The 57235-nt window shown below is 72.4% G+C and carries 50 protein-coding genes (1 of these 50 cut by a window edge); 26 read left to right on the top strand and 24 right to left on the bottom strand.

Going from position 1 to position 57235, the window contains the following annotated elements:
• The 6 genes in view from AB0G52_RS06565 to AB0G52_RS06540 are tightly spaced (at most 47 nt apart) and all read left to right on the top strand, a layout consistent with a single transcriptional unit that may run on beyond the window.
• On the top strand, nt 1-756 hold the 3' portion of the coding sequence (locus AB0G52_RS06565; protein WP_361334289.1) for an O-antigen ligase family protein. The gene continues 534 nt to the left of window position 1, outside the view; 756 of the gene's 1290 nt are visible here — the last part of the coding sequence; the start codon falls outside the window, past its left edge; it ends in the stop codon at nt 754-756.
• A 47-nt stretch (nt 757-803) separates the two neighbouring features.
• On the top strand, nt 804-2432 hold the full coding sequence (locus AB0G52_RS06560) for a lipid II flippase MurJ (RefSeq protein ID WP_361334478.1): 1629 nt from the start codon (nt 804-806) through the stop codon (nt 2430-2432).
• Complete coding sequence (locus AB0G52_RS06555) at nt 2416-3171, top strand: polysaccharide deacetylase family protein (RefSeq protein ID WP_361334286.1); 756 nt, start codon at nt 2416-2418, stop codon at nt 3169-3171. Before AB0G52_RS06560 ends, AB0G52_RS06555 begins: the two co-directional genes overlap by 17 nt.
• Nucleotides 3172-4311: a glycosyltransferase gene (locus tag AB0G52_RS06550; RefSeq protein ID WP_132886903.1), complete on the top strand. Its 1140-nt coding sequence runs from the start codon at nt 3172-3174 to the stop codon at nt 4309-4311.
• Nucleotides 4308-4949, top strand: a complete 642-nt coding sequence (locus AB0G52_RS06545) for a lipopolysaccharide biosynthesis protein (protein ID WP_358972470.1) — start codon at nt 4308-4310, stop codon at nt 4947-4949. The genes AB0G52_RS06550 and AB0G52_RS06545 overlap by 4 nt, the downstream gene beginning before the upstream one ends.
• On the top strand, nt 4946-6064 hold the full coding sequence (locus AB0G52_RS06540) for a GNAT family N-acetyltransferase (RefSeq protein WP_361334282.1): 1119 nt from the start codon (nt 4946-4948) through the stop codon (nt 6062-6064). The genes AB0G52_RS06545 and AB0G52_RS06540 overlap by 4 nt, the downstream gene beginning before the upstream one ends.
• Nucleotides 6065-6078: 14 nt before the next feature.
• Here the strand turns inward: AB0G52_RS06540 and AB0G52_RS06535 are convergent, their stop codons facing one another.
• Nucleotides 6079-7410 (bottom strand): glycosyl hydrolase, encoded by a 1332-nt coding sequence (locus AB0G52_RS06535; RefSeq protein WP_132886905.1) that lies wholly within the window; start codon nt 7408-7410, stop codon nt 6079-6081.
• Between the two features lie 123 nt (nt 7411-7533).
• On the opposite strand from AB0G52_RS06535, the gene AB0G52_RS06530 reads away from it, so the two are divergent.
• Nucleotides 7534-8847 (top strand): ATP-grasp domain-containing protein, encoded by a 1314-nt coding sequence (locus AB0G52_RS06530; protein ID WP_132886906.1) that lies wholly within the window; start codon nt 7534-7536, stop codon nt 8845-8847.
• 234 nt (nt 8848-9081) lie between these two features.
• Here AB0G52_RS06530 and AB0G52_RS06525 read toward each other — a convergent pair whose 3' ends face one another.
• The 3 genes from AB0G52_RS06525 to AB0G52_RS06515 all read right to left on the bottom strand — a co-directional run bounded on the left by AB0G52_RS06525 (nt 9082) and on the right by AB0G52_RS06515 (nt 11303).
• Nucleotides 9082-10260: an LPXTG cell wall anchor domain-containing protein gene (locus tag AB0G52_RS06525; RefSeq protein ID WP_361334278.1), complete on the bottom strand. Its 1179-nt coding sequence runs from the start codon at nt 10258-10260 to the stop codon at nt 9082-9084.
• A 117-nt stretch (nt 10261-10377) separates the two neighbouring features.
• Nucleotides 10378-10629, bottom strand: coding sequence for a chaplin (locus AB0G52_RS06520; RefSeq protein ID WP_132886907.1), 252 nt, complete (start codon nt 10627-10629; stop codon nt 10378-10380).
• Nucleotides 10630-10886: 257 nt separating this feature from the next.
• Nucleotides 10887-11303: a rodlin gene (locus tag AB0G52_RS06515; RefSeq protein WP_361334274.1), complete on the bottom strand. Its 417-nt coding sequence runs from the start codon at nt 11301-11303 to the stop codon at nt 10887-10889.
• Nucleotides 11304-11528: 225 nt separating this feature from the next.
• On the opposite strand from AB0G52_RS06515, the gene AB0G52_RS06510 reads away from it, so the two are divergent.
• The gene (locus AB0G52_RS06510) at nt 11529-11942 is read left to right on the top strand and encodes a rodlin (protein WP_132886909.1); all 414 of its coding nucleotides are present in this window, start codon (nt 11529-11531) and stop codon (nt 11940-11942) included.
• 153 nt (nt 11943-12095) lie between these two features.
• The gene (locus AB0G52_RS06505; RefSeq protein ID WP_361334270.1) at nt 12096-12506 is read left to right on the top strand and encodes a rodlin; all 411 of its coding nucleotides are present in this window, start codon (nt 12096-12098) and stop codon (nt 12504-12506) included.
• A 63-nt stretch (nt 12507-12569) separates the two neighbouring features.
• On the opposite strand, the gene AB0G52_RS06500 is transcribed toward AB0G52_RS06505, so the two are convergent.
• From AB0G52_RS06500 to iolC, 10 genes are all read right to left on the bottom strand, one after another.
• The gene (locus AB0G52_RS06500; protein WP_361334268.1) at nt 12570-14480 is read right to left on the bottom strand and encodes an AMP-dependent synthetase/ligase; all 1911 of its coding nucleotides are present in this window, start codon (nt 14478-14480) and stop codon (nt 12570-12572) included.
• Nucleotides 14481-14562: 82 nt separating this feature from the next.
• Nucleotides 14563-16032 (bottom strand): von Willebrand factor type A domain-containing protein, encoded by a 1470-nt coding sequence (locus tag AB0G52_RS06495; RefSeq protein WP_361334266.1) that lies wholly within the window; start codon nt 16030-16032, stop codon nt 14563-14565.
• 127 nt (nt 16033-16159) lie between these two features.
• Nucleotides 16160-17023 carry an ABC transporter permease gene (locus tag AB0G52_RS06490; protein WP_132886913.1) on the bottom strand — a complete coding sequence of 288 codons (864 nt, stop codon included), beginning with the start codon at nt 17021-17023 and terminating at the stop codon, nt 16160-16162.
• Entirely contained in the window at nt 17020-19668 is a 2649-nt protein-coding gene (locus AB0G52_RS06485; RefSeq protein WP_361334262.1) for a CocE/NonD family hydrolase, read from the bottom strand. Before AB0G52_RS06485 ends, AB0G52_RS06490 begins: the two co-directional genes overlap by 4 nt.
• A 478-nt stretch (nt 19669-20146) precedes the next feature.
• Nucleotides 20147-21544: an APC family permease gene (locus tag AB0G52_RS06480; RefSeq protein WP_132886915.1), complete on the bottom strand. Its 1398-nt coding sequence runs from the start codon at nt 21542-21544 to the stop codon at nt 20147-20149.
• 330 nt (nt 21545-21874) lie between these two features.
• Nucleotides 21875-23377, bottom strand: a complete 1503-nt coding sequence (gene mmsA / locus AB0G52_RS06475) for a CoA-acylating methylmalonate-semialdehyde dehydrogenase (RefSeq protein ID WP_361334259.1) — start codon at nt 23375-23377, stop codon at nt 21875-21877.
• Nucleotides 23378-23391: 14 nt separating this feature from the next.
• Complete coding sequence (gene iolD / locus AB0G52_RS06470; RefSeq protein WP_132886917.1) at nt 23392-25263, bottom strand: 3D-(3,5/4)-trihydroxycyclohexane-1,2-dione acylhydrolase (decyclizing); 1872 nt, start codon at nt 25261-25263, stop codon at nt 23392-23394.
• The gene (gene iolB / locus AB0G52_RS06465; protein WP_132886918.1) at nt 25260-26075 is read right to left on the bottom strand and encodes a 5-deoxy-glucuronate isomerase; all 816 of its coding nucleotides are present in this window, start codon (nt 26073-26075) and stop codon (nt 25260-25262) included. Before iolB ends, iolD begins: the two co-directional genes overlap by 4 nt.
• Before the next feature lie 10 nt (nt 26076-26085).
• On the bottom strand, nt 26086-27024 hold the full coding sequence (locus AB0G52_RS06460) for a deoxyribose-phosphate aldolase (RefSeq protein ID WP_361334256.1): 939 nt from the start codon (nt 27022-27024) through the stop codon (nt 26086-26088).
• The gene (gene iolC, locus AB0G52_RS06455; protein WP_132886919.1) at nt 27021-27971 is read right to left on the bottom strand and encodes a 5-dehydro-2-deoxygluconokinase; all 951 of its coding nucleotides are present in this window, start codon (nt 27969-27971) and stop codon (nt 27021-27023) included. Before iolC ends, AB0G52_RS06460 begins: the two co-directional genes overlap by 4 nt.
• A gap of 370 nt (nt 27972-28341) precedes the next feature.
• Between iolC and AB0G52_RS06450 the strand changes: the two genes are divergently transcribed.
• Complete coding sequence (locus AB0G52_RS06450) at nt 28342-28542, top strand: MerR family transcriptional regulator (protein WP_037649824.1); 201 nt, start codon at nt 28342-28344, stop codon at nt 28540-28542.
• A 52-nt stretch (nt 28543-28594) separates the two neighbouring features.
• On the opposite strand, the gene AB0G52_RS06445 is transcribed toward AB0G52_RS06450, so the two are convergent.
• From AB0G52_RS06445 to AB0G52_RS06430, 4 genes are all read right to left on the bottom strand, one after another.
• The gene (locus tag AB0G52_RS06445; protein ID WP_361334252.1) at nt 28595-29638 is read right to left on the bottom strand and encodes a zinc-dependent alcohol dehydrogenase family protein; all 1044 of its coding nucleotides are present in this window, start codon (nt 29636-29638) and stop codon (nt 28595-28597) included.
• Nucleotides 29639-29801: 163 nt separating this feature from the next.
• Nucleotides 29802-31616, bottom strand: a complete 1815-nt coding sequence (uppS, locus tag AB0G52_RS06440; protein ID WP_361334249.1) for a polyprenyl diphosphate synthase — start codon at nt 31614-31616, stop codon at nt 29802-29804.
• Nucleotides 31617-31717: 101 nt separating this feature from the next.
• Nucleotides 31718-32560, bottom strand: a complete 843-nt coding sequence (locus AB0G52_RS06435; protein WP_361334246.1) for an ABC transporter permease — start codon at nt 32558-32560, stop codon at nt 31718-31720.
• Nucleotides 32557-33165 carry an ABC transporter ATP-binding protein gene (locus tag AB0G52_RS06430; protein WP_361334475.1) on the bottom strand — a complete coding sequence of 203 codons (609 nt, stop codon included), beginning with the start codon at nt 33163-33165 and terminating at the stop codon, nt 32557-32559. The genes AB0G52_RS06435 and AB0G52_RS06430 overlap by 4 nt, the downstream gene beginning before the upstream one ends.
• Nucleotides 33166-33499: 334 nt before the next feature.
• Here AB0G52_RS06430 and AB0G52_RS06425 point away from each other — a divergent pair, with 334 nt between their 5' ends.
• The 3 genes from AB0G52_RS06425 (at nt 33500) to AB0G52_RS06415 (ending at nt 37197) form a co-directional block, all read left to right on the top strand.
• Nucleotides 33500-34450, top strand: a complete 951-nt coding sequence (locus AB0G52_RS06425; protein ID WP_361334243.1) for a PrsW family intramembrane metalloprotease — start codon at nt 33500-33502, stop codon at nt 34448-34450.
• Between the two features lie 72 nt (nt 34451-34522).
• The gene (locus AB0G52_RS06420) at nt 34523-34762 is read left to right on the top strand and encodes a heavy-metal-associated domain-containing protein (RefSeq protein WP_132887072.1); all 240 of its coding nucleotides are present in this window, start codon (nt 34523-34525) and stop codon (nt 34760-34762) included.
• Between the two features lie 107 nt (nt 34763-34869).
• Nucleotides 34870-37197 carry a heavy metal translocating P-type ATPase gene (locus AB0G52_RS06415; protein ID WP_361334240.1) on the top strand — a complete coding sequence of 776 codons (2328 nt, stop codon included), beginning with the start codon at nt 34870-34872 and terminating at the stop codon, nt 37195-37197.
• 590 nt (nt 37198-37787) lie between these two features.
• Here the strand turns inward: AB0G52_RS06415 and AB0G52_RS06410 are convergent.
• The 4 genes from AB0G52_RS06410 to AB0G52_RS06395 form a co-directional block, all read right to left on the bottom strand.
• Nucleotides 37788-39077, bottom strand: a complete 1290-nt coding sequence (locus tag AB0G52_RS06410) for a citrate synthase (protein ID WP_132886925.1) — start codon at nt 39075-39077, stop codon at nt 37788-37790.
• 178 nt (nt 39078-39255) lie between these two features.
• On the bottom strand, nt 39256-41544 hold the full coding sequence (locus AB0G52_RS06405; RefSeq protein WP_361334237.1) for an ATP-dependent RecD-like DNA helicase: 2289 nt from the start codon (nt 41542-41544) through the stop codon (nt 39256-39258).
• A gap of 47 nt (nt 41545-41591) precedes the next feature.
• Nucleotides 41592-41777, bottom strand: coding sequence for a DUF397 domain-containing protein (locus AB0G52_RS06400; RefSeq protein ID WP_132886927.1), 186 nt, complete (start codon nt 41775-41777; stop codon nt 41592-41594).
• A gap of 7 nt (nt 41778-41784) precedes the next feature.
• On the bottom strand, nt 41785-42624 hold the full coding sequence (locus tag AB0G52_RS06395) for a Scr1 family TA system antitoxin-like transcriptional regulator (protein ID WP_132886928.1): 840 nt from the start codon (nt 42622-42624) through the stop codon (nt 41785-41787).
• 181 nt (nt 42625-42805) lie between these two features.
• Between AB0G52_RS06395 and AB0G52_RS06390 the strand changes: the two genes are divergently transcribed.
• The 10 genes from AB0G52_RS06390 to AB0G52_RS06345 all read left to right on the top strand — a co-directional run bounded on the left by AB0G52_RS06390 (nt 42806) and on the right by AB0G52_RS06345 (nt 52855).
• Nucleotides 42806-43210 carry an ATP-binding protein gene (locus tag AB0G52_RS06390; protein WP_132886929.1) on the top strand — a complete coding sequence of 135 codons (405 nt, stop codon included), beginning with the start codon at nt 42806-42808 and terminating at the stop codon, nt 43208-43210.
• A 132-nt stretch (nt 43211-43342) separates the two neighbouring features.
• Entirely contained in the window at nt 43343-44104 is a 762-nt protein-coding gene (locus AB0G52_RS06385) for a VOC family protein (RefSeq protein ID WP_361334233.1), read from the top strand.
• An 86-nt stretch (nt 44105-44190) separates the two neighbouring features.
• Nucleotides 44191-44976 (top strand): VOC family protein, encoded by a 786-nt coding sequence (locus AB0G52_RS06380; RefSeq protein WP_361334230.1) that lies wholly within the window; start codon nt 44191-44193, stop codon nt 44974-44976.
• Between the two features lie 114 nt (nt 44977-45090).
• Complete coding sequence (locus AB0G52_RS06375) at nt 45091-45981, top strand: MBL fold metallo-hydrolase (protein ID WP_361334227.1); 891 nt, start codon at nt 45091-45093, stop codon at nt 45979-45981.
• A 197-nt stretch (nt 45982-46178) separates the two neighbouring features.
• Nucleotides 46179-47204 carry a LacI family DNA-binding transcriptional regulator gene (locus AB0G52_RS06370; protein ID WP_132886933.1) on the top strand — a complete coding sequence of 342 codons (1026 nt, stop codon included), beginning with the start codon at nt 46179-46181 and terminating at the stop codon, nt 47202-47204.
• Nucleotides 47201-48724, top strand: a complete 1524-nt coding sequence (locus tag AB0G52_RS06365; protein WP_132886934.1) for a sugar ABC transporter ATP-binding protein — start codon at nt 47201-47203, stop codon at nt 48722-48724. The genes AB0G52_RS06370 and AB0G52_RS06365 overlap by 4 nt, the downstream gene beginning before the upstream one ends.
• On the top strand, nt 48714-50651 hold the full coding sequence (locus AB0G52_RS06360; RefSeq protein WP_132886935.1) for a substrate-binding domain-containing protein: 1938 nt from the start codon (nt 48714-48716) through the stop codon (nt 50649-50651). The genes AB0G52_RS06365 and AB0G52_RS06360 overlap by 11 nt, the downstream gene beginning before the upstream one ends.
• A 100-nt stretch (nt 50652-50751) precedes the next feature.
• Nucleotides 50752-51660 carry a ribokinase gene (locus tag AB0G52_RS06355; protein WP_132886936.1) on the top strand — a complete coding sequence of 303 codons (909 nt, stop codon included), beginning with the start codon at nt 50752-50754 and terminating at the stop codon, nt 51658-51660.
• Nucleotides 51657-52046, top strand: coding sequence for a D-ribose pyranase (gene rbsD, locus AB0G52_RS06350; protein ID WP_132886937.1), 390 nt, complete (start codon nt 51657-51659; stop codon nt 52044-52046). Before AB0G52_RS06355 ends, rbsD begins: the two co-directional genes overlap by 4 nt.
• 239 nt (nt 52047-52285) lie before the next feature.
• Nucleotides 52286-52855 (top strand): putative immunity protein, encoded by a 570-nt coding sequence (locus AB0G52_RS06345; RefSeq protein WP_361334222.1) that lies wholly within the window; start codon nt 52286-52288, stop codon nt 52853-52855.
• Here the strand turns inward: AB0G52_RS06345 and AB0G52_RS06340 are convergent, their stop codons facing one another.
• Nucleotides 52856-53125, bottom strand: a complete 270-nt coding sequence (locus AB0G52_RS06340; RefSeq protein WP_361334219.1) for a Smr/MutS family protein — start codon at nt 53123-53125, stop codon at nt 52856-52858.
• Nucleotides 53126-53289: 164 nt separating this feature from the next.
• Between AB0G52_RS06340 and AB0G52_RS06335 the strand changes: the two genes are divergently transcribed.
• A complete protein-coding gene (locus AB0G52_RS06335; RefSeq protein ID WP_132886941.1) occupies nt 53290-54834 on the top strand; it encodes a protein kinase in 1545 nt (514 codons plus the stop codon).
• 45 nt (nt 54835-54879) lie between these two features.
• Here AB0G52_RS06335 and AB0G52_RS06330 read toward each other — a convergent pair whose 3' ends face one another.
• Entirely contained in the window at nt 54880-55200 is a 321-nt protein-coding gene (locus AB0G52_RS06330) for a GYD domain-containing protein (protein WP_132886942.1), read from the bottom strand.
• A 231-nt stretch (nt 55201-55431) separates the two neighbouring features.
• On the opposite strand from AB0G52_RS06330, the gene AB0G52_RS06325 reads away from it, so the two are divergent.
• Both AB0G52_RS06325 and AB0G52_RS06320 read left to right on the top strand, forming a co-directional pair.
• Complete coding sequence (locus AB0G52_RS06325) at nt 55432-56340, top strand: ABC transporter substrate-binding protein (protein WP_361334216.1); 909 nt, start codon at nt 55432-55434, stop codon at nt 56338-56340.
• A complete protein-coding gene (locus AB0G52_RS06320) occupies nt 56337-57179 on the top strand; it encodes an ABC transporter permease (protein WP_132886944.1) in 843 nt (280 codons plus the stop codon). The genes AB0G52_RS06325 and AB0G52_RS06320 overlap by 4 nt, the downstream gene beginning before the upstream one ends.
• Nucleotides 57180-57235 lie beyond the last annotated feature (56 nt).

Below are 57235 nucleotides of genomic sequence, written 5' to 3'. Positions count from 1 at the left end.
GTGTGCGCGGTGGGGCTGGCCCTGGGGCGGGCGCCGGTACGGCAGCGGCTGGCCGCGGGCGTCTGCGCGCTCGGGCTGCTGGTGCCGCTGGCCGTGTCCTTCAGCCGCGGGGCCTGGATCGCGACGGTGCTCACCTGCGCTGCCCAGCTGGCGCTGGCCGGACTGCGGCAGGCGCTGAAGGTGGCGGCGGTCGCGGTCGCCGCGGGCGTGGTGCTGGTCGGCGGCTTCGGAGTGGGTACGGCGATGCTCCAGGAGCGGCTCAGCAGCATCGGGCAGGTCACGGACGCCCCGGACCAGTCGGTGGTCGACCGGTACACGCTGTGGGCGGCGGCCACCGGGATGTGGCGTGAACACCCGGTCACCGGCGTCGGGTTGAAGAACTTCCCGGCGTACCGGGACGGGCACGCCTCGCTGGCGCTGTCCTCCGGGAGCGACACGGAGGGGGCGGGGGCCGCGTACCGGAAACAGCCGCTGCTGTCGCCGCACAACATGTACCTGCTGGTGCTCAGCGAGCAGGGGCTGCTCGGGCTGCTGGCGCTGGGCGGCAGCTGGCTGGCGATGCTGGTGTGCGGGGTGCGGGGGTGGTGGCGGGTCCGCCGGGACGGCCGGGGCCTCGACTGCGCGCTGGTGGCGTGCGGGTTGCTGATCTGGCAGCTCGTGGACTTCGCGTACGCCGACATCGGGGGGCCGTCCACGGTGCTGACGGCGGTGGTGTTCGGGGCGGTGGCCTGGTGGGCGCTGGTGGGGGCGGCGTGATTCCGGAGGTGCGGGAGCCGGAGGGGCCGGAGGTCGACTGCCGGCCGGTGGGGGCTCGGCGCGCGGTTCCCCGCGCTCCTGGGCACGCCGACGGCACCGGAGTCGAAGGGGCACCGCCTACTGGCGGCTTCCTGGCCAAGGCCGCGCTCGGTACCGCCGTCCTCTCCATCCTCGGGTCGGTGCTCGGGCTGGTCCGGGACCAGTCGCTGGCGCGGCTCTTCGGGGCCGGGCGGGACACCGACGCGTTCCTCGTCGCCTGGACGGTGCCCGAGTTCGCCGCCACCCTGCTCATCGAGGACGGGCTGGCCTTCGCGCTCGTCCCCGCCTTCAGTCTGGCGCTGGCCCGGCGGGCGCAGGGGGCGCCCGGCGACCCCGTACGGGCCCTGGTCGCGGGGACGCTGCCCAAGCTGGCCCTCGCCTTCGCCGGGGTCGGCGCCCTGCTGATCGCGGGCGCCCCACAGCTCGTGCAGGTGCTCGCGCCGGGCCTGCGCGACCCCGGACTCGCCGTCGGCTGCACCCGGCTCACGGCGACCTGCGTGCTGACCTTCGGGCTGGCCGGGTACTGCAGCGCGGCCCTGCGCGCGCACCGCCGCTTCCTCGCCCCGGCCGCCATCTACGTCGCCTACAACACCGGCATCATCACGGCGATGTTCACGCTCGGCGGCCACTGGGGCGTGCGGTCGGCGGCGTTCGGGGTGGCGGCCGGCGGCGTGCTGATGACCGCCGTACAACTTCCCTTCCTGGTCCAGCAGTTACGGCACGGGTCCCGGGTGTCCGGGGCGGCCGCCGGCGCCGCGGCGCAGCCCCTGGACGTCACGCTGATGGCCACCGTGCTGCTCTTCGCGCTGTGCCGGCAGTCGCAGGTGCTGATCGAGCGGTTCCTCGCCTCGCACCTGGAGTCCGGGGCCATCTCGCACCTCAACTACGCGCAGAAGGTCGCGCAGATCCCGATGACGATGTCGCTGATGCTGTGCACGGTCACCTTCCCGGTGGTGGCCCGGGCGCTGGCCGAGGGCGACACCGAGCGGGCCCGGCTGCGGGTGGAGCGGGACCTCGCGGTGGCCGCGGCCGTCGTGCTGCTCGGCACCGCCGTGGTCGTGGCCTGCGCGCCGCAACTCATCCGTCTGCTGTTCCAGCGTGGGGCGTTCACGGCCGAGGACACCGCCGCGACCGCCGGGGTGATGCGGGTCTACGCGCTCGGGCTGCTCGGGCAGACGATGGTCGGCGCGCTGGTCCGCTCCTACTTCTCGGCGGGCCGTGCCACCTGGTACCCGGTCGGCGCGATGGTCGCCGGGATCGCCGTGACCTCCTGGATCGGCGCTCTCACGGTCGGCCGGTACGGCGTCACCGGCATCGCCGCCGCCAACGCCACCGGTATCACCGTCACCGCCGTGCTGCTGCTGGCCGGCACCGGCCCGCGCAGCGTCCCGATCCACACCCGGCGGGTGCTGGCGGAGCTGAGCCGGCCGGTGCGGGCCGCCGTGATCGCGGCGGTCGTCGGGACCTTCGCCGCCGGGCGCCCGGCGGATCCGCTGACCGGTCTGGCCGCCGGGGTCACGACCGTGACCGTCGTCTTCGTCCTCCTCGGCTGGGCCCTGGACGCCCAGGGCTTCGCCCCCGCACTCCGTTCCGTCGGCACCGTCACCCGAAGGCTCGCGCATGCCGTGTTCCACTGAGTCCGCAGAGAAGGCCGTGCCCCGCACCGGCCCGGTCCCCTGGGTCGCCATGTACCACTCCGTGGGCGACCGCTCCGACGACCCGTACCGGATCACCGTCACCCCCGAACGGCTGGAGAGACAGCTGAGCTGGGTGCGCCGGCGGGGGCTGCGCGGGGTGTCGGTCGGCGAACTGCTCGCCGCCCGGGCGCGCGGCACGGGGCGCCGGCTGGTGGGGCTGACCTTCGACGACGGGTACGCCGACTTCCTGGACCACGCCCTGCCGCTGCTCGACCGCTGGGGCTGCGGCGCCACCCTGTTCGTGCTGCCCGGCCGGCTCGGCGGCAACAACGCCTGGGACCCCCTCGGCCGGCGCAGACCGCTGCTCACCGCCGACGGGATCCGGCGGGCCGCGGCGAGCGGGGTGGAGATCGGCTCGCACGGGCTGACCCACGTCGACCTGACGCGGGCGGACGCCGACACGGTCAGGGCCGAGGTGGCCGGCAGCCGGGCCCTGCTGGAAGACCTGACCCAGGCACCCGTGGCGGGCTTCTGCTACCCGTACGGCGCCGTCGACCGGCGCACCGTCGACGCGGTGCGGGACGCCGGTTACGGCTACGCCTGCGCCATCGACCCCGGCGACCTGAACAGCGTGCACGCCCTGCCCCGCCTGCACATCGGCCAGAACGACAACGCGCTGCGCCTGTTCCTGAAGTACCGGCTGCACCGGCTGCGCCGGCGCCCGGTGGAGGGGGTGTGAATGAAGGCGCTGCACGTCATCACGGGACTCGGCGTCGGCGGCGCCGAGCAGCAACTGCGGCTGCTGCTCCGCCACCTGCCGGTCCCCTGCGACGTGGTCACGCTCACCAACCCCGGGCCGGTCGCGCACGGACTGGCCGCCGACGGGGTGCGGGTGGTCCACCTCGGGATGGCCGGGAACCGGGACCTGGCCGCGCTGCCCCGGCTGGTCCGGCTCATCCGCCGGGGCCGCTACGACCTCGTCCACACCCATCTCTACCGGGCCTGCCTGTACGGGCGGATCGCCGCCCGTCTCGCCGGGGTCCGGGCCGTCGTCGCCACCGAGCACTCGCTCGGCGACTCGCAGCTGGAGGGGCGTGAACTGACCACCGGAGTGCGGGCGTTGTACCTCGCGGGCGAGCGGCTCGGCCGGTCCACGGTCGCCGTCACCCCGACCGTCGCCGAGCGGCTGCGCCGGTGGGGGGTGCCGGGGCCGCGGATCGAGGTCGTCCCGAACGGCATCGACCTGGAACGCTTTCGCTTCGACCCGGCCGTCCGGGAGCGCACCCGGGCCCGGCTCGGGCTCCCCGAGGACGCCTATGTCGTCGGCGGGGTCGGACGGCTCGCGCCCGGCAAGCGGTTCGACGTCGCCGTCCGGGCGCTCGCCCGGCTCCCGCGCGACCACTGGCTGCTGCTCGTGGGCGCGGGGCCCGAGGAGCACGCGCTCCGCCGGGTCGCCGAGGCCACCGGGGTCGCCGGCCGGGTGCTGTTCACCGGTGAGCGGCCGTACGTCTCCGGCAGCCCCGACGACCCCGACCTGCCCGCGCTCACCGCCGCCATGGACGTCCTGGTCTCGCCGTCCGCCGAGGAGGCCTTCGGACTCGCGGTCGTCGAGGCGCTGGCCGCCGGGCTGCCGGTGCTCTACAGCTCCTGCCCGGCGGTCGAGGACCTGCCGCCCGCCGCCGCCCCGCGCGCCCGCCGGGTCCGCGGCGGGGCCGGCGCCTACGCGGAGGCGCTCGCCGCCACCCGGGCCGCCGGACGCGGTCCGCGCACCGTGCCGGACGCCGCCCGCCACTACTGCATCACCCGCAGCGCCGCCCAGCTGATGGACGTCTACGCGGCCGCACTCGCCACCACACCCCAGGGAGTCAGTACGCCATGACCGAGAACCCCGTCCGAGCACCGCGCCCCTTCGCCCGCAAGCTGCCGCCCTGGTCGCTGCTGGCGGCCGGGATCGTCGCGGGCGGCCTGCTGGGCGGCGCCTACGGCGTGGTCGAGCCGGCCACCTACACGGCCACCAGCTATGTCATCGCCGTCCCCACCGAGGGGTCCGACACCGCCACCGCGCAGGGCTTCGCGCAGGCCTACGGCAGGGTCGCCACCCAGCTCGCGGTGCTCGCGGACGCCCAGATGTGGGCCGGGGTGCCGGTGAACACCCTGCGGCAGAGCGTGCAGACGGAGACCTCGCCGGACGCGCCGATGGTCGCCGTCTCCGCCACCTCGCCGCACGCCCTGCAGGCCGCCGACATGGCCAACGCGGTGGCCCGCTCGCTCACCCAGCACGCCAACGGCACCAAGGCCGACACCCACGTCGAACTCCTCCAGTTCTCCCGCGCCTCGAAGCCGGCCGCGCCCACCTCGGCGTCGCCGAAGGTGACCGCTCTGGTGGGCGCGAGCGCGGGCGGCCTGCTGGCGGGGCTCGTCCTGCTGGTGCGGCCCCGGCGCCGCCCGGAGGAGACCGCGCTGCAGGCCTCCGTCCCCGGTCCGGCCGTCGCCGCCGACGTACACGGTCAGCTGTGACGACGACGGCCCACCGGACGCTCGCCGCGCACACCACCGAACTCGTCACCGACGAGGCCGCCTTCGCCGCCCTCGGCCCCGCCTGGGACCGTCTCTACCAGCGGTGCGGCACGGCCACCCCGTTCCAGAGCCACGCCTGGCTGCACTCCTGGTGGCGCTCCTACGGTGTCCCGGGCCGGCTCCGGCTGGTCCTGGTCCGTCATGGCGGTGAGCTGGTCGCCGTGGCCCCGCTGATGCTGGTGCACCGGCCGCTGCCCGCGCTGGTCCCGCTGGGCGGGGCGATCTCGGACTACGCGGACGTGCTGCTCACCGACGCGGACGACGGCCGGGCGGTCGGCGCCCTCACCCAGGAGCTGGCCCGGGCGGCCCGGACGGCACTGATCGACTTCGGCGAGGTGCGGCCGGGCGGTGCGATGGAACGGGTCTACGACCGCTGGCGCGGGCCGTGCCGGAAGGTGCCCGACTCGCTCTGTCTGGAACTGCCCGCGGTGTCGATGGAGGAACTGGTCACCCGGCTGCCGTCGAACAAGGCCCAGCGGGTGCGCGCCAAGCTGCGCAAGCTGGGCTCGCTCGGGGTGTGCCGGGCCGCCGTGCCGCCGGAGGGTGTCGACGCGGCGCTCGGCCGGCTGCTCGAACTGCACCGGCTCCAGTGGCAGGGGCGGAAGGTGACCACGGAGCACCTCCAGCCCCGGTTCCGGGAGCATCTGGTGCGCTCGGTGGGGCCGATGGTGCGTTCCGGGGACGCGGTGGTCACCGAGTTCCGGCTGGACGGTGAGGTGGTCGCCGTCGACCTGACCCTGCTGTCGCCCAGCCTGGCCGGCGGCTACCTGTACGGGGCGCATCCGCGGTTGCGGGAGCACAAGGCGGACGTGGCCGTGATGCTGCTGGACGCCTGCACCCAGCACACCGGCACCAGCGAGCGGGGCGCGCTGAGCCTGCTGCGCGGCGACGAGCCGTACAAGCACCACTGGCGGCCCCGGCCGGTCGTCAACCAGCGGCTGCTGCTGGCCCGGCGGCGCACCGCCCCGCTGCTGACGGCGGCGCTGTGCGACGCCGCCGCCCGGCAGCGGGTCAAGGAGGTGCTGCGTCGTTGGAAGGAACACCGGCAGGACTGATCCCGCGCGGGCGGTCACCAGTCGAGGCCGACGCAGAGCTCCCCGCCGAGCCAGTACTCGACCCAGTCACCCAGGTCCATGGGGGTGCAGTCGGGCGAGGGCGTGGCGGTGGGCACGGGCGCCGGTGTGACGGCCGGCTTCGGGGTCGGGCTCGCGGTGACGTCCGGCGTGGAAGTCGGGACCGGCGTCGGGGTCGGTGTCGGGGTCTGTGTCGGGGGGTCGGTTCTGCCGAACAGCTCCGAGCGGTAGATCCGCGAGGAGCGCGGGTTGGCCGAGCACTGCCAGACACCGTGCGGGCAGTAGTCGGTCAGCGTGTTGTACAGCGGCTTGTGCTCGTCCAGCCAGGCGAGCATCCGCCGCATGTACTCGGGGTCGTCACCATTGCGGAAGAGGCCCCATTCCGGATAGGAGATGGGTTTTCCGTGGGCCTTCGCGAAATCCACGTGCTGCTGGAGTCCGTACGGCTCCCGCACCTGTTCGTCGAAGGAAAGCCCGGTCGGCTGGTCGTACGAATCCATGCCGATGATGTCGACCGTGGCGTCCCCGGGATAGCACTGCGTCCACGGTACGGCGTCCCGGCCCCGGCTCGGCGTGAAGTCGAACCGGAACTTCTGGCCCGGTACCGCCCGCATGGTGGCGACGATCCGGTTCCAGTACCTCTTCCAGGCCTCCGGGTCCGGCCCGCAACGATGGGTGTAGGTGATGCCGTTCATCTCCCAGCCGAGCACGATGACCGTGTCCGGCACCCGCAGCGCCACCAGCCGTTCGGCCAGGGCCCGGAAGTGCTGGTCGAACGCGCCGGCCGCACCCTGCCGCAGCAGCGAGCGGACCTCGGCGTCCCCGATGCCGTCCTCGTTGCGCTCCTGCATGGGCACGTTGAGGACGAGCATCCGGTCGGCCCGCTGCCGCCGCCAGTGCGCCCAGACGTCCAGGAAGCCCGGGGCGCCCTCGATGTCGGACCAGCGGTCGCCGGGCAGGTAGGTGTGCGCGACCTTCAGCTCGGTGCCCCCCAGCCAGCTGCTCAGCTGTGCCATACGGGCCACCCCGAGGGGTCCGGAGTCGAGGAAGGCACCGAAGGCCGGCGGGGCCGCCCGGACGGTGCCGGACCCGGACGGCGTGGGACGGGCCGGTACCGGCAGAGGAGCCGCCGACGGCGGGACGGACGTCGTGGGGGTGACGGCCGGAACGGGCGTGGCGGCCGGTGTCGGGGGGACGACCCGCACCACCCCCGGGCCCGCGGCGAATCCCAGACCGGCCGTCAGGGTCGCCGAGGCGACGACCGCCGCCGCGACCACGGCCACACGGGACGACCGGAACCTGGGCCGCTTTCTGCTCTGTGGAGCCATGACCGCTCCTTTCTCCACCGGTACTGACACTCAGTCATATCAATATGAATTCCGCCAGTGCGGCTGCGGCTTTCGGGTGCCCCCGGAGCCCGCACGGGTGAACCGACGCGAAGGAAGAGGTCCGTGTCCCTGCTGGACGTACGGGTCCCCGCGGTGCTGCTGCGGATCGACCGGAATCCCTTTCACCACGGCACTCTCGGAGCCGTACGCTCACTCGGCAGAGCCGGTGTCGACGTCCATGTGGTCGCCGACTCCGCCGGAAGTCCGGTCCGCAGTTCCCGGTTCGTACGGGAGCTGCATCCGCCGCCGCCGGCGGGCGCGTCGGCCGCCGAGATCGTGACCGTGCTGCGCCGGGTGGCGGCGCGGATCGGCCGTCCCGCGGTGCTGATCCCGATGGACGACGCGAGCGCGATCGCGGTGGGCCGGTTCCGCGAGGATCTCGCGCCGGACTACCTGCTGCCGCGGCAGCCCGGCGCGCTGCCCGAACGTGTCGCCGACAAGGCGGAGTTGGCCGAGGTGTGCGCGGCGGCCGGGATCCCGCACCCCGGGACGCTGGTCCCGGGCAGCGCCGAGCAGGCGGCGGCCGCCGCGTGGCGGCTGGGGCTGCCGGTGGTCGCCAAGTGGAGCCGGCCCTGGCTGGTGCCGGCCGGGTCCGGCCTGCGCAGCACGGTCGTGGTGCGCTCGGCGCGGGAGGCACGGGAGCTGTTCCTGCGGGCCGAGGAGGCGGGCAGCAGGCTGCTGCTCCAGGAGTTCCTGCCGCCCGGCCCGGACCGCGACTGGTTCTTCCACGGGTACGCCGACCGCACCGGGGCGGTGCGCGCGGGCGGGCCGGGCCGCAAGCAGCGGTCCTGGCCGCGCGACGCCGGACTGACCGCGGTGGGCCGGTGGACGCCCAACCCCCAGGTCCAGACGCTGGCCGAGCGGCTCATCGGCGAACTGGGCTTCCGGGGCATCTTCGACCTGGACTTCCGGCGCTGCGGCAGCACCGGCCGCTACCACCTGCTCGACTTCAACCCGCGGCCGGGCGCCCAGTTCCGGCTCTTCGCCGACAGCGCCGGGCTGGACGTCGTACGCGCCCTGCACCTGGACCTGACCCACCGTCCGCTGGCGGCCGGGGCACCGCTGGCCGGGCGGGCGTTCGTGGTGGAGAACTACGCGCCGCTGAGCGCGCTGCGCCCGGCGCCGGGCGGCCGGGAACTGGCCTGGAGCGCCTCGGACGACCGGGGGCCGGCCCTGGCGATGTGGGCGCTGTGGGGCCGCCATGTGACGGAGCGGCTCCTCGGCCGGGTCCTGGAGCGGCTGCGCCGCGGGGCGGCCGGTCGGGTGGGGACCGCGCACTCCCCCGTGGTCCGCCAGGCCGGCGAGCCCACCGTGGCCGCCGCCCCGGCCGGGGAACTCTCCGGGGTGTCCGGTGACGAGACGGCGAGCGGCTGCTGAGGTACGGCCGGCCGGCGGTGTGCGCGGGTCCGGACGTGCGGGCGTTCAGCCGCCCGATGGCGCCCGGACGCGCTCTGGCCTGTCAACCTCTGGGCCGACGGGGCGAGTTGGCATCTTGTACGGGTACTGCGCGGGCCGGGGTGTCCCGGCGGGGCGACGGGAGTCCGCACCGGAACCGGTGGGAAGCTGACGGACGGGTGCCGGGCGTTTGGGGCGTCCGGCACCCGGTCTCCGCTACGGCCGGCGCGATGCGGTCCGGCCCCGGCGGAACAGGAACGCCCCGGCTGCGATCAGCACGGCGCTGGCGGCCGAGGTCGCGATCATGGCCGTACTGCCGGTGTGCGGCAGGGTGGGCCGGTGGTGGTGGTGCCCGTGGTGGGGCGGCTTCGGCGGGTGCGTGTACGGCGGGGGCGACGTCGGGGGTGGAGACGTCGGGGGTTTCGTGGTCGGCGGAGGTGACGTCGGCGGCTTCGTGGTGGGCGGCGGCGACGTCGGCGGCTTCGTGGTCGGCGGCGGAGAGGTGTGCGGGGGCGGGGTGTGGTCGCCGTAGCCGGGCGGGGTGTGGTCGCCGTAGCCCGGGGTGTGGTCGCCGTACCCGGACGGGGACTGCTCGCCGTACGCGGGCGGGGTGTGGTCGCCGTACGCGGAGGGGGACTGCTCGCCGTACGCGGGCGGGGTCTCCTCGCCGTAACCGGTGGGTGCCTTGTCGCCGTAGGCCGCGGGTGTCTCACGGCCGGCGGCGGGCGGGGTGGCGCCGGACTCGCTGCCGGAGGTCGCCTCCGACCCGTGCCCCGTGGTGCCGCCGGCCTGGTTCCCGTTGCCCGGGTCGGCAGGGCCGGCCTTGATGCCGGCGGCCTCCTCGGCGGCGGCCTCGGCGCGGCCGGTCTTCTCGGGGGTCGAGACCTCCCGGGCGAGGGCCTCGGCGCGGTCGGCCACCTCGTGAGCGGCCTCCTCCGCGGCGGCCCCGGCGCGGTCGGCCACCTCGTGGGCGGCCGCCTCCGCGGCCTCGACACGTTCGGCCACCTCACGACCGGCCTCCGCCGGAGCGGCCACCTCGTGAGCGGCCTCCGCGGGGGCCTCCGCCTCGTGAGCGGCCTCCGCCGGAGCGGCCTCGACGCGGTCGGTCTTCTCGTGGGCCGCCGTGTCGGGAGCGGCGGCCTCGGGGGCGGCGGGCTTCTCGGGGGCGCGGTCGGCGGTGTGCTCCTCCGAACCCGAGCCGATCGCACAGGAGTTGCCGCAGGCACCGGCCGGAACGCTCGCCGGTCCATGGGCGTCGCTGCCGGACACGACACCCGGCGGGCCGGCTGCGGCCCCGGTCGCGTCCGTGCCCGCGAGCGCGGGACTGCCGTACAGGGACAGGATGCCCGTCGCGGCGGCGGCCGCGAGCATCCCCCTGCTGAGGGTCTGTCGCAATCTCGTGGTCTTCCTGCTTGAAGAAGTGGGAAAGCCGGCCTCGGAACGCAGATGCGAAGGATCGACGATCCGAGGCCGGCCGGGACAGCCGGGAGGCTGGTGAGCTGAGTGACGACGTCAGCTGTTGGCGCAGGTGGCGCCGAGCGCCGGGTTCAGCAGCGCGATGACGTCGACGGTGTCGCCGCACGCGTTGACCGGGACGTGGACCGGAACCTCGATCACGTTGCCGGAGACAACGCCCGGAGAGTTGGCGGCGGCGCCCTCCGCACCGGCACTGGCGAAGGCGGGGACGGCACCGCCCAGCGCCAGGAGCGCGCCGGCGACCACAGCAGCGGTCTTCTTCATGAACTTTCCCTTCTCTGCGGTCATGCCCGTATGTCGGCCGAAACCGAGCGAGCACAGCATGAACGGCTCGCACCATGACCGGCAGGCTGTAGAACGAGGAATAGACAGTCGAAGAAACTGAGGAACGCGCGCCGCCGGTCAATTCACTCGAACGCACTCCGAGAATTGACACAAAGAGAGGAAACGCTTCTGCTCACAGCGGAAATCACCGGACACGACGAAAGCCCGCCCGGGCGGCGCAAGAACGCGCACCGCCCGGGCGGGCTCCACGGGACCGGGGGTCACTGGTTGGCGACGCCGTTGGCCGCGAGGACCGAGATGTCGTCCAGGACGTGCGAGACCGGCTCGTCACCCTTGGCCTGGGTGGAGTTCTCGGCGCACTGCTGGTTCTGCGGAGCCGACAGGACAGGGATGTCCTGGGCCACGCCGACGGCGGCGATGAGGCCGAGGATGCCCTGGGCGTTCGCCTTCACCGGCAGGCCGACGCAGAGCTTGTTGAGCGAGCTCTGGACCAGGGTGGCCTGCGGGCTCATCTTGCCCTTGGTCATCTGGTTGCCGAACGTCTCGGTGGCCCCGTTGCCGCTGGCGGAGGTGGTGCCGTGGTCGTTCCCGGTGGCAAGCGCCTGGGGGGCTGCCGCCGCCGACACGCCTACGACGGACACGGCGACCGCCGCCGCGGCCATTGCCTTCTTCAGCATTTCGCTTTTCCTTTCCTGGCTCCAGGCCAAGACGGACGTTCCTGTCCGGCATCAACCGCATGCGACCGGATTGGTTGCGGCACGGGGCGTCACGTCACCCGTTCGCGAATTCGGGAGATTGTCGGACAGGGGGCCATTGGAGTGAAGCGGAGCAACCAAACGGAGCGCGTTCAGTTGACCAGTGCGCTCCGGTGGACGGGGTGTCCTCAGAAGGGAACTGAACAAGTGATCAAGAAGGTTCTGGCCGCCGCCGCTGTCGCCGCCTCCGTCGTCGGCGCCTCCGCTGCCGCCGCCTCGCCGGCCCTGGCCACCGGCAACGACCACGGCACCACCTCCTTCAGCGGCAACGACGCCCAGCAGGCGTTCGGCAACTCCGCCACGTTCGGCAACATGAGCCCCCAGATGGCGCTCATCCAGGGCTCCTTCAACAAGCCCTGCATCGGCCTCCCGGCGAAGTTGAACCTCCAGGGCCTGGTCGGCCTCGGTGCCGTCGGCGTCCTGCAGGACGTGCCGATCCTGTCGGCGCCGCAGAACCAGCAGTGCGTCGAGAACTCCACCCAGGCCAAGGGCGACGAGCCGCTGTCGCACATCCTGGACGACATCGCGGCGCTGTCCGCGAACGGCACGGGCAACAAGTAGTACCGGGAGTTCTCCGGGCCCCTGCGAGGGCGCGAGTCCGTTGATCGGACTGCGCTGCGCCGAATGGGGCAAACCATGCAACCCCGGCGGGGCCGCGGCCGTTGACGATCACGCAGCTCCTCCCCGGAGTCCGCCTTTCGAAAGGGAACCAACATGAAGAAGCTGTGGGCAACCGCGGCTGTCGCCGTCACCGTCGCCGGTTTCGCCGCCACGGCCGCTCCCCAGGCCCTGGCCACCGGCAACGACAACGGCACCACCTCCTTCAGCGGCAACGACGCCAAGTCGGAGTTCGGCAACTCGGCCACGTTCGGCGACCAGAGCCCGCAGCTGTCGCTGGTCCAGGGCTCGCTGAACAAGCCGTGCATCGGTCTCCCGGCCAAGGCGAACCTGCAGGGTCTGGTCGGTGCGGTCGCCGTCGGCGTCGCCCAGGACGTGCCGATCCTGTCGGCGCCGCAGAACCAGCAGTGCGTCGAGAACTCCACCCAGGCCAAGGGCGACGAGCCGCTGTCGCACATCCTGGACGACATCGCGGCGCTCTCCGCGAACGGCACCGGCAACGGCTGAGCGGGACGCTTCACGGGCGGCGGGTCACCGGTTCCTCCGGTGGCCCGCCGCCTCTGTCTTTGCTCAGCCGCGGTACAGCGCCTCGATCTCCGCCGCGTAACGGGCGCTCACCGCGTGCCGCTTGACCTTCAGGGACGGGGTGAGCAGTCCGTTGTCCTCGCTGAACTCGCCCTCGACCAGGGCGAAGGCGCGGATCGACTCGGCGCGCGAGACGGCCTGGTTGGCGTGGTCGACCGCCTTCTGCACCTCGGCCCGCATCCGGTCGTCGCGCACCAGCTCGGCGAGCGGGGTGTCCGGCGGCAGCTTCCGCACGGACAGCCAGTGGGCGACCGCCTCCGGGTCCAGGGTGATCAGTGCGGCGACGAACGGCCGGTTGTCGCCGACCACCAGGCACTGGCCGACGGGCGCCCGGCTGCGCAGCCGGTCCTCCAGGACGGCCGGGGAGACGTTCTTGCCGCCCGAGGTGACCAGGATGTCCTTCTTCCGGCCGGTGATGGTGAGGTAGCCGTCCTCGTCGAGCGCCCCGAGGTCGCCGGTCGCGAACCAGCCGTCCTCCCGGAGCACTTCGGCGGTGGCGGCCGGGTTGTTCCAGTACGACCCGAAGACCACCGGACCCTTGATCAGCACCTCGCCGTCGTCGGCGATCCGGACGGCGGTGCCCGGCACGGGCTGTCCGACCGTGCCGGGCCGCGGGGCCAGCGGCGGCACGATGGTGGCGGCGGCGCTGGTCTCGGTCAGGCCGTAGCCCTCGTACACGACGATCCCGGCGGCGTGGAAGAACAGGTTGAGGTCCCGGTCGAGCGGGGAGCCGCCGCTGATGGCGTACCGCATCCGGCCGCCGAGCTCCCTGCGGATCCGGCGGTAGACCAGCAGGTCGTAGAGGGCCCAGGCGGCGTACAGTCCGGGCCCCGGGCCCTTGCCGGTGCCGAGGAACCTGTTCAGGTGGGCCTCGGCGAAGCGCACGCCGATCCGCTCGGCGCGGTCGAAGGAGGCGGCGCGGCCGATCCGCTCGGCCGTGGCCCGCCCGGTGTCGTGGATCTTCTCGAACAGGTACGGCACCCCGACCAGGAAGGTCGGCTTGAACTCGCGCAGTGCGGGCCTGAGTTCGTCGGGCTTCACGCTCGGGAAGTGGCCCATCTCGATGCGGCCCAGCAGGCAGGCGATCTGGAGGGTGCGGCCCAGGATGTGGGCGAGCGGGAGGAACAGCAGGGTGGCGGCGGTCCGGCCGGTGACCGCCTGGAAGACCGGGTGCAGCAGCTCGACCGTGTTGGCGGCCTCGGCGTGCAGGTTGGCGTGGGTGAGGACACAGCCCTTGGGGCGGCCGGTGGTGCCGGAGGTGTAGCAGACGGTGGCGACGGTGTCCGGGGTGAGGGTGGCGCGGCGCTCGGCGACCTCGTCGTCCGGGACCTCCCGGCCGAGGGCGGTCAGGTCGGTGAGGGCGTCCGCGTCCAGTTCCCAGATCCGGGGGGCCCGGGGGTGGCCGGCGGTGCCGGTGGTGACGGTGGCCGTGTTCTGCGGGGTCTCGGTGACGACGTACCGGGCGCCGGAGTCCCTGACGATCCAGTCCACCTGTGCCGCGGAGGAGGTGGGGTAGACCGGGACGGTCACGCCGCCGGCCGCCCAGACGGCGAAGTCGAGGACGGTCCACTCGTAGCGGGTGCGGGACATGAGGGCGACGCGGTCGCCCACGGCGAGACCCGCGCCGATCAACCCCTTCGCGACGGCGGTGACGTGGGTGGCGAAGGCCTGTGCGGTGACCGGGCCGTCGGGGCGTCGCAGGGCTGTGGCGTGGGGGTGCCCGGCGGCGTTGGTGTACGGGAGGTCGGCGAGGGAGCCGGTGGTGAGGGGCGGGGCGAGCGGGGGCAGCCCCGCCTCCCGGACGGCTCCCTGTGCGTCCCTGGTGACCTGGACCTTGCTCCGGTCGGCCAAGTCGGTGCGTCGTCCTGCCCGTCTGAGGTCCCTGCGTACGCCCATGGGGCGTCAACTTACTCAGAAGTAAGGGCGGGTCAATGGGTCTCGCCGTGGAGATCACGGTCGTTCGCCGGGCAGGGGTGCCTCAGCTCGCCTCTTGGATGGCGGTCGCGAGGTCCGTCACGTCCTTGTCCTCCGTCGTCCTCGCCAGGGTCGCGGCGCGGTCCTGGAGCCTGCTCAGACTCATGCTGCCCGGGATGTCGTACTCGCCTCCCGTCAGGGCGTCCGCGAAGTAGGCGGCCACCGCTGTCACCTGGAAGCGGGGGGACGCCGTCCAGACCGAGTCGTGCAGGGCGTCGGTCTCCATCGAGCCCGTGCTCTCGTGCGGGGTGCGGGTGGTGGGGTCCAGCCAGCGGATCGTGGCCGTGGCCAGGTGGCCGTCCGTGCGGGGGTGGGTGCGGACCGCGTAGAGGGCGGTGACCGTGTGGCCCGGGCCGACCTCGCCGCCGTCGACGTGGTCGTCGCGGAAGTCCTCGTCGGCGACCCTGCGGTCCTGGTATCCGATGAGGTGGGACTCGGCGACCGTGTGCGGGTCGAAGGCGACCTGGGCCTTGGCGTCGCGGGCCACCAGGTCGATGTTGCGCGGGAGCTGACGGCAGAAGACGTCGTTCGCGGCGGCGGGGTCGGAGACGTAGACGGTGTGGCCGTCGCCCTTGTCGGCGAGGCGTTCCATGAGCGCGTCGCCGTAGTCGCTGCCGACCCCCACACCGAACAGGGTGATGCCGTACGCGCGGCGGTCGCCGTCGATGCGCCTGAGAATGGCGTTCGGGTCGGTCTCGCCGTCGTTGGCGAGGCCGTCGGAGATCAGTACGACGCGGTTGGTGGCGTCCCCGCGCAGGCCCTCGACGGCGGTGGCGTAGCCGGTCTCGACGCCCGCGCCGAGGTTGGTGGAGGACAGCGCCCGCAGGCGGTCGACGGCGTCGTGGATCTCGGCGCGGTGACCGCCGAGGCGGGTCATCGGCAGGACGGTCCGGGCGTGTTCGCTGAAGGTGACGATCGCCACCGAGTCGTCGTCCCGGAGTCGGTCGGTCATGGTGTCCAGGGACTTTCTGGCGAGGTCGAGACGGCCCGGCTCGTCCATGGAGCCGGAGACGTCGATGACGAACGTGAGGGCGGCCGGGGGGCGTTCACCGGTGTCGTCGGTGGGGCGGGTGGCGAGGCCGACGCGGACCAGGGACCAGTTCGGGCGGTCGGTGCGGGCGCCGTCGACGGTGACCGTGAAACCGTTGCCCTCGGGGGTCCGGTAGTCCTGGCGGAAGCTGTTGACGAACTCCTCCGGACGGATGGTCGAGGGGTCCGGACGGCCGCCGTCGGCGAGGGTGCGGCGGGCGTAGCCGTAGGAGGCGGTGTCCACGTCGAGGGCGAAGGTGGAGAGGCGGCCGGAGTCGTCGTCCCGTGTCCGGGCCGGGGCCGGGGCCGGAAGGCCGATGCTGCGGTTCGGGCCGTCGCTCGTGTGGTTCTCGTCCGCGCCGCAGCCCGTCAGGAGCAGCGTGACCGCGGTGGTGAGGGCGAGCAGTGCCCCGTAAGCCTGTCGTCGGGTCCGGTGTCGTGCCATCGTGCGCCCCCTGTGCCGGTCGGAGTCGACTGCCTGACTTCTCTGCCGACTCCGACGGCGCGGGGGTCCGGAACGTGCGCCCCGGCGGGTTGCGGATGGGTCTCGAAGCGGCCACGGACCATGTGACCTAGGAGACCACGTCCTTGCGGGCGAAGCCCCGGAAGGCCAGTGCGAACAGGACGAGGGCGTACGTCACGGAGACCGCCAGGCCCTGGATCATGCCGGACCACTCGGGGTGCGGCTGCACGGCGTCCGCCCAGGCGAACTGCCAGTGCGCGGGCAGGAAGTCGCGCCAGTGGCCGAGGGCGGTGACCGCGTCCAGGACGTTGCCGACGATGGTCAGGCCGACGGCGCCGCCGACCGCGCCGAGCGGCGCGTCGGTCTTCGTGGACAGCCAGAACGCGAGTCCCGCGGTGACCAGTTGGGACAGGAAGAGGTACCCGACCACGACGGCGAGGCGCTGGGCGGCGGTGCCGGTGTCCAGGGCGCCGCCGGTGGGGATCTGGAGCGGCCCCCAGCCGTAGGCGGCGGTGCCGACGGCCAGGGCGACCAGCGGCAGCAGGATCATCGCGGCGAGGCTGAGGCCGAGCGCGACGACCAGCTTGGACCACAGCAGCCTGGCCCTCGGCACGGGCGCGGCCAGCAGGTAGCGCAGGGAGGACCAGCCGGCCTCGGAGGCGACGGTGTCCCCGCAGAACAGGGCGACCGGGATGACCAGCAGGAAGCCCGCCGACACGAACAGGTTGACCGCGGCGAAGTTGGCGCCCGACGCGGTGGCCGTGTCCAGGAGGGTGACCTGGCCGTTCTCCCGGCCCGGCTGCCCGCCGACCGCGAACGCTATGAGCAGCACGAACGGCAGGACGGCCAGGATGCCGCCCATCACCAGGGTGCGGCGCCGCTTGAACTGGCGGACCAGTTCGACGCGCAGCGGCAGGGTGCGGCCCGCCCGGTAGCCGGAGGCGACCGCCGCCTTCTCGGTGACGGTGCTCATGCGGAACCTCCGATCAGGGTCAGGAAGGCGTCTTCGAGCCGGCGGTGCGGGCCCACCGAGGCCACCGGCACGTCGAGCCGGACGAGTTCGGCGACCAGGCGCGACGCGGTGCCGCCGGGGTCCATGCGGACGAGCAGGCCGTCGTCGGTGCGGGTCACCGAGGCGACGCCGGGCAGTGCGGCGACCTTCTCCACGACCGGTTCCTCGACGGGGGTGCCGGTGCCGACCAGGAGGGTGTCGCCGGAGCCGACGATCTCGGCGACCGGACCGGCCTGGACGAGCCGGCCGCGGTCCATCACCACGAGGTGGGTGCAGGACTGCTCGACCTCGGCGAGGAGATGGCTGGAGACGATCACCGTGCGGCCGGCCGCCGCGTAGCGGATCATCACCTCGCGCATCTCGCGGATCTGCGGCGGGTCGAGGCCGTTGGTCGGTTCGTCGAGGATGAGCAGGTCCGGCAGGCCGAGCATGGCCTGGGCGATGGCGAGGCGCTGGCGCATGCCCTGGGAGTACGTGCGGACCGCGCGCGCGAGGGCGTCGCCGAGACCCGCGATCTCCAGGGCCTCTTCCAGGTGGGCGTCCTCGGCGGGGCGGCCGGTGGCCTGCCAGTACAGCTCCAGGTTCTCCCGGCCGGACAGGTGGGGCAGGAAGCCCGCGCCCTCGACGAACGCGCCGACCCGGGAGAGGACGGGCGCGCCGGGGCGGATGGCGTGCCCGAAGACCCTTATTTCGCCGTCGTCGGGCTTGATCAGGCCCATCAGCATGCGCAGGGTGGTGGTCTTGCCCGCGCCGTTGGGGCCGAGCAGTCCGAGGACCTGGCCCTGTTCGACGCGGAAGGACAGGTCGCGTACCGCGTACCGGTCGGTGGAGCGGGCGTAGCGCTTGCTCAGGTCCGTTATCTGGAGCGGGACCGCGGCGAGTTCCGGGGCGGGGGCCGGGCCCGCGGTGCGGCGGCGGCCGCCGAACAGCAGGGCCAGGGCGGCCAGCGCGCCGGCCAGCGGCAGCCACCACACCCAGGCGGGCAGAGCCGCGGCGGCGGTGTCCACCTGCGGGGCCGTGGGCACGCTCAGGGGGCTTTCCAGGGAGACGGTGTAGGTGGCGGGGGCGGTCGGGGAGGCGTAGCCGAGGTCGGTGGAGGCGAGGACCAGGCGCAGCCGGTGGCCCTTCTGGACCTCGTGGTCGATGGCCGGGAGGGTGAGGGTGACGTCCTTGCCGGCCCTCGCTCCCGTGACGCGGACCGGGGCGACCAGCTGGGAGGGCAGCACCTGCCGGGTGCCGTCCGGGCCGACGTCGTACACCTTGCCGAAGAGCACGGCGTCGTCGCTGGTCGAGGTGAGGTGGACGGTGGCCGTCGGGGTGCCGGTGATCTGCACGTTGTCGGTCATCGGTGCGGAGTCGAAGCGGGCGTACTGGCCCGGGAAGTCCAGGGAGACGCCGACCCCGAGGGAGGAGAGCTGGGCGAGGCCGCCGCCGCCGAGGCCGGGCAGCGCGGAGACGCCGGGCGGGCTGGCGCCGGCCGGGTTCTGGACGCGCTGGGTGCCGCCCTTGAGGGCGATGTCCTTCCGGTCGCTCTCCAGGCCGGGGTAGCTGTCGGCGGTCGCGCCGCGCAGCTGGGCGGTGCCGTTGGTGGAGTCGACGCCTCCGGTGCGGGTGATCCGGAAGGCCGGGCCGGTGTCGGTGGCCTTGTCGCCCTTGAGGTACCGGTCGAACCAGGAGGTCACGCGGGCCTCGACGCGGCTGGTCTCCAGGTCGCCGCCGTCGTGGCCGCCGGCGATCCAGTCGACGTCGACGGGGGCGCCGTTGGCCTTGACGGCCTTCGCCGCCGCGTCCGACTGGGAGAGGGTGAACAGGGAGTCGGTCTGGCCCTGGAAGAGCAGGGTGGGCACCTTGATGCGGCTGCCGACGGCCGAGGGTGAACGCTCTTCGAGGAGCTTGACGGCGGCGGCGTCCGGCGTGCCCGACTCGGCGACCCGGTCGTACATCGCGCACAGCGCGGGCTCGAACTTCGCGCAGCCGCCGCCGGTGTTGAAGAAGATGCCGGCCCACAGCTTCTTGAAGACGCCGTCCGGGAACAGGGCGTCCGCGAGGTTCCAGTAGGTGATCGACGGGGCGATGGCGTCGACGCGGTCGTCGTGGCCGGCGGTGAGCAGGGAGATGGCGCCGCCGTAGGAGCCGCCGGCCATGCCGACGCGCGGGTCGCCGGGCTTGTCGAGCTGTACCTGGGGCTGTTTCGCCAGCCAGTCGATGAGCCGGGAGACGTCGGCGACCTCGGCCTTCGGGTCGTTCAGGCCGATCTGTCCGGTGGACCTGCCGAAGCCGCGGGCGGACCAGGTGAGGACCGCGTAGCCGTCCCGGGCGAGGTCCTCGGCCTCGGCGCGCATGTCGTTCTTGCTGCCGCCGAAGCCGTGGGCGAGGAGGACCGCGGGGCGGCGGGCGGTGCCGGGCGTGGTGAAGAACGAGGTGTCCAGGCGTACGCCGTCCACCGCCATCACCCTGTCGGTACGGCGCACCGCCGGTGTGTCGTCGGAGGCGGCGACGGCCGTCCAGGTGCCGGCGCCGACCAGCACCACGACGGCGGCCGCGGCGGGCAGAAGCCGTCGCGGCCGCCGGAGCAGGGCTCGCCAGGCGGGCAGTCGAAGATCCATGCCTCAACGGTACGGCGCCGGACGGACAACGGATGCCGACGCTGGTCTGAACAGCGGGCCATCCCCGAGGAGTAGGGGCCCCTCGCCGTGTACTTCGGGCGCGGTACACCGGGGGGCGCCGGGGGTGCGTGCACGCGGGGCAGGGGGCGCGTGCCGGGTAGCAGGGGCGTGCAGGGCAGTGGGTGCGTGCAGGACGGTGGGGGTTGCTCGCGCAGTTCCCCGCGCCCCTGGGCCGGCCGCCCTGCCCGGCGCACGTGGACCACTGCCGCTCCACCTCGGCCGCTCTCTCCGGTGCACGTCGAGCCCTGCCGCTCCACCCCCTCCCGCCGCCGCGGCGATCCGCCACCGCGGCGGAGTCCGGCGGTGCCGAGCCGGGCAGTGGGTGGGTGCGGGCCGGTGGGGGCTGCTCGCGCCCGCGCGGCGGAGCCGCAATCGACACAGCCCCGCGCCCCTTGGGGCGCCGGGCGGGTCGGGGGTTTTACGGTTGGGCGTCCTGGGGGATGGAGACGACCCAGTGGGTGTTCTTGCGAGGGCGGAGGTAGAAGGCCCAGTAGAGGGTGGCCGCCGCCGTGATGCCGCCGGTCCACAGGAGGTACGTCGTCTCCTGCTGGGTGAGGATGTACGCCAGCACCACGATGAGGAGCACCGGCATCGCCGGCCAGAGCGGCATCCGCCAGGCGGGGGTGTGCTTGTGGTGGCCCCGGCGGGACAGCAGCGCGGCGACGGCGACCAGGAGGTACATGCCCGTCACCGACACGCCCGTGACGCCGTACAGGGTGTCCAGGTTGACGAAGCAGAGCAGGGCGCCGGGGACGCCGACGGCGAGGGTGGCGACCCAGGGGGAGCCGAAGCGGCCGAGGCGGGAGAGGCCGCGGTTGACCGGGTTCGGCCACGCCTTGTCGCGGGCCGAGGCGAACAGGACGCGGGAGTTCTGGATGACCATGACGATGCCCGCGTTGATGATCGCGAGGGCCACGCAGAGGCTGACGAACGTGCCGACCGCGGAGTTGGACCAGGCGGTGACCATGGAGCTGATGTCGCCGCCGGTGAGGGCCTTGAGGTCGGTCGCGCCCATGGTGATCGCGGCGACCGGGACGAGGATGACCACCGTGGAGATGGCGAGGGTGGCGAGGACCGTACGGGCGACGTTGCGGCGCGGGTCCTCCAGTTCCTCGGAGAGGTAGACCGCGGTGGAGAAGCCCTGGGTGACGAAGAGTGCGATGGCGAGGCCGGAGACGACGAGCATCGCGGTGACCGTCGTGGTGTGGCCGCCGGTGTCCGCCACCTGGAGGGAGGTGAGGCTGCCGACCCCTCGGTGGCTGTGGGAGAAGCCGAGGACGGCGACCACGCCGGCCGCGATGACCTCCAGGACCAGGAAGATGCCGGTGATCCAGGCGTTCGCGCGCAGGTCCAGCAGGCCCGCGAGGGTCGCGAGCAGCATCACGCCCGCGCCGGTCATGGCCGGGTCGAGGTGGACGATCGGCGCCAGGTAGTCGGCCGTGCCCATCGAGATCACCGGGGGCACGATCATCACGACGAGGAGGGAGAGGACGAAGACCAGCCAGCCGGCGAGGCGGCCCGCCATCGTGGAGACCATCGCGTACTCGCCGCCCGCGCTCGGGATGAGCGTGCCGAGCTCGGAGTAGCAGAACGCCACGGCGATACAGAGGAGGGAGCCGATGGCGATGGTGAGGGCGGTGGCGGTGCCGAGGGTGCCGAACAGGTCGGGGACGACCACGAAGAGCGTGGAGGCCGGGGTGACGCAGGAGAGGGTCAGTAGGGTGCCGCCTACCACTCCGATGGAGCGCTTGAGCGTCTGGGGACTGTCGGGCGCCTCGGTGACGGCGTGGTCGACAGGGCGGAGCGTGTCGGTCATGCGGCGGTTCCGATCGACTTGTGCGGATGCCTCCGGCGGTTGGGCTGCGCTGCATGGAACCCCGACGAAAACCATGGCGTCAATGGCTGTTTACCTTCGGATTCCGCAGTCTTAAAGCAAGCCGCGCCACATCACTTTCTTAGGATCGAATCCTCGAACGTCGCAATCATCAAGACTGTTCGCCGCATGACCTTGCTTTCGAAGGCCATGAACGCAAAGAACTTAAGTCACCCGTTTCCTCCCACGGAAACGAGAACCGAAGGTGAGCCGCCAAAAAAAGTCGGGGCCGTCCGGATTCCGGACGGCCCCGACGGGGTCAGGCGCTCATGCTCAGTGGTTGCGCGGGAAGCCCAGGTCGACGCCCGCGGGGGCGTCCGCCGGGTCGGGCCAGCGGGTGGTGACGACCTTGCCGCGGGTGTAGAAGTGCGTGCCGTCGTTGCCGTAGATGTGGTGGTCGCCGAAGAGCGAGTCCTTCCAGCCGCCGAAGGAGTGGTAGCCCACCGGCACCGGGATCGGGACGTTCACGCCGACCATGCCGGCCTCGATCTCCAGCTGGAAGCGGCGGGCCGCGCCGCCGTCCCGGGTGAAGATCGCGGTGCCGTTGCCGAAGGGGGAGGCGTTGATCAGCGCCACGCCCTCCTCGTAGGTGTCCACGCGCAGCACGCACAGGACCGGGCCGAAGATCTCGTCGGTGTACGCCTTGGCGGTCGTCGGCACCTTGTCCAGCAGCGAGATGCCGATCCAGTGACCGTCCTCGAAGCCCTCGACCGTGTGGCCGGTGCCGTCGAGGACGACCTCCGCGCCCTCGGCCGCCGCGCCGGTCACGTAGGAGGCCACCTTGTCCCGGTGCACGGCCGTGATGAGCGGGCCCATCTCCGACGTCGGGTCGTTGCCGGGGCCGATCTTGATCTTCTCGGCGCGCTCGCGGATCTTCGCCACCAGCTCGTCGCCGATCGCCCCGACCGCCACGACCGCCGAGATCGCCATGCAGCGCTCGCCGGCCGAGCCGTAGGCCGCGGAGACGGCCGCGTCGGCCGCCGCGTCCAGGTCGGCGTCCGGGAGCACCAGCATGTGGTTCTTGGCGCCGCCGAGGGCCTGCACGCGCTTGCCGTTGGCGGAGGCCGTGGTGTGGATGTATCGGGCGATCGGGGTGGAGCCGACGAAGGACACCGCCTTGACGTCGGGGTGCTCCAGGAGGCGGTCCACCGCCACCTTGTCGCCGTGCACGACGTTGAAGACGCCGTCGGGCAGTCCGGCCTCGGCCAGCAGCTCGGCGATCTTGATCGACGCGGACGGGTCCTTCTCCGACGGCTTCAGCACGAACGTGTTGCCGCACGCGATGGCGATCGGGAACATCCACATCGGCACCATCGCCGGGAAGTTGAACGGCGTGATGCCCGCGACGACGCCCAGCGGCTGGCGGATCGAGGAGACGTCCACCCGGCTCGCGACCTGCGTCGACAGCTCGCCCTTCAGCTGCACGCTGATGCCGCACGCCAGGTCCACGATCTCCAGGCCGCGCGCGACCTCGCCGAGGGCGTCGGAGTGCACCTTGCCGTGCTCGGCGGTGATCAGTTCCGCGATGGCGTCGCGGTTGGCGTCGAGCAGTGCGCGGAACCTGAAGAGGATCTCCGTGCGCCTGGCCAGCGAGGACTGGCCCCAGCTCAGGTAGGCGTCCTCGGCGGCGGCGACCGCGGCGTCGACCTCGTCGACCGACGCGAACGCGACCTTCGTGGTGACCGCGCCGGTGGCCGGGTCGGTGACCGGACCGTAGGTGCCCGACGTGCCGTCGACGGACTTGCCGCCGATCCAGTGGTTGACGATCTTCGTCATGACCGGTTACTCCTTCACAGATGGCGGCGTCGGGTCGAGACGTGCCGTTCGTAGAGCTCACGTGCCTTGACCGCGGCGGCTCGGGTCGCGGTCGCGGCCACGGGTACATCCCACCAGGCCTGCGCCGGAGGCGGGCCCGACACAGTGTCTGCCGTTTGCGTCTCGACGTAGACACATGTGGGAGCGTCGGCGGCCCGCGCCTCCGCCAGCGCCGCGCGCAGGTCCCGTACGGTCTTCGCGCGCAGCACCCGCATGCCGAGGCTGGCCGCGTTGGCGGCGAGGTCCACGGGCAGCGGGGCGCCGGTGAGCGTCCCGTCGTCCGAGGGGAGGCGGTACGCGGTGCCGAACCGCTCGCCGCCCACCGACTCGGACAGGCCGCCGATGGAGGCGTAGCCGTGGTTCTGCACCAGCAGCACCTTGACGGCTATGCCCTCCTGGACGGCGGTGACGATCTCGGTCGGCATCATCAGATACGTGCCGTCGCCGACCAGCGCCCACACGGTGCGCTCCGGCGCGGCGAGTTTCACCCCGATGGCGGCCGGTATCTCGTAGCCCATGCACGAGTAGCCGTACTCCAGGTGGTACTGGTCGTGCGAGCGGGTCCGCCACATCCGGTGCAGGTCGCCGGGGAGGGAGCCGGCCGCGTTGACGATGACGTCGGTCTCGTCGACGAGGGTGTCGAGGACGCCGAGGATCTGCGGCTGGGTCGGCCGGACGTCGGGCTCGTCGGCCTCGTAGCAGGCGTCGACGCGCTGCTCCCAGCGCTCCTTGTCCTCGGTGTACTCGGTGACGTAGGAGTCGGCGGTCCGGTGGCCGTCCAGGGCGCCGCGCAGCTCCGTGAGAGCGCTGCGGGCGTCGGCGACCAGGGGCAGCCCGGCCAGCTTGTGGCCGTCGTGGGGTGCGATGTTGAGGTTCAGGAAGCGGACGTCCGGGTTCTCGAAGAGGGTGCCGGAGGCTGTGGTGAAGTCGGTGTAGCGGGTGCCGACGCCGATCACCAGGTCGGCGGTGCGGGCGAGTTCGTCGGCGGTGGCGGTGCCGGTGTGGCCGATTCCGCCGACGTCCTGCGGGTGGTCCCAGCGCAGTGAGCCCTTGCCCGCCTGGGTGGACGCGACCGGGATGCGGGTGGCCTCGGCGAAGTCGGCGAGCACCGCTTCGGCCCGGCTGTGGTGGACGCCGCCGCCGGCGATGACCAGGGGACGGCGGGCGTTCCTGATCGCGGTCACCGCCGCGGCGAGTTCGGTCCGGTCGGCAGCGGGCCGTCGTACGGTCCACACCCGTTCGGCGAAGAACTGCTCGGGCCAGTCGTACGCCTCGGCCTGGACGTCCTGCGGGAGGGCGAGGGTCACGGCGCCGGTCTCGACGGGGTCGGTGAGCACCCGCATGGCGGCGAGGGCGGAGGGGATCAGCTGTTCGGGGCGGTTGATCCGGTCGAAGAACTTCGACACCGGGCGCAGGGTGTCGTTCACGGACACGTCGGCCGCGTACGGGACTTCGAGCTGTTGCAGGACCGGGTCGGCGGGGCGGGCGGCGAAGACGTCGCCGGGCAGGAGCAGGACCGGGAGGTGGTTGATGGTGGCGAGGGCGGCGCCGGTGACCAGGTTGGTGGCGCCGGGGCCGATGGAGGTGGTGACGGCGTGCGTGGCGAGACGGTTCGACTGACGCGCGTAGCCGACCGCCGCGTGCACCATGGCCTGTTCGTTGCGGCCCTGGTGGTACGGCATGTCGTCCGCGTACTCCAGGAGCGCCTGGCCGAGGCCGGCCACGTTGCCGTGGCCGAAGATGCCCCAGGTGGCGCCGATCAGGCGGCGGCGCTCGCCGTCCCGTTCGGTGAACTGGACGGCGAGGAAGCGGACAAGCGCTTGCGCGACGGTCAGCCGAATCGTCATCGGTAACCCTCCAGATGGTCCGGGTGGAAGCAGATCCGCCACTCCCGCGTCGCGCCCGGCCCCGCCATGACGTTCAGGTAGTACATGTCGTGCCCGGGCTGCGCGATCGACGGGCCGTGCCATCCGTCGGGAACGAGCACGGCGTCGCCGGAGCGGACCTCGGCGAGGACGTCCGTACCGCCCTCACGGGAGGGGAATACGCGCTGGTACCCGATACCGTTCGGTCCGTCGATCTCGAAGTAGTAGATCTCCTCCAGCTCCGACTCCTCGCCGGGCCGGTGCTCGTCGTGCTTGTGCGGCGGGTACGAGGACCAGTTGCCGCCGGGCGTGACCACCTCGACGGCGATCAGCTTGTCGCAGTCGAAGGCGTCCGCGGAGGCGAAGTTGCGCACCTGCCGGGCGCTGGTGCCGCTGCCGCGGTCTTCGACGGGGACCTCCGGCGCGGGGCCGTAGCGGGCGGGGAGTCGTCGCTCGCACTTCGCTCCTGCCAGGGCGAAGCGGCCTCCCGCGCCGGAGGCGATCTGGACCTGGGCGTCCCGGGGCGCGTACGCGAAGTCCGAGACTCCGCCGAACACGCTCTCCCGGCCCAGGATCTGGAACTCTTGTCCCTCTGTTCGCACCGTACAACCGCCCTGGAGCGGAAGCACGATCCACTCGCTGTCCCCGGTGGTGAACAAATGCGTTCCACCAGGGGCCAGTTCGACGATCCGCAGGCTGCTGTGCGTCCAACCGGCCCGCTTGGGGTCGATGTCGAGCGCGTACTGGGCGTTCGCGGTCGAACCCTTGGTGAGATGCAGCTCGTTGGTCGTCATCTTCTCGCCCTCACAGGAGTCCGACGGCGGTGTCCACGGCGGCGGCCACGTCGCCGTCCGCCGGGTACAGCAGGGAACGGCCGACCACCAGGCCGCGCACGGTGGGCAGTTGCAGGGCGCCGCGCCACTTCTCGTAGGCGCCGTCCTGATCGTCCCCGACCTCGCCGCCCAGCAGCACGGCGGGGAGCGTGGACGTCGCCATGACCTGCGCCATGTCGTCCGGGTCGGCGGTGACCGGCACCTTCAGCCAGGTGTAGGCCGAACTCCCGCCGAGGCCCGAGGCGATGGCGATGGACCTGGTGACCGCCTCCGCGGACAGGTCGTTGCTGACCCTGCCCTCGGGGGTGCGGCGGCTGATGAACGGCTCGACGAAGACGGGGAGCCGGCGCGCGGCCATGTCGTCGATGGCGCGCGCGGTGGACTCCAGCGTGGTGAGCGAGCCGGGGTCGTCGTAGTCGATGCGCAGCAGCAGCTTGCCGGCGTCGAACCCGAGACGCTGTATGTCCTCGGCGCGGTGGCCGGTGAACCGGTCGTCGAGTTCGAAGGAGGCGCCCTGGAGCCCGCCCCGGTTCATCGAGCCCATGACGACCTTGCCGTCCAGGACGCCGAGCAGGAGCAGGTCGTCCAGGATGTCGGCGGTGGCGAGGACGCCGTCGACGCCGGGCCGGGACAGCGCCAGGCACAGCCGCTCCAGCAGGTCGGCGCGGTTGGCCATGGCGAGCCGGTCGCCGCCGACGCCGAGGGCGCCGCGGGCCGGGTGGTCCGCGGCGACGATCATCAGCTTGCCGTCCTCGTTGAGGAGCGGGCGGCGCGCGCGCCGGGCGGCCGCCTCGGCGATCGCCTCGGGGTGGTGGGTACGGGTGTGGACGAGGGCGGCGATGTCCACGGTCGTCTCCTTGGCGGGGGCGCCGCCCTCGCGGTGGGCGCCGGTGACGCGGCCGGCCCTCACCGCACCGCTCCGGCGGCGAGCGCGGCGGCGATCTCCTCGGCGGTCGGCATCGCCGAGGAGCACTCCAGGCGGGAGGCGACGATGGCGCCGGCCGCGTTGGCGTGCCGCATGATCTTCTCCAGGTCCCAGCCGGCGAGGAGGCCGTGGCACAGGGAACCGCCGAAGGCGTCACCGGCGCCGAGTCCGTTGAGGACGTCGACGGGCAGCGGCGGTACCTCGGCGCGGTCGCCGTCGCGGTTCACGGCGAGGACGCCCTTGGGGCCCTGCTTCACGACCGCCACCTCGACGCCCGCGTCCAGCAGGGCCTGGGCGGCGGCCTGCGGTTCGCGGACGCCGGTGGCGACCTCGACCTCGTCGAGGTTGCCGACGGCGACGGTGGTGTGCTTGAGCGCCTCCGTGTAGAAGGGGCGGGCGGCGTCCGGGTCCGTCCAGAACATCGGCCGCCAGTCCAGGTCGAAGACGGTGGTGCCCGACTTGGCACGGTGGGCGAGGGCGGCGAGGGTCGCCGTGCGGCTGGGCTCCTCGCTCAGGCCGGTGCCGGTGACCCAGAAGATCCCGGCGTCCCGGACGGCGTCGAGGTCCAGTTCGTGGGCGTCGATCTCCAGGTCCGGTGCCTTGGGCTGCCGGTAGAAGTACAGCGGGAAGTCGTCCGGCGGGAAGACCTCGCAGAAGGTGACGGGGGTGTTCAGCCCGGGGACCGGGGTGACCCAGCGGTCGTCCACGCCGAAGTCGCGCAGCGCCTGGTGCAGGTAGGCGCCGAAGGCGTCGTCGCCGGTGCGGGTGATGACGGCGGTGCCGCGGCCGAGGCGGGCGGCGGCCACCGCGACGTTCGTCGCCGACCCGCCGAGGAACTTGCCGAAGGACGACACCTGGGCGAGCGGGACACCGGTCTGGAGCGGATAGAGGTCCACCCCGATCCGCCCCATGGTGATCAGGTCGTACGCCATCGGCATCCCTTCGTCATGGCTCTCCCGTGGTTTGTAGCCCTGCGCGGGACGTCGTGTCAATGCTTTGTCCGGACATTCGGACGACAGGATGCGAGACGCCCGGGAGGGAGGGGGCCGGGCAACCCCTGTCAACCCGACCCGCCGGGGAGTCGACGGGTGCTTGTGCTCCGGCTCTGTCACAACCGCCCCCGTTGTGTCACACATGTCACGCATACGCGGGTTGTCGGTCACACCAGGACGACAGCCGCTTGCGGACGGTCACTCTGCGTCGTTCACCGGGCACAGGCTTTGTGATCGCCAGCGCCGCGCCCGGTTCCCCCCGGTGACCGCCTCCGGTCGCCCCCGCGGTGCGCGCAGGGAGGTGCGTCCCATGACCGACCGAAGGCTCTGGTCGTACAAGGAGATCGCTGCGCACATCCGCGTGCAGCCCGACACCGTCCGCTCCTACCGAAAACACGGGCTGCTCCCGCCGCCCGACCACGTCGAGGGCGGCAAGCCCTACTGGTACGCGGACACGGTCCGCGCCTGGGTCGCCTCCCGCCCGGGCAACCGGGGCCGCAGAGACCTCTGAACCACTCCCCCGCGCCGGAGCCCCGCCCGCCGAGCGGCGGGGCGCGTGTGCGTCAGGACCAGGGCTCGACGACCGTCACCCCCGCGGCCGGAGCCGTGCCCATCGCCGCCAGGGCCCGCGGGGCCTGGTCCAGGGTGATCGTCCTGGCGATCAGGAGGTCGGGACGCAGGGTGCCGGCGCCGACCAGGTCGAGGAGGGCGGGGTAGGCGTGGGCGGCCATGCCGTGACTGCCCAGGAGCTCCAGTTCCAGGGCGATCGCCCGGGCCAGCGGTACCGGGGTGGTGCCCTCCGGGGACGGCAGCAGGCCCACCTGGACGTGTCGGCCGCGGCGGCGCAGGGAGTTGACCGAGGCGGCCGCGGTGGCCGGGGAGCCGAGGGCGTCCAGGGAGAGGTGGGCGCCGCCGGAGGTGAGGTCGCGGACGGCCGCCGCCGGGTCCCCGGTGTCCGCCGCGTTCACGCAGTGGGCCGCGCCGAACTCCCTCGCCAGGTCCAGCGCCCCGGCCGAGACGTCGACCGCCACCACGCGCGCCCCGCAGGCCGCCGCGATCATCACCGCCGACAGGCCGACGCCTCCGCAGCCGTACACCGACACCCACTCCCCGGCCGCGGCCCTGCCCTGCTGCACCACCGCGCGGAAGGCGGTGGCGAAGCGGCAGCCGAGGGAGGCGGCCGTCGCGTACGACATGTCCTGCGGGATCGCCACCAGGTTCACGTCCGCGTGGTCCAGCGCCACGTACTGGGCGAAGGAACCCCAGTGGGTGAAGCCGGGCTGGGTCTGGCGTTCGCAGACCTGCTGGTCGCCGGCCGCACAGGACGGGCAGGTGCCGCAGGCGCAGACGAAGGGGACGGTGACCCGGTCGCCGGGGCGCGCGCCGGTCACCCCGGCGCCGACCGCCTCGACGACGCCGGCGAGTTCGTGACCGGGGACGTGCGGGAGCGTGATGTCGGGGTCGTGGCCCATCCAGCCGTGCCAGTCGGACCGGCACAGGCCGGTGGCCTCCACCCGGACGACCACACCGTGGGGCGCGGGGCACGGATCGGGGACCTCCCTCACCTCGGCGGGGCCGCGGAAGTTCTCGAAGACGACGGCTCGCATACGCGCGTGCTCCTTTCGGGGACTGCGCGAAGGGTAGGCGCTCCGGCCTGGCAGTTGGCGAGGCTGCGGGGTGCCGTATGGCGGTGATCGGGGCGGCGCCTGCTCTGGTCTGCTTCGACGCGGTCTGTCGCAAGCCACGGTGGTCGTTCGGCCTGCTGGAGCCTCAGTCGGTGGCATCAATGCAGCGACCTGGGGCGTCCTTCTGTCCGGCTGCCGGAGTGGTTCCTGCGGGAGGGCTGTCAGCTGGTGGGGTGGCACCGTGTCGGCGTTGGCGCCGGCTGTAGGCGATGACGGCCTGCCACAGGTGGCGTCGGTCGGCGTCGGGCCAGTGCAGGTCGGTGAAGTGCAGTTCGGCGTAGGTGGCTTGCCAGGGCAGGAAGTTGGAGGTGCGTCGTTCACCTCCGGTACGCCACAGCAGGTCGACGTCGGGCAGGTCGGGGTGGGGCAGGTGTGCGGCGACGTCGCGTTCGCTGAGCAGGTCCGGGGTGATGTGGCCTGCCTGGGCGGCGCGGATGAGGGAGGCGGCGGCGCGGGTGATCTCGTCGCGGCCTCCGTAGTTGATGCAGAAGGTCAGGGTCAGGGCGCTGCGGGTGCGGGTGGCGTGTTCTTGCCGGCGCAGGGCTTCGACGAGGTCGCCGGGCAGCCTTTCGGGCCGGCCGGACCAGCGCAGGCGGACGTCCAGGTCGCGGTAGGGGTCTGCGTCGAGTTCGTCGCGCATCGCTGACAGGATGCGGCCGACTTCTTCGGTGTCGCGCCGCCAGTTCTCGGTGGAGAACGCGTAGAGGGTCAGGTGGGGCAGCCCGATTTCCAGGGCACCGTGGACGGTGTCGCGCAAGGTTCGGATGCCGGCGAGGTGGCCTTCGTGGCGGGGTAGTCCGCGTTCCTGGGCCCAGCGTCCGTTGCCGTCCATGATGACCGCGACATGGCCGGGCATCCGGTCGGCGGGGATGCGCGGCGGTGTGAGGCCTTCGGGGTGGGGCGGCGGCTTGCGGTAGCGGGTACGGGCGGCCGGGATGGGGCGTGGCGTGATGTCGCTGTGGGGGAGGACGGCCCGGCGCGGGCCAGGAGTGATCAGAGGGGTGAGCTTCCAGGCCAGCGCGGCACGCAGCCGGGCAGGGGCGAGGATGCGGACGCCGGTGAGGAGGTGTGGGCGCGGTGCTGTGCGCAGGAGCTTGGGACCGGCCCGGTCGATGGCATCGAGCTGGGCGCGCAGGAGGGCGGCCATGGTGTCGATGACGGTGGCCGGTCCGGGGTGCATGCCGCGCGTCAGCTGGGGCTGGGTCGTCCAACGGCGCGCTGTTGCCGTCAGGTGGGGGATCAGCGCTGCGACCTGCTCGCTCCAGCGGCGGTCCAGCAGGTCCTGTTCGGCGCCGGGATGATGTGCCAAAGCCTCCAGAGGCAGGAGGAGGTCTCCTTGGGCGAGGTCGGCGGCGAGGTCGGTGAGGATGTCGGTGAGCCGGACACCGTCGAGGAACTGCTCGTAAGCGTCCTGACTGTCCAGGCGCAGGGCCACAGGGATGCCCGCCCGGCCGAAAAGGTCCCGCATCTGCTCGAACCACGGCAGCAGCGTCCCGCGCCCCCAGGCCCGCCAGCCGGCCCAGTCCGTGAAGCGGCGTCCGGCCGTGTCGTCACGCACCAGTTCCAGTGCACCGCGCAGTCCGGTCAGGTCCAGGCGCCAGCGCACCGCGGTGTCGACCAGGGCGTACCGGACCGGGTCCGTGCTCTTCCCCGTGGCCAGGTCGCGTGTGAGGGCGACGGTCCATGCCTCGACCCGGGCGGCCCGCTCTCGGGCCGTGGCGTCAGGGTCGTCGGCCAGGTCGTCGACGGCGTTCGCGGCTGCCCACAGTGCACAGCAGGCCGGGCGCAGCACGGCCGGAACCAGCTGGATCAGCGCGTACTCGACCGGGTCGCGTCGGGTCTGCCGCCGGCAGGCCTGGTACGCGGCTCGTAGCACGGGGTCGCCCGTGCTGCCGCGCATGAGGGATCGGCGGTGATCGGAAGAGATGTTCGGTGCCGGCACGTTGGGGTCAACGACGCGGCAGGGGCGGAGGTTGCGAGTTCGATCTCTCTCGGGGCCGCTCAGCGTGGGGTGCCGCGGGACTGTGCGGGGTGCCTCTCCCCGTCGGTGTCCTGGCGTGGTGCCGGCAGGGAGCGGGCGTGCGCCGGCAGCGCGGTGCGGGTGCGGTACCGGAAGGCGAGCAGGCCGGCTGCGGCGGCTGCGGTGAACCAGGCCAGCTGGATGACCAGGCAGCCGGGGACGGCCTCGGTGGAGAATCCGGCGGCGGTGGCGGCCTGCATCGCTCCGTAGGAGGGCAGCAGGCGCAGTCCGGGGCTGTCGGCGCCGGAGCTCGTCACCGGGTTCTGCAGGGCCAGGTCGATGATGCTGGTCATGACGATGGCGAACATGCCCTCGACCTCGCGGCGCAGCAGGGAGCCGAAGCCGATGCCGAGGATGCCGTAGGTCAGAGCGGCGCAGAACAGGGCTGCCATGAGCAGGACGGGCCGGCGCGGTGACCAGGTCAGGCAGGTGACGGCGGTGGCGTAGGCGGCGACCAGCGCGGAGGCCACGGCGAGCCCGGTGGTCTTCGCGGCGACGAGGTGCGGTCGGGGGAAGCCGGCCAGGGCCAGGCGCTTGTCGAAGCTGCCGGAATTGAAGGTGGCGGCGAACATCAGGAATCCGGTGATCAGTGTGACCGCGTTCAGCGCACCGCTGACCGCGGTCAGTTCGTTGCCGTGTGGGGTGAGCCACTGCCCGGTGGCCTGCAGCTGCATCCTGGCCCGGCCGGCCGGCATGGCCAGGTAGGCCAGGGTCGTCCACGCGGGAAGAAACAGGACGACCAGCACGATGGCGAACCGGTTACGGCCGTGTTCGATCAACACGAAGCGGGTGGCCGTGGCGAACAGCCTCGCATGCCTTCTCACGCCGCGCTCGCCTCCTCTCGAAGGTGCAGCGTGCCGGCGTCCAGCTGCCAGAGCTCGTCCAGACGCTCGGTGTCCCACGCCAGATGGGAGACCACCAGCACCGACCGGCCCGCGGTCCGCAACCGGGCAGCGAGATCCCAAAAGCGCAGATACGTCTCCCAGTCGAAGCCCTGGTACGGCTCGTCCAGCAGGACCACCTGCGGATCGTGCATCAGCGCCAGCGCCAGGTTCAGCTTCTGCCGCGTCCCGCCGCTGAGCACGCCCGCGCGCTCGCCGGCGTGGTCGGCGAAGCCCAGGAGGTCCACGAGCTCCTCGGCGTACTTCAGATCAGCGAGCCGGAACGCGGCCCGGAAGAACTCCAGGTGCTGGGCGACTGTCAACGCGTCGTTGAGCACCACCTGCTGCGGGCAGTAGCCGAAGCTGCCCCTGTGACGCACCGTTCCGCGGCTCGGCCGCAGCTCACCGGCCAAGATCTTCAACAGCGTCGACTTGCCCGCACCGTTCTCCCCGACGACCCCGGCGATGATCCCCGGACGCAACCGCAGATCCACCCCGCGCAACACCGCCCGTCGGCGGTACGCATGGTGCACGCCCACCACTTCCACGCCGTCCCCCACTATCCGATTCCGTCATCTGCGACTCGACACACTCAACGAGCACCTCACCTTCAAGGCACGAGCACGCGAGAGGGCCGGACGTCCCGACACGCCCGGCGGCGTCGTCGAGGGCACGCGCGCGGCCCGGTGGGCGCGGGTGTGTGCCGGGTTCTGCGTCCGGGCGGGCCGGCCCCTGAGCGGCGCCCCGCGCGTCGGCCCGGGCGGTGGCCACTCCCCCGCGGCTCTCGGACTGCGACATGCCGGACTTCTGCCTAAAGTTCGGGTAAATCGACCGGTTCCGGCGGGCGCCATCCGCGCCTGCCGGAGCACGAGGGGACCCGCCGTGACCCACTCTCCGTTCCCCGGCCGGCCGCAGGCCCGTATCCCGGGTCCGCAGCAGCCGCCCCCGCCGTACCCCCGGATCCGCGCGGGCCTGTGGAAGCGCTGCCTCGGCGGTGGGCTCGCCCTGTGGGCGCTCACCGCGATGGTCACGTACACGACGGGGAACACCACGCTGCTGCCGACGCTGATCCTGCTCGGCAGCTTCCTCGTCCCGGTCGTCTTCGTCCTGTGGGCCTACGAGCGGCACGGCCGCGACCTCGGCGTCAGCGCGATCCTCGGCTGCTTCCTGACGGGCGGCACGCTCGGGGTGCTGGGCGCCTCGGTGATGGAGTCCTACCTCGTCCGCCCGTCCTGGGGGATGTTCGTCTGCGTCGGCCTGATCGAGGAGGCGGTGAAGCTCGGCGCACTGGTGTTCGTCCTGCGCCGGCTGCCCGGGATCCGCGGCATACGGGCCGGACTGGTGCTCGGCGGGGCCGTCGGCTTCGGCTTCGCGGCCCTGGAGAGCTCCGGGTACGCGTTCAACGCCGCCGTCTCCACCGAGGGCGTCGACCTGCGGGCGCTGATCGAGACGGAGATCCTGCGCGGCGTCCTGGCCCCGTTCGGGCACGGCCTGTGGACCGCGATCGCGGGCGCCGTCCTGCTCGCCTCCCGTCGCCCGAACGGCCGCTTCCGGCTCACCGCGCAGGTGGCCGGCAGCTGCCTCGGCGTCGCCCTGCTGCACGCCCTGTGGGACTCCACGCACGGCGTGGCGATCTGGCTGGTGGCCCGCCTGGTGGGTACCGGAGTGCACAGGGAGCTGTTCGCCGACGGGTACATCCCGCACCCGACCGCGGCACAGGAGCACCTCTTCACGCTGTTCTCGGTGGGCCTGCTGATACTCGTCTCCCTGGCGGGGGTGGCCTGGGTGGGCTCGCTGGCGCGCCGGGACCCCTCTTGGAGAAATACCCCCTAGGGGTATAGTGTGACCAGAGTGGGCCCCCTCCTGGGCCCCATCGGCCCCACCCGCCTCGACGAGGAGAACGACATGACCGCCCAGACCGACACTTCGGGCTCCGTGACCGCCGTCTACAAGGTGACCGGCATGAGCTGCGGACACTGCGAGGGTTCCGTCTCCGCAGAGATCTCCGAGCTCCCCGGCGTCAGCTCGGTGACGGCCGTCGCGGCCAGCGGCGAGGTCACGGTCGTGTCCGCCGCCCCGCTCGACGAGGAGGCGGTCCGCGCCGCCGTCGACGAGGCGGGCTTCGAGCTCGTCGGCCGCGTCTGAGAGCCCCGCGCAGCAGTACGCACGTCTGACACACACCTCTCCGCCGGGCCGTGCCGACCAGCTCATACTGGCTCCGTACGGTCCGGTCCGTTGTCTGGAGTCCGGACATGACCACCAGCACCACCGGCACCGCATCCACCGCGAGGACATCGATAGCCCCGCCGCCTCCGACCACCGGCACGGCCGAGGTCGAGCTGCTCATCGGCGGCATGACGTGCGCCTCGTGCGCCGCCCGCGTCGAGAAGAAGCTCAACCGCATGGACGGCGTCACGGCCACCGTGAACTACGCGACCGAGAAGGCGAAGGTCACATACCCCCGGGGGGTCCAGGTCGCCGATCTGGTCGCCACGGTCGTGAAGACCGGGTACACGGCCGAGGAACCGGCACCCCCGGAGCCGGCCCGGCCGGAGCCGGACGCCGCGTCCGACACCGCCTCCGGCCCTGTGTCCCGCACCGCCTCCGGCCCGGATCCCGAACTCGCCGGGCTGCGCCGGCGCCTCCTGGTCTCCGCGCTGCTCGCCGCCCCGGTGGTGCTGCTGGCGATGGTCCCGGCGCTGCAGTTCGCCAACTGGCAGTGGCTGTCGCTGACCCTGGCGTCACCGGTGGTCGTCTGGGGCGGCCTGCAGTTCCACCGGGCCGCCTGGACCAACGCCCGGCACGGCGCGGCCACCATGGACACGCTGGTCTCGGTCGGCACGCTCGCCGCGTTCGGCTGGTCGCTGTGGGCGCTGTTCTTCGGCGACGCGGGCATGGCCGGCATGCACGACGAGTTCCGGTTCACGGTCTCGCGCACGGACAGCGCGTCCACGATCTACCTGGAGGTCGCCGCCGGGGTCGTCGCGCTGATCCTGCTCGGCCGCTACCTGGAGGCGCGCTCCAAGCGGAGGGCGGGGGCGGCCCTGAAGGCCCTGCTGGAGCTGGGCGCCAAGGACGTGGCGGTCCTGCGCGACGGCCGCGAGGTGCGGGTTCCGGTGGGGTCCCTGGCGGTCGGCGACCGGTTCGTCGTACGGCCCGGCGAGAAGATCGCCACCGACGGGACCGTGGTCGAGGGCGTCTCGGCGGTCGACGCGTCGATGCTGACCGGTGAGTCGGTACCGCTGGACGTGGGCGCCGGCGACGCCGTCACGGGGGCGACCGTCAACGTGGGCGGGCGGCTGGTCGTCGAGGCCACCCGCGTCGGCGCGGACACCCAACTGGCCCGGATGGCACGGCTGGTGGAGGACGCGCAGAACGGCAAGGCCGAGGTGCAGCGGCTCGCCGACCGGATCTCCGCCGTCTTCGTGCCCGTCGTCATGCTGATCGCGCTGGGCACCTTCGGGGTCTGGCTGGGCGTCACCGGGGACCCGGCCGCCGCGTTCACGGCAGCCGTCGCCGTGCTCATCATCGCCTGCCCCTGCGCGCTGGGCCTGGCCACGCCGACCGCGCTGATGGTCGGCACCGGGCGGGGCGCGCAGCTCGGCATCCTGATCAAGGGCCCGGAGGTGCTGGAGTCCACGCGCCGGGTCGACACCGTCGTGCTCGACAAGACCGGGACGGTGACCTCCGGGCGGATGAGCCTTCAGGAGGTGTACGTCGCCGAGGGCACCGACGAGGACGAGGTGCTGCGGCTCGCGGGCGCCGTCGAACACGCCTCCGAGCACCCGGTGGCGCGGGCGATCGCCGCGGGGGCCGGGGAGCGGGTCGGGGAACTGCCCGGCGTCGAGGACTTCCAGAACGTCCCCGGCCGGGGCGTCCGCGGGCGGGTGGAAGGCCGCGAGGTGGCCGTGGGGCGGCTCGCCGAGATCACCGGCCCCGTTCCCGAGGAGCTGGCCGCGGCGCGCTCCAGGGCCGAGCGGGAGGGCCGTACGGCGGTCCTGGTCGGCTGGGACGGGGCGGCCCGCGGGGTCCTCGCGGTCGCCGACGCGGTCAAGGAGTCCAGCGCCGAGGCGGTGCGCGAGCTGCGCGCGCTCGGGCTGACGCCGGTCCTGCTGACCGGGGACAACCGGCCGGTGGCCGAGACGGTCGCGCGGGCCGTCGGGATCGACCAGGACCGCGTGTTCGCGGAGGTGCTGCCCGAGGACAAGGTGGCGGTCGTACGGCGGCTGCAGGCCGAGGGGCGGACGGTCGCCATGGTCGGCGACGGCGTCAACGACGCGGCGGCGCTGGCCACGGCCGACCTGGGGCTCGCGATGGGCACGGGGACGGACGCGGCGATCGAGGCCGCCGACCTGACCCTGGTGCGCGGGGACCTGCGGGTGGCGGCGGACGCGATCCGGCTGTCCCGGCGGACCCTCGCCACCATCAAGGGCAACCTCGGGTGGGCCTTCGGCTACAACGTGGCCGCGCTCCCGCTGGCGGCCGCCGGACTCCTCAACCCGATGATCGCGGGGGCGGCGATGGCCTTCTCCTCGGTGTTCGTGGTGACCAACAGCCTGCGGCTGCGCGCCTTCCGGTGAGAGTCGCCAACTCTTCACCGCGCCGGATGTAGAAGTCCCCCTGGAGTCCGGCGCGCACCTCACATAAGCTCTTCACAAGGCTCGCGCATCATCCTTACGCTTGAGCTCCGATCGCTGTATCGGGGCTCTTGCGCATCTATCGGACATATGCAAGAGACGCAGATCACAGTGATGTGAACGTAACCATCGAAGGGGTTCGAAGGTCTAAGTTGGCGATGTCAGAGAAGCGTCTTGGGGGGCGCTGACCTGGCATCTGGGGATGTCTTGGGGGACTTCCTCAGAGATGCGTTGCCGGGGCACGTACGTCGGGAAGCTTTGAGCGGCCCTCCCGTGCCGTACGGGTCCCGGCAGATCGCACCGCATCACTGTTGGCACGACACGTAGTACGGCGGGCGGTGCCCGTTGTGCTCAACGCAGCGATTCAGGCGCTGCCGCACCGAGCGCCCGGCCGGATCCCGTGGGGGGAATCCGCACCGGGACACGGGAAGGCGCCCTGGTCGCCGGCCCGTGGGGGGACCGGTGCTCCAGGGCGCCTTCTGCTGCGCCGGGGCGGGGGCACCGTGCTGGACGGCGCCCCCTCGGCAAACGGGTCAGCGCTCCTCGACGGGGACGAAGTCGCGCTCGACGACGCCCGTGTAGATCTGGCGCGGGCGGCCGATGCGGGAACCCGGCTCCTTGATCATTTCCTGCCACTGGGCGATCCAGCCGGGCAGCCGGCCGAGGGCGAACAGGACCGTGAACATCTCGGTCGGGAAGCCCATGGCGCGGTAGATCAGGCCGGTGTAGAAGTCCACGTTCGGGTAGAGGCTGCGCGAGACGAAGTAGTCGTCGGAGAGCGCGTGCTCCTCCAGCTTCAGGGCGATGTCCAGCAGTTCGTCGGACTTGCCGAGAGCCGAGAGCACGTCGTGCGCGGCGGCCTTGATGATCTTGGCGCGCGGGTCGAAGTTCTTGTAGACCCGGTGGCCGAAGCCCATCAGGCGGACGCCGTCCTCCTTGTTCTTCACCTTGCGGATGAAGGAGTCGACGTCGCCGCCGCTCGCCTGGATGCCCTCCAGCATCTCCAGCACGGACTGGTTGGCGCCGCCGTGCAGGGGGCCCCAGAGCGCGGAGATGCCGGCGGAGATGGACGCGAACATGTTCGCCTGGGACGAGCCGACCAGCCGGACCGTCGACGTCGAGCAGTTCTGCTCGTGGTCGGCGTGCAGGATCAGCAGCTTGTCCAGGGCCGAGACGACGACCGGGTCCAGCTCGTAGTCCTGGGCGGGCACCGAGAACGTCATGCGCAGGAAGTTCTCCACGTAGGAGAGGTCGTTGCGCGGGTAGACGAACGGGTGGCCGACCGACTTCTTGTACGCGTACGCGGCGATGGTCGGAAGCTTGGCGAGCAGGCGGATGGTGGAGAGGTCGCGCTGCTTCTCGTCGAACGGGTTGTGGCTGTCCTGGTAGAAGGTGGACAGCGCCGAGACGACCGACGACAGCATGGCCATCGGGTGGGCGTCACGCGGGAAGCCCCGGTAGAAGTTCTTGACGTCCTCGTGCAGCAGGGTGTGCCGCGTGATCTCGGTCTTGAACGTGGTGAGCTCGTCCACGGTGGGCAGCTCGCCGTTGATCAGCAGGTACGCCACCTCGAGGAAGGTGGAGCGCTCCGCCAGCTGCTCGATCGGGTAGCCGCGGTACCGGAGGATGCCCGCCTCGCCGTCGAGGTAGGTGACGGCGGATTTGTAGGCAGCCGTGTTGCCGTAGCCGCTGTCCAGGGTCACGAGACCGGTCTGGGCCCGGAGCTTCCCGATGTCGAAGCCCTTGTCGCCGACGGTGCTGTCGACCACCGGGTAGGTGTACTCGCCGTCGCCGTACCGCAGTACTACTGAGTTGTCGCTCACGTCTTCCCTCACCGACGTAGTGCCTCATCTTCGAGGTGCCCTGACTGTCTCTACCATCCCCCATTTGGCTCAGGAGAGTGCACTCGGGGTCGACCATTGGGCCTATTGGCGGCACTCAGTGCCGCCAACCTGCTCATCCTGCCCCCTTGTCTCCCCATCTGGAAGTGCCTTGTGACCTTCACGACTCATTTGATCGATCATTTTTTGCGAGGCGGGCCGTCGAGAGCCTGAAGTCCAGTGCCGTACAGCGCCGGCCTGCCGACACCGTGCGCACCGCCTGGCCGATCGCCTTGCGCGAACCGACGAGGACGACCAGCTGCTTGGCGCGGGTGACCGCCGTGTAGAGCAGGTTCCGCTGGAGCATCATCCACGCCCCGGTGGTGACCGGGATCACCACCGCGGGATATTCACTTCCCTGTGAACGGTGGATGGTCACCGCGTAGGCATGGGCCAGTTCGTCCAGTTCGTCGAATTCGTACGGCACCTCCTCGTCCTCGTCGGTCAGCACCGTCAGGCGCTGGTCGACCGGATCGAGCGAGGTGACCACGCCCACGGTGCCGTTGAAGACGCCGTTTTCGCCCTTGTCGTAATTGTTGCGGATCTGGGTCACCTTGTCGCCGACCCGGAAGACCCGGCCGCCGAACCGCTTCTCGGCGAGGCCGGGGCGGGCCGGGGTGATGGCCTGCTGGAGCAGCCCGTTGAGCACCCCGGCCCCGGCGGGCCCGCGGTGCATCGGCGCGAGCACCTGCACGTCCCGCCGGGGATCGAGCCCGAACCGGGCCGGAACACGGCGGGCGGCGACGTCGACCGCGAGCCGGCCCGCCTCCTCCGTCTCGTCCTCCACGAAGAGGAAGAAGTCCTTCATGCCGTCGGTGACGGGCTGCTGCCCCGCGTTGATCCGGTGCGCGTTGGTGACCACGCCGGACTGCTGGGCCTGCCGGAAGACCCGGGTGAGGCGGACGGCCGGGACCGGGCTGTCGTCGGCGAGCAGGTCCCGGAGCACCTCTCCGGCCCCGACGCTGGGCAGCTGGTCCACGTCCCCGACGAAGAGGAGGTGCGCGCCGGGCGGTACGGCCTTCACGAGCTTGTTGGCGAGCAGGAGGTCCAGCATCGAGGCCTCGTCGACCACGACCAGGTCGGCGTCCAGGGGCCGGTCCCGGTCGTAGGCCGCGTCCCCGCCGGGCTTGAGCTCCAGCAGGCGGTGGACGGTCGACGCCTCGGCTCCGGTCAGCTCGGCGAGCCGCTTGGCGGCGCGGCCGGTGGGGGCCGCGAGCACCACCTTGGCCTTCTTCGCCCGCGCCAGCTCCACGATCGACCTGACGGTGAACGACTTGCCGCAGCCCGGCCCGCCGGTCAGCACGGCCACCTTCTCCGTCAGGGCCAGCCGGACGGCCGCCTCCTGCTCGGGGGCGAGGTCGACGCCGGTCCGGTCCCTCAGCCAGGCCAGCGCCTTGTCCCAGGCGACGTCGCGGAACGCGGGCATCCGGTCGTCACCCGTCCGCAGCAGCCGCACCAGCTGGGCGGCGAGGGCGACTTCGGCACGGTGGAAGGGGACCAGGTAGACGGCGGTGACGGGTTCGGCGTCCGGGCCGGGACCGGGGAGCCGCTCCCGTACGACGCCCGGGTCCTCCCCGTCCTCGGGCTGCGCCGCCAGCTCGGCGAGGCAGTCGATGACGAGACCGGTGTCGACCTGGAGCAGCTTGACCGCGTCCGCGATGAGCCGCTCCTCGGGGAGGTAGCAGTGGCCCTGGTCGGCGGACTGCGACAGCGCGTACTGAAGCCCCGCCTTCACCCGCTCCGGGCTGTCGTGCGGGATCCCCACCGACTGGGCGATCTTGTCGGCGGTGAGGAACCCGATGCCCCACACGTCGGCGGCGAGCCGGTACGGCTGGTTCTTCACGACGGAGATCGACGCGTCGCCGTACTTCTTGTAGATCCGCACCGCGATCGACGTGGACACCTCGACGGTCTGGAGGAAGAGCATGACCTCCTTGATCGCCTTCTGCTCCTCCCAGGCATCGGCGATCTTCTTCGTCCGCTTCGGCCCGAGCCCGGGGACCTCGATCAGCCGCTTGGGCTCCTCCTCGATGATCCGCAGGGTGTCGATCCCGAAGTGCTGCGTGATCCGGTCCGCGAACACCGGGCCGATCCCCTTGACCAGCCCCGACCCCAGGTACCGCCGGATCCCCTGCACCGTGGCCGGCAGCACCGTCGTGTAGTTCTCGACGGTGAACTGCTTGCCGTACTGCGGGTGCGAGCCCCAGCGCCCCTCCATCCGCAGCGACTCCCCCACCTGGGCACCGAGCAGCGCGCCGACGACCGTGAGCAGGTCGCCGGCGCCTCTGCCGGTGTCGACACGGGCGACGGTGTAGCCGTTGTCCTCGTTGGCGTAGGTGATGCGTTCGAGCACGCCTTCAAGGGTGGCGAGCCGCCGCTCACCTGTGGGGGTCCCCGCCTGGTCAGCCATGATCCGACGGTACCCGCAGGCTCTGACAGAGGGCCGGTGAACCGGGGTCAGCGCCCCGGGGTTCGCTTCAAGACGCCGAGGAAGGCGCTGAAGGCGGGGGCGGGGAAGGTGAGGGTGGCGCGGGCGGGGGCTTTGGAGTCGCGGACGGCTGTGCGGGTGGGGGTGGTGGCTATCTCGACGCAGTTGTTGCCGTCACCCTCACCGGAGTGGGACGACTTCCGCCAGTTGTCCATCGGGGCCTCACAGCTCTTTCAGCAGCCGGTTGATGAAGTCGCGCGACCGATCCGGTTCGAGCGATACGCCCTCCACCCTATGGAAGCGTGTCCGGTAGGTATTGAGCTGGGCCTCGGAATCAAGGAAGACCGAGCCATGGGGAGCGTCGCGTGAGACCGTGTCCAACTTCGGCACAGGTCCGCCCACGTACGTCATCGTGCTCGACGCCACGGCGAAGCCGTCCAGGTCGAAAGGGATGACCCGCAAGGTGATGTGATCCGCTTGGGACTGCTCCAAGAGCCGGAGGAGTTGAGCCCGCGCGGCGGCACGGTCGCTGACCCGCATGCGCAGCGCGGCCTCGTGGATCACGATCTCATGCGGGAAACCGACCTTGGACTGGCGTGCCATTCGGTGACTGACGCGCAACTCAAGTTCGTCGGGCGTCAGTTCCGGGAGCCGGGAGGAGAAGACCGCGCGAGCGTACTCCTCCGTCTGAAGTAGGCCCGGCACGTACAGGATCGCCACATCCCTCTGGAAGGCGGCGTGGTGGTCCAGCTCCGACAGATCCAGGAACGAATTAGGCAGAAGCCCCCGGTACTCCTCCCACCAACCCTGCGTTCGATCGGTGGCCATCGTGACCAAGGCGTCGATGAACTCCCGGTCCGTACAGGCGTAATGAGACGCCAGTCGGCGTACCCGCTCCTCGCTCACGCCTGTGAGCCCCAGCTCGATGTGACTGATCTGGACCCTGTTCGCCCCGAGTAGAGCCGCCGCCTGCGCACCGGTCATGCCGGCCGCCTCACGGAGCCTGCGCAACTCAAGGCCCAGGCGCACCTGACGCGCTGTCGGATCGGGTCGTTGGACCACGAGTTGCTCTCCTTCTTTCAGGGGCGGATCACGCGATCAGCTTGCCACGGGTAACAAGTTACCCATACCGTCAGTGACGCACCGAACACGCAGCGGAAGTGCACCGCCCCGTCCTGCCACGACGGGGGGCGGCAACGCCACCCTGCGGAAAGTCCCCCACCACCACCGGAGTTGATGACGCATGCCCGAAGGCTGGGAGTACACGCTCACCATCCCCAACGACCTCCGTGCCGTCACCGTCAGCCGTCACACGCTGAGACTGGTGCTCACGGCGCACGGGCTGACCCCCTGCCTCGACGTCGCCGAACTCCTCGCCACGGAACTGGTGTCCAACGCCGTACGGCACACCAAGGGCCCCGCCGCCCTCCGTATCCGCTGGTCGCCGCCCGGCACCCTCCGGATCGGGGCGTGGGACGCGGACCCCGGAGCACCCGAGCCGCCGGTGCCGTTGGAGCGGCTCGGGGAGGTGGAGGAGGGGCGAGGGCTCGCGCTGGTGCGGGCCTGTTCGGACCTGTGGGGCTGGCAGCCGCTGTCGAGGTTCGGCAACCGGGGGAAGTACGTGTGGTGCGAGGTGGCCGCGGCGTAGGCACAGGCGCCGACCGCCGGGCCCACCCGGTGAGAAACCCGGATGCGGGCGGCCCCGCGGCCGCCCTAGGCTGCGCCCCCGGATGAGGCGAGGGACCGTGTCGGCCGTCGGTGGATCGGAGATGCGCGGGGTATGACCAGTCAGCTGTACGCGATCTGCTTCAACGCCACCGAGCCGTCGGCCCTGGCGCGGTTCTGGTCCGGGGTCCTGGGCTGGGAACCGGCCGCGGGACCGGGCGACGGCGTCGCGATCCTTCCGCCCGACGGCTCCGGCTTCCGCATCCGTTTCCTGCCGAGCCAGGTGCCGAAGACCGGTCAGAACCGGGCGCACTTCGACCTGACGAGCGCCTCCCCGGAGGAGCAGCGGCGGACGGTGGCGAGGGCGCTGGAGCTCGGCGGGAGCCACATCGACGTGGGACAGCTCCCGGAGGAGGGGCATGTCGTGCTCGCCGATCCGGACGGCAACGAGTTCTGCGTCATCGAGGCGGGCAACAAGTTCCTCGCAGGCACCGGTTCCATCGGAGCGCTGGCCTGCGACGGCACGCAGGAGGTCGGCTACTTCTGGAGCGAGGCGCTGCGGTGGCCGCTGGTATGGGACCAGGACGAGGAGACCGCGATCCAGTCGCCCGCCGGCGGTACGAAGATCACGTGGGGCGGACCGCCCGTGGCCCGGAAGACGGGTCCGAACAGGCTGTACGTCGAGCTGGAGATTCCCGTCGGCGCCGACCGGGAGGCGGAGATCGGCCGCCTGGTCTCGCTGGGCGCGACGCGCACGGACGGCGGCGCGGGCGACGGCGGCGCGGGCGACGGCGGCCTCGACGGCGTCCTGATGCTCGACCCCGACGGCAACGAGTTCCGCGTGCGGGGAGCCGGTGCACAGGTGAGGCGAGCGTAGGACCGCGGTCGTTCCGGTGGCGGGAAACCGTCGCTACGGTGATGGTGGGCGGCGGGGAACTTCTTCGCGCGCAGGGAGAGCTTCAGATGCCCGAGATCACCACTCCGTACCCGACCGGCACCCCGTGCTGGGTCGATCTGATGGCGCAGGACCAGCAGGCGGCGCTGGACTTCTACCGGGACCTCTTCGGCTGGCAGGGCGAGGTCGGCGGGGCCGACTTCGGCGGGTACGCGGTCTGCACGCTGCACGGCAGGCCGGTGGCCGGCATCGGCGCGGCCATGGCGCCGGAGGGGCAGCCGGAGCCGCCGACCGTGTGGACCACCTATCTGGCCAGCACCGACGCCCAGGCGACCCAGGACGCCGTCGTCGCGGCGGGCGGCACGCTGATCGCCCCGGTGATGGACGTCGGCGGCATCGGCCGGATGCTGATCGCCGCCGACCCGCAGGGCGCGGTGTTCGGGGTGTGGCAGCCGGGCGAGTTCCACGGCGCCGGGGTGGTCAACGAGCCGGGCGCGCTGATCTGGAACGAGCTGAACACCAGTGACGTGCCCGGCGCCACCGGCTTCTACGGCGAGTGCTTCGGCATCGAGATCCAGCCGATGGAGGGTGCCGAGGGGAACTACTGGGCGCTGAACGTCGGCGGCCGGGGCGTCGGCGGCGCCGCCCGGCTCGGTGACGACCGGCCCGGCACCCCGCCGCACTGGCTCACGTACTTCGCGGTGGACGACGTCGACTCCACCGTGGACGCCCTGGTCAAGCGGAACGGCACGGTCCTCGCACCGCCCTTCGACATGATGGCCGGCCGGATGGCCGTGGTCGCCGACCCGCAGGGCGCGGTCTTCGCGGTCCTCAAGCCGAAGCCGATGGCCTGACACGCAGAGCAGCCCCGCGCCGAAAGCAACAGGCCTGGCCCCCCTTCCGCTTTCGCTTCCGCCGGGGATACCCCTGAGACGACCGGCGGTACGGATGCGGAAGGGGACCGGGTCATGGCGGGAAGCGAACAGGCCGCACACGGCTGGCAGGTGGACGCGCGCTGCACCAACTGCGACGTCGCGCGGCAGCTGGCCCCCGGGCTGATCGCCGAGGTGGGCGGCCGTTCGGCGGTGGTGCGCCAGCCGCGCGACGCCGCGGAGGCCGGGCTGCTGCACGCGGCCGCGCACGCCTGCCCCACCCGGTCCGTGCGTCCTCCGGGCGGCCGGCTGGACGCGGCACGGGACCCGTTCCCGCTGGCCCTGGACGACACGGTGGCGCTGTGCGGGCACAACTCCCCGCACACCGCCGGCGCCAACTCCTACCTCCTGCGCCGCCCCGGCGGCACGTCGATGATGGTGGACACGCCCCGCTGGAGCCCGGCCCTCGCCGCCCGCTACGAGGCGTCCGGCCCGGTCACCGACGTCCTGCTCACCCACCGCGACCACGCCGCGCACGGCCGCCGGTACGCCGACCGGTTCGGCGCCCGGCTCTGGATCCACGAGGGCGACCTCGACGCCGCCCCGGACGCCGACCGGGTGCTGCGCGGCACCGCACCGACCGGGATCGCGGACGGCGTCCTCGCCCTCCCCCTCCCCGGCCACACGCGCGGCAGCGTGCTCTACCTCGCCGACGACCGGTACTGCTTCAGCGGCGACAGCTTCTACTGGTCCCGTACGACGGCGGACATCGAGGTCGCCGAGAGCGTCACCTGGTACTCGATCCGCGAACTGGCCGCCTCCCTGACCCGGACCGCGGACCGGCTGCGCTTCGAGTGGCTGCTCCCGGGTCACGGCGACCGCCGCCGCCTGCCCGCCGACGACATGACCGCCCGCCTCCGACGCCTGGCGGCCCGCACCCACACCCTGCACCCCCGCCCGGTGGACTTCACCGCGGTGCGCTGGTGAGAGTCACCGCGGGGGACTGACCCCCGAGGGCGCCGGCGCCCCGGCGCGCCCCGACGGCCCGATCAGTCACGATTCGGTTTCGGCCACCTTCGCCCTCTTGCCCCACCCCCGTGTAATCGATTCCAATCCTCCGTACACGCACCCGTGTAATCGATTCCACGCACGGGGCCCGAGTTCCACGAGGAGGTGGAGCGGCGATGGCGAGCATCAAGGACGTCGCTGCCGCGGCCGGTGTTTCCGTCGCCACGGTGTCGCGCGTCCTGAACGACCATCCGTCGGTCAGCGACGACGCCCGTACCCGGGTGCTGGCCGCCGTCGCGGCGCTGGGCTACCGCCCGAACGCCGTCGCCCGTTCCCTGCGCACCGACCAGACCCGCACCCTCGGCCTGGTCATCAGTGACGTGCTCAACCCGTACTTCACCGAGCTGGCCCGCTCCGTGGAGGAGGCGGCCCGCGCCCTCGGCTACAGCGTCATCATCGGCAACGCCGACGAACGGCCCGAGCTCCAGGACCACCACGTACGGACCCTGCTCGACCGCCGGATCGACGGGCTGCTCGTCTCCCCCACCGACGGCGGCTCGCCGCTGATGCTGGAGGCGGCGCGCGGCGGCACGCCGATGGTGTTCGTCGACCGGTGGATCCCGGGCGTCGACGTGCCGGTGGTCCGCTCGGACGGCCGGGCCGCCGTCCGGGACCTGGTGGCCCACCTGCACGGGCTGGGGCACCGGCGGCTCGCGATCATCGCCGGGCCGGCGGCCACCACCACCGGCAGTGAGCGGGTGCGGGCCTTCCGGGAGGCGCTCGCCGAGTACGGCGTCCCGCTCCCCGAGGCCTACATAGGCCAGGGCGACTTCCAGGCCGAGAGCGGCCGGCGGGTCACCGAGGGCTTCCTCGACCTGCCCGAACCGCCCGAGGTGATCTTCGCCGCCGACAACCTGATGGCGCTCGGCGCGCTGGACGCCGTCCGGGCGCGCGGCCTGCGGGTGCCGGACGACGTGGCGCTGGCCGCGTTCGACGACATCCCGTGGTTCGTGCACACCGACCCGCCCGTCACGGCGATCGCCCAGCCGACCGGCGAACTGGGGCGCGCCGCCGTACGGGCGCTGGTCGACCGTATCGAGGGCCGGCCTCCGCAGTCCGTGACCCTCCCCGCCCGGCTCGTCGTCCGCCGTTCGTGCGGCGCGAGCCCGGTCCAGAACGTTCAGAACAGGAGCCAGTCGTGAGCAACCAGGACGAGTTGCTGCGCATCGAGGGCATAAGGAAGTCCTTCCCGGGCGTGATCGCGCTCGACGGGGTCGACTTCGATCTGCGCCGCGGCGAGGTGCACGTACTCCTCGGTGAGAACGGCGCGGGCAAGAGCACCCTCATCAAGATGCTCTCCGGCGCCTACACGCCCGACGCCGGGCGGATCCTGGCCGACGGCGAGGAGGTGCGCATCCACGGCGCGCAGGACTCCGAGCGCCTCGGGATCGCGACGATCTACCAGGAGTTCAACCTCGTACCGGACCTCACGGTCGCCGAGAACATCTTCCTGGGCCGGCAGCCGCGCCGGTTCGGGGTGATCGACCGCAAGCGGATGGAGGCCGACGCCGAGGTCCTGCTGCGCCGGGTCGGGGTCGACGTGTCACCGCGGGCGCGGGTCCGGGAGCTCGGGATCGCCCGGCTCCAGATGGTGGAGATCGCCAAGGCGCTCAGCCTGGACGCGCGGGTGCTCATCATGGACGAGCCGACCGCGGTGCTCACCACCGAGGAGGTGGAGAAGCTCTTCACGATCGTGCGCCGGCTGCGCGCGGACGGCGTCGGGATCGTCTTCATCACGCACCACCTGGAGGAGATCGCCGCCCTGGGCGACCGGGTGACGGTGATCCGGGACGGGAAGAGCGTGGGCCAGGTGCCCGCCACCACCCCCGAGGACGAGCTGGTCCGGCTGATGGTCGGGCGCTCCATCGAGCAGCAGTACCCGCGCGAGCGGGCCGAGACCGGTGCCGCGCTGCTCACCGTCGAGGGCCTGACCAGGGACGGCGTCTTCCACGACGTGAGCTTCGAGGTGCACGCCGGCGAGGTCGTCGGGGTCGCGGGCCTGGTGGGCGCGGGCCGTACGGAGGTCGTACGGGCCGTGTTCGGCGCCGACCCCTATGACGAGGGGACCGTGAAGGTCTCCGGTACGGCGCTGCGGCGGCACGACGTGAACGCGGCCATGTCCGCCGGGATCGGGCTCGTCCCCGAGGACCGCAAGGGGCAGGGGCTGGTCCTGGACGCCTCCGTCGAGGAGAACCTCGGCCTGGTGACCTTGCGCAGGGCGACCCGGGCCGGGATCGTCGATCTCAGGGCGCAGCACGCCGCCGCCGAGCGGATCGCCGGGCAGCTGGGCGTCCGGATGGCGGGCCTCGGCCAGCACGTGCGCACGTTGTCCGGCGGCAACCAGCAGAAGGTCGTCATCGGCAAGTGGCTGCTCGCCGACACCAAGGTGCTGATCCTCGACGAGCCGACCCGCGGCATCGACGTCGGCGCCAAGGTCGAGATCTACCAACTGATCAATGAGCTGACGGCCGCCGGGGCCGCCGTACTGATGATCTCCAGCGATCTGCCCGAGGTGCTCGGTATGAGCGACCGGGTGCTGGTGATGGCCCAGGGCCGGCTCGCGGGCGAACTGACCGCGGACGAGGCCACCCAGGACGCCGTGATGGCGCTCGCCGTCAGCAACCCCACCACGACCGACAAGGAGGCCGCTCGTGGCCACTGACACGCTCAAGGGCAGCACTACGGGCGCCGGTGGCGTACGCCGGCTGCTCCTCGACAACGGCGCGCTCACCGCGCTGATCGTCCTCGTCATCGCCATGTCGGCGCTGTCCGGGGACTTCCTGACCACCGACAACCTGCTGAACGTCGGCGTCCAGGCGGCCGTGACGGCCGTCCTCGCCTTCGGCGTGACCTTCGTGATCGTCTCGGCGGGCATCGACCTGTCGGTGGGCTCGGTCGCGGCCCTGTCGGCGACCGTGCTGGCCTGGAGCGCCACCCAGAACGGGGTGCCGGTCGTCATCGCGGTGGTCCTCGCGGTCCTGACCGGTGTCGCGGCCGGACTCGTCAACGGGTTCCTCGTCGCGTACGGCAGGCTGCCGTCGTTCATCGCGACGCTCGCGATGCTGTCGGTGGCGCGCGGTCTGGCGCTGGTGATCTCCGGGGGCTCCCCGATCGCCTTCCCCGACTCGGTCTCGCACCTCGGTGACACGCTCGGCGGCTGGCTGCCGGTGCCGGTCCTCGTCATGATCGCCATGGGGCTGATCGCGGCCTTCGTGCTCGGCCGGACCTACATCGGCCGTTCCATGTACGCGATCGGCGGCAACGAGGAGGCCGCCCGGCTGTCCGGGCTGCGGGTGTCGCGGCAGAAGCTCGCCATCTACGCGCTGTCCGGGCTGTTCGCGGCCGTCGCGGGCATCGTGCTGGCCGCCCGGCTGTCCTCCGCGCAGCCGCAGGCCGCCAACGGCTACGAACTCGACGCGATCGCCGCGGTCGTCATCGGCGGCGCCTCGCTGGCCGGCGGCACGGGCAAGGCGTCCGGGACGCTGATCGGCGCGCTGATCCTGGCCGTGCTGCGCAACGGCCTCAACCTGCTCAACGTGTCGGCGTTCTGGCAGCAGGTCGTCATCGGCGTGGTGATCGCGCTCGCGGTGCTCCTCGACACCATGCGCCGCAAGGCCGGGGCCACCCCGGCGGCGCCCCGGATCGGCGGAAGCAAGGGGAAGCAGGCCGGGACGTACGCGCTGGCGGTGGTCATCACCGTGGCGCTGGCGGCCGCCACCTCCCTCCTGCACACCGGCTCCGGGTCCGGCACGCCGCGGGTCGGGCTGTCGCTGTCCACTCTGAACAACCCGTTCTTCGTGCAGATCCGGTCCGGCGCCGAGGCCGAGGCGAAGAAGCTGGGCGTGGACCTGACCGTCACGGACGCCCAGAACGACGCCTCGCAGCAGGCCAACCAGCTGCAGAACTTCACCAGTTCCGGACTGGGCGCGATCATCGTCAACCCGGTGGACTCGGACGCGGCGAGCAACTCCGTGAAGGCCGCCGACAAGGCGGACATCCCCGTCATCGCCGTCGACCGGGGCGTCAACAACGCCAAGACCGACACGCTGATCGCCTCCGACAACGTCAGGGGCGGCGAGCTGGCCGCGAAGACGATCGCCGAGAAGCTCGGCGGGCAGGGCAAGATCGTGATCCTGCAGGGCCAGCCCGGCACCTCCGCGGCCCGGGAGCGCGCGCAGGGCTTCGCCAACGGGCTCAAGGCCTACCCCGGTATCCAGGTGGTGGCCCAGCAGCCGGCCGACTTCGACCGCACCAAGGGCCTCGACGTGATGTCGAACCTGCTCCAGGCCCACCCGGACGTCCAGGGTGTCGTCGCCGCCAACGACGAGATGGCGCTGGGCGCGATCAAGGCGCTCGGGTCCAAGGCCGGTACGTCGGTCTCGGTGGTCGGTTTCGACGGCACCCCGGACGGCCTGGCCGCGGTCAAGGACGGCACGCTGTACGCCTCGGTCGCGCAGCAGCCCTCCCAGCTCGGGAAGATCGCCGTGGACAACGCCCTCAAGGCCGTCAAGGACAAGAAGGTCGACCCGATGATCAAGGTGCCGGTGAAGGTGATCACCAAGGCCAACGTGGCCGGTTTCACGGGCTGAGGCACAGCCGAACCGCTGAGGCACCGCTGAGGCGGCCGGGCCGTTCACTTCGGTGTGCGGCCCGGCCGCCTCGTCGCTCATTCGCTTAGGGAGTCATGTGATGTACGCGTACGACCTCCTGGTCGTGGGGTCGGCCAACGCCGATCTGGTCGTCGAGGTCGAGCGGCGTCCGGCCGCCGGGGAGACGGTGCTGGGCGGCGACCTCGCCACGCACCCCGGCGGGAAGGGCGCCAACCAGGCGGTCGCCGCCGCCCGGCTCGGGGCCCGTACCGCCCTGCTGGCCCGGGTCGGCGACGACGCGCACGGCGGGCTGCTGCTCGACTCGCAGCGGTCGGCCGGGGTGGACACGTCGGGCGTGCTGGTCGGCGGGGCCCCCACGGGCGTCGCCCTGATCACCGTGGACCCCTCCGGTGACAACAGCATCGTGGTGTCCCCCGGCGCGAACGGGCGTCTCGTACCGGCGGACGTACGGGCCGCGGCCGGCCTCCTGGGCGCCTCCCGGGTGGTCTCCGCACAGCTGGAGATCCCGCTGGAGACGGTGGTGGAGGTGGTGCGGAACCTGGCGCCGGGCAGCCGCTTCGTGCTCAACCCGTCACCACCCGCGCCGCTGCCCCCGGAGGTGCTCGCGGCCTGCGACCCGCTGATCGTCAACGAGCACGAGGCGAAGGTGATCCTCGGTGCGGCGGACGGGGGCGTGGGCGGGGATCCGGCCGACTGGGCCCGGCTGCTGCTCGCGAAGGGACCGCGGTCGGTGGTGGTGACGCTGGGCGCGGACGGCGCGCTGGTGGCCGACGGCCGGGGAGTGACGGCGGTGCCCTCCGTGCGGGTGGCCGCGGTGGACACCACGGGCGCCGGGGACGCGTTCACGGCGGCCCTCGCGGTACGGCTCGGCGGTGGCGCCCCGCTGGCGGAGGCGGCGGCGTACGCGGCCCGGGTGGGGGCGGCGGCGGTGACGAAGCGGGGCGCGCAGGAGTCGTACCCGACGGCCGAGGAGGTCGAGGCGCTGTGAGGAAGGCCGGGATCCTCAACCGTCATCTGTCCGGTGCGCTGGCGGAGTTGGGGCACGGGCACGGGGTGCTGGTCTGCGACGCCGGGATGCCGATCCCGCGCGGGCCGCGCGTCGTCGACCTCGCGTTCCGGGCCGGGGTGCCGTCCTTCGCCGAGGTGCTGGAGGGGCTGCTGGACGAGCTGGTCGTGGAGGGCGCGACGGCGGCGACCGAGATCCGCGCGGCGAACCCGGCCGCCGCAGCCCTCCTGGACGACCGCTTCCCCGACCTGGCCCTGGTCCCGCACGAACGGCTGAAGGCCCTGTCGGCGGACGCGCACCTGGTCGTCCGCACGGGCGAGGCCCGGCCGTACGCGAACGTGCTGCTGCGGTGCGGGGTGTTCTTCTAGAGGGGGCGTTCAGAGGGGGCGTTCCACGCGGGGATCTTCAGTAGCCGACGGCTTCCCGGAGCAGCAGGACGGTGCCGCGTCCCGGCCGCGGGTCCGCGTTGAGGACGAGCAGACGGTTGACGGCGCTGGGCACCCCGTGGACCGCCTGGGCACGGACGTTCTCCAGCGGGGCACCCCGAGATGCTCCGCCCGTGGCGGATGTGCTGACACGGCCGGGCCGCCCTGGGGAAGATGAGGCGATGACGGCGGACGTGCCCGAGATCGCTCTGAGCAAGCAGGACCTTCGCGAGGTCACCGCGTTCGCCGCGGCGTGCGCGGAGGCCGTGCTCGACATGTTCGAGGCCGACCGGCCGGACGACCCGCGGCCCCGGGACGCCGTCCGTGCCGCGTGGGAGTTCGCCAGAGGCGGCGAACGCGGGAGGTCGCTGCGCGACACGGCGTGGGCGGCCCTCAAGGCGGCCAAGGACACGGACAGCGCGGCGGCGCGCGAGGCGGCGTGGGCGGCGATGTCCGCGGCGGGCGCCGCCTACCTGCATCCCCTGGCCAAGGCCACCCAGGTCAAGCACGTTCTCGGAGCCGCCGCCCATGCGGCCAGAGCGGCCGAACTCGCCGCCGGCGACGATCGCGGCGCGGGCGCCGGGCACCTCGAACAGGCAGTGCGTCGCGCGACGCCCCTCGTGGTCGACGTGCTCAGACGCTTCCCGGCGGCGCCGAGCGGCGGCGGACGGGTGGGTGAGCTGGTCCGCGTGCTGGACGCCGACCTTCGTTCGCTCACCTTCACCGCCGACTCCCGGCGTTCGGACGGCTGATCACACGGCGGGATCCGACCCGGGCGCGACCATGCGGACGATGACCCGGCCGCTGTTGCCCGTGGGGGTTTCCACGGCGTGGTACAGCTTCTTGATGTGCTTCTGCGCGAGGAACGCCAGCACCCGCTGCCTCAGCTGCCCCGATCCTTTGCCCGGAATGAACTCGACGACGTCCTCGCCCGTGTGCGCCGCCCTGAAGAGGGTCTGTCGCAACGTCAGTTCAATGTCACGATTGTTCTTGAAGATCGGATGCAGGTCCACGGTGATCACCCTTGCCAACCTACCGTGGCCCCTGCCCCGGCGTGCGGTTTCCGGGGCCGGGGTGTGCGCCGTCCGGCATACTCCCGGCAGCGGACCGCAGGTTCAGCCGCTACGCAGATCATGGCCCAGCGCACGGTTCGAGCGCTGCCGCACACTTCCGGAGAACAGTCGTCATGAACAACCTCCAGCCTTCGGACCCGACGTCCATAGGCGGCTATCCGTTACTCGGCCGGCTCGGCGCGGGCGGCATGGGACAGGTGTTCTTGTCCCGTACGGTTTCGGGGCGGCTGCTCGCGCTGAAGACGATCCGCGACGACCTCAGCTCCGAACCGGGATTCGAGGAGCGGTTCGCCCGCGAGATACGCAACAGCGACCGCGTCCGCTCCCCGTGGACCGTGACCGTCGTGGACTACAGTGCCCCGGGCCAACGCCCGCAGTGGCTGGCCACCGAGTACGTGCCCGCGCCCTCGCTCGGCGACTGGGTCGCGGCCCACGGACCGCTGCCGCGACCCGCGTTGCTCTCGCTCGGCGCCGAACTGTGCGGCGCCGTACAGGCCGTGCACCAGGCCGGCCTCGCCCACCGGGACATCAAGCCCGGGAACATCCTGCTGGCCCGCGACCGCCCCCGGTTGATCGACTTCGGTGTCGCACGGGCCACCGACGACAGCAGGCACACCCGGGTCGGTGTCTCCGTGGGCTCGCCCGGGTTCCTGGCCCCGGACCAGGCCGTCGGCGGGGTCGCCGCCGCACCCGCGGACGTCTTCTCGCTGGCCGCCCTGCTGGTGTACGCCGCGACGGGGCGCAGCCCCTTCTCGCGCGCGGGGGAGGAGATCTCCGCGGCCGCGCTGCTATACCGCGTGGTCCACGGGGAACCCGACCTCACGGGTGTCGACCCCGCACTGGTGCCGCTGCTCACCGCCTGTCTGGCGAAGGACCCCGCCGAGCGCCCGACCGCCGACCGGCTGGGCGAACGACTGGCGGAGCTCGGCGGCCGGATCGGACGTTGGCCCCAGGAAGGTCCTGCGGCGCTCACCGCGAGTGTGACCGAGGCCGAGTACGCCGCACGCACCGTGGTCGACCTCGCCCATCACTCCGACACGCTCCCCGCCGGTCAGCAATCGCCTCCGAGCGGAGCAGCCGGACACACGTCCGTCCTCGCCGCCCCGGCCGGGCCCGGCAGACGCCGGCCGCCCGCCTGGCTGCCGGCCGCGGCCGTCGCCGCGGTCGCGGTCGTGGTGGCCGTGGTGGCCTTCGTCCACTTCGGTACGCAGCGCTCCGCGGCCGAGTCGTCCCCGTCGAAGCAGGGGCGACCGTCCCACTCCGCCGCCTCCAAGGCATCCGGCGGCACGGCGTCCGCCGCGGCCCCGGAGTCACCGGCGGCCGACGCGGCACTCAAGACCGTGCAGGCCACGTTCGACCTGGCCACCGGTGCGTCGGTGGGGACCGCGGCCAGGACTCTGGTCATGCAGGAGGACGGCAACCTGGTGATCTACGACCAGGACGGCAAGGCGCGCTGGGCCGCGATGACCAGCGGCGAGGGCAACTCCGCCCGCTTCCAGCCCGACGGCAACCTGGTGGTCTACAACAGCGGGGGGCAGGCCCTCTGGGCGTCACGGACCGATGGCCACCAAGGAGCGGTCCTCGTGTTCCAGGCCGACGGGAACGTTCTGATCAAGTCCGGCGACACCGTGTTGTGGGCGGCGGGAACGGAGCACTGACCCGCGTCCGTGCCTGTGCCGGTGTTCGGCCCGGCGCCTGTCCGCCTACGCGCCCGGCGGGCGGAAGTCGACCTGTCTGCGCGCGGCCTCGTCGATCTCGTCGAGGGTGAGGAGGGGGGTGGCCCGGGTGTGGAGGGCGCCGCTGGCCTTGACGGTGAGGGCGGCGGCGGCCATGGAGACCGGGTCGGGGAAGTCGAGGATGCACACGAGGTCGTCCTCCCCGAAGGAGAAGTACATCGTCTCGACCGTGCCGCCGAGGCCCGCGACCACCCGCTCCACGGCGGCGCGGCGGCCCGCTCCGCCTTCCTTGAGCAAACCCTTCGCGCCCTCGGACGTGTAGGCGGCCTGGATGAGGAACTTCGGCATAGCGGGTGCTCCCTGCCCGTGACGTGTCGGCTCCGGGTGTCCTTCCCGCCGGCGCGTCGGCCGTCTGTCGCCGGACGGCCGGATTCACCCGTAAGCCCCGAAAGCCGGTCCGGACCTGTAGAGATCATGACAGATCCGGGTAGTGATGCCGACATGCCTTTACGTCGGTTACACCGGTCACGTCGATCACATTCGGGAACGAAACGCCTCGCCGCGCTGGCCGCCGCAGCGGTGCTGATCCTGGTGGGCTGCGACAGCGGCGGCGCCTCGCACTCCGACGACGGGCGGCAGCAGCTGACCGTGGCGGCCCTGCCGCTCACCGACTCCGCCGCCCTCTACCTGGCCCGGGACCGCGGCCTGTTCGCCAAGGAAGGCCTGGACGTGCGCATCCAGCCCGTGCAGCAGAGCATCCAGGCGCTGCCCGCGCTGCTCAAGGGCCAGGTGGACGTCATCGCGAGCGCCAACTACGTCACCTACCTCCAGGCGTACGAGAAGGGCACCCTGGACCTGCGCATCCTCGCCGAGGGCGTACGGATCGCACCGCACATGATGGACGTCCTCGTGCCCAGGGACTCCGCCCTGAAGTCGCCCGCCGACCTCGCCGGCAAGAAGGTCGGCGTCGCCGTCCTCAACAACATCCAGTCCCTGACCCTGAACGCGATCCTCGACGCCCGGCACGCCGGGCGCCCCGTCTACCGGCAGATCCTGTTCCCCCAGATGGGGGCCGCCCTGCAACGGGACCAGGTGGACGCCGTACACGCGGTCGAGCCCTTCGACACCGCCGTCCAGGGCGAGTTGGGCGCGCGGGTGCTGCTCGACGGCGGTTCGGGACCGGCGAAGGGCCTGCCCGCCAGCGGGTACGTCACGACCGCCGGCTTCGTGAAGAAGAACCCCAAGGCGGCCGCCGGGTTCCGGCGCGCCGTCGAGGCGGCATCCCGACTGGCCGCCCGCAACCCCTCCGTGGTGCGCGCCGAACTGCCCAGGTACACCAAGGTGACCGCGGACCAGGCCAGGTCGATCCACCTGCCCACCTATCCGGCGACCGCCGACCCGGCCGTCCTGCGGCGGCTCGTCCGGCTCATGCGCGGCCAGGGACTGCTGACGAAGGACATCGACCCGGCTCCCCTGCTGGTGACATGACTGGGCGTCAGGAACCGCTGCTGGGCCTGCTCGGCGCGGCGGCGGCCTTCGGGATCTGCGAGACGGTGTCCCGGGCCGGGCTCGTCCGGCGCAGCTATCTGCCGCCCGCGTCCGACGTCCTGGTCCGTGCCGTCCGGTTGGCGGGCGACCGGGACTTCCTCGACGGGATCGGGGTCACGCTGCGGGCCTGGGCGCTCGGCCTCGGACTCGCCTGCGCGCTCGCCGTACCGCTGGGGCTGCTGCTGGGCACGGTGCCGGTGGTGGAGGCCGCCACCCGCGCCGTGCTCGAGTTCCTGCGGCCCCTGCCGTCCGTCGCGCTGATCCCGCTGGTGTCGCTGCTGCTCGGGTCGGGCACCCGGACGGAGGTGACGCTGATCGCGTACGCCTCGCTGTGGCCGGTGCTGTTCAACACCGTCTACGGCCTCGGCGAGACCGATCCGCTGGCCAGGGACACCCTGCGCGCCTTCGGGTTCGGACGGCTCGCGGTGCTGGTGCGGGTGGAGCTGCCCGGCACCGCCCCGTTCATCGCGGCCGGCGTGCGGATCTCGGCCGCGGTCGCCCTGATCGTCGCCGTCGCGACGGAGCTCCTCTCCGGCTTCGGGCAGGGCCTCGGCATCTTCATCGCCCAGGCCCAGAACGCCACCGACGGCACCCGGGACGTGCTGGCCGGGGTGGTGTGGGCGGGTGCCCTAGGGCTGGCGATCAACGGCGCACTGGTCGCCGCCGAGCGCCGGTTGTTCGCCTGGGCACAGGATCCCCGGCCGGAGGGGGCACGGAGGGCAGGGCGGACGGCGTCGTCGCCGCGGCCGCGGCCACAGCCGGGGAGGGGCCGCCCATGACCCAGCCGGAGCCGACACCGAGGGTGGCCCCGGAGCCGCAGCCGGAACCGACACCG

Source organism: Streptomyces sp. NPDC021562 (genome assembly GCF_040640875.1).
GTDB lineage: Bacteria > Actinomycetota > Actinomycetes > Streptomycetales > Streptomycetaceae > Streptomyces.
The sequence above is the reverse complement of the archived record's forward strand: the minus strand, read 5'-3'. Positions and strand labels throughout refer to the sequence as shown.

Coding starts and splice junctions, on each gene's coding strand:
- AB0G52_RS06555 (WP_361334286.1), top strand. CDS start 2,416: ATGCCGTGTTCCACTGAGTCCGCAGAGAAGGCCGTGCCCCGCACCGGC.
- AB0G52_RS06550 (WP_132886903.1), top strand. CDS start 3,172: ATGAAGGCGCTGCACGTCATCACGGGACTCGGCGTCGGCGGCGCCGAG.
- AB0G52_RS06545 (WP_358972470.1), top strand. CDS start 4,308: ATGACCGAGAACCCCGTCCGAGCACCGCGCCCCTTCGCCCGCAAGCTG.
- AB0G52_RS06535 (WP_132886905.1), bottom strand. CDS start 7,410: ATGGCTCCACAGAGCAGAAAGCGGCCCAGGTTCCGGTCGTCCCGTGTG.
- AB0G52_RS06520 (WP_132886907.1), bottom strand. CDS start 10,629: ATGACCGCAGAGAAGGGAAAGTTCATGAAGAAGACCGCTGCTGTGGTC.
- AB0G52_RS06515 (WP_361334274.1), bottom strand. CDS start 11,303: ATGCTGAAGAAGGCAATGGCCGCGGCGGCGGTCGCCGTGTCCGTCGTA.
- AB0G52_RS06505 (WP_361334270.1), top strand. CDS start 12,096: ATGAAGAAGCTGTGGGCAACCGCGGCTGTCGCCGTCACCGTCGCCGGT.
- AB0G52_RS06500 (WP_361334268.1), bottom strand. CDS start 14,480: ATGGGCGTACGCAGGGACCTCAGACGGGCAGGACGACGCACCGACTTG.
- AB0G52_RS06495 (WP_361334266.1), bottom strand. CDS start 16,032: ATGGCACGACACCGGACCCGACGACAGGCTTACGGGGCACTGCTCGCC.
- AB0G52_RS06490 (WP_132886913.1), bottom strand. CDS start 17,023: ATGAGCACCGTCACCGAGAAGGCGGCGGTCGCCTCCGGCTACCGGGCG.
- AB0G52_RS06485 (WP_361334262.1), bottom strand. CDS start 19,668: ATGGATCTTCGACTGCCCGCCTGGCGAGCCCTGCTCCGGCGGCCGCGA.
- AB0G52_RS06480 (WP_132886915.1), bottom strand. CDS start 21,544: ATGACCGACACGCTCCGCCCTGTCGACCACGCCGTCACCGAGGCGCCC.
- mmsA (WP_361334259.1), bottom strand. CDS start 23,377: ATGACGAAGATCGTCAACCACTGGATCGGCGGCAAGTCCGTCGACGGC.
- iolD (WP_132886917.1), bottom strand. CDS start 25,263: ATGACGATTCGGCTGACCGTCGCGCAAGCGCTTGTCCGCTTCCTCGCC.
- iolB (WP_132886918.1), bottom strand. CDS start 26,075: ATGACGACCAACGAGCTGCATCTCACCAAGGGTTCGACCGCGAACGCC.
- iolC (WP_132886919.1), bottom strand. CDS start 27,971: ATGGCGTACGACCTGATCACCATGGGGCGGATCGGGGTGGACCTCTAT.
- AB0G52_RS06450 (WP_037649824.1), top strand. CDS start 28,342: ATGACCGACCGAAGGCTCTGGTCGTACAAGGAGATCGCTGCGCACATC.
- AB0G52_RS06445 (WP_361334252.1), bottom strand. CDS start 29,638: ATGCGAGCCGTCGTCTTCGAGAACTTCCGCGGCCCCGCCGAGGTGAGG.
- uppS (WP_361334249.1), bottom strand. CDS start 31,616: ATGCGCGGCAGCACGGGCGACCCCGTGCTACGAGCCGCGTACCAGGCC.
- AB0G52_RS06420 (WP_132887072.1), top strand. CDS start 34,523: ATGACCGCCCAGACCGACACTTCGGGCTCCGTGACCGCCGTCTACAAG.
- AB0G52_RS06415 (WP_361334240.1), top strand. CDS start 34,870: ATGACCACCAGCACCACCGGCACCGCATCCACCGCGAGGACATCGATA.
- AB0G52_RS06405 (WP_361334237.1), bottom strand. CDS start 41,544: ATGGCTGACCAGGCGGGGACCCCCACAGGTGAGCGGCGGCTCGCCACC.
- AB0G52_RS06400 (WP_132886927.1), bottom strand. CDS start 41,777: ATGGACAACTGGCGGAAGTCGTCCCACTCCGGTGAGGGTGACGGCAAC.
- AB0G52_RS06390 (WP_132886929.1), top strand. CDS start 42,806: ATGCCCGAAGGCTGGGAGTACACGCTCACCATCCCCAACGACCTCCGT.
- AB0G52_RS06385 (WP_361334233.1), top strand. CDS start 43,343: ATGACCAGTCAGCTGTACGCGATCTGCTTCAACGCCACCGAGCCGTCG.
- AB0G52_RS06380 (WP_361334230.1), top strand. CDS start 44,191: ATGCCCGAGATCACCACTCCGTACCCGACCGGCACCCCGTGCTGGGTC.
- AB0G52_RS06375 (WP_361334227.1), top strand. CDS start 45,091: ATGGCGGGAAGCGAACAGGCCGCACACGGCTGGCAGGTGGACGCGCGC.
- AB0G52_RS06370 (WP_132886933.1), top strand. CDS start 46,179: ATGGCGAGCATCAAGGACGTCGCTGCCGCGGCCGGTGTTTCCGTCGCC.
- AB0G52_RS06355 (WP_132886936.1), top strand. CDS start 50,752: ATGTACGCGTACGACCTCCTGGTCGTGGGGTCGGCCAACGCCGATCTG.
- AB0G52_RS06345 (WP_361334222.1), top strand. CDS start 52,286: ATGACGGCGGACGTGCCCGAGATCGCTCTGAGCAAGCAGGACCTTCGC.
- AB0G52_RS06335 (WP_132886941.1), top strand. CDS start 53,290: ATGAACAACCTCCAGCCTTCGGACCCGACGTCCATAGGCGGCTATCCG.
- AB0G52_RS06330 (WP_132886942.1), bottom strand. CDS start 55,200: ATGCCGAAGTTCCTCATCCAGGCCGCCTACACGTCCGAGGGCGCGAAG.
- AB0G52_RS06320 (WP_132886944.1), top strand. CDS start 56,337: ATGACTGGGCGTCAGGAACCGCTGCTGGGCCTGCTCGGCGCGGCGGCG.